The organism is Cellvibrio polysaccharolyticus (assembly GCF_015182315.1).
GTDB lineage: Bacteria > Pseudomonadota > Gammaproteobacteria > Pseudomonadales > Cellvibrionaceae > Cellvibrio > Cellvibrio polysaccharolyticus.
The window spans coordinates 1784308-1840658 of sequence record NZ_PRDL01000001.1; the positions used below are offsets into that span (position 1 = coordinate 1784308).

53 protein-coding genes and 8 tRNA genes (2 of these 61 only partly in view) are annotated in these 56351 nt (G+C 52.0%); 37 read left to right on the plus strand and 24 right to left on the minus strand.

Annotation, left to right across the window (positions count from 1 at the left end; all coding sequences use genetic code 11):
- Window positions 1–10, minus strand: partial view of a helix-turn-helix domain-containing protein gene (locus C4F51_RS07590; RefSeq protein ID WP_193908655.1) — the 5' end (the start) only. 296 nt of this gene lie to the left of the window's left edge; the window shows 10 of its 306 coding nt (coding positions 1–10); its start codon is at window positions 8–10; the stop codon falls past the left edge of the window.
- A gap of 82 nt (window positions 11–92) precedes the next feature.
- Between C4F51_RS07590 and C4F51_RS07595 the strand changes: the two genes are divergently transcribed.
- Window positions 93–296 carry a hypothetical protein gene (locus C4F51_RS07595; RefSeq protein WP_193908657.1) on the plus strand — a complete coding sequence of 68 codons (204 nt, stop codon included), beginning with the start codon at window positions 93–95 and terminating at the stop codon, window positions 294–296.
- A 305-nt stretch (window positions 297–601) separates the two neighbouring features.
- Here the strand turns inward: C4F51_RS07595 and C4F51_RS07600 are convergent.
- The 3 genes from C4F51_RS07600 to C4F51_RS07610 all read right to left on the minus strand — a co-directional run bounded on the left by C4F51_RS07600 (window position 602) and on the right by C4F51_RS07610 (window position 2813).
- Window positions 602–677: transfer RNA gene (locus tag C4F51_RS07600), tRNA-Ala, on the minus strand.
- 139 nt (window positions 678–816) lie between these two features.
- Window positions 817–2319, minus strand: a complete 1503-nt coding sequence (gltX, locus tag C4F51_RS07605; protein WP_193908659.1) for a glutamate--tRNA ligase — start codon at window positions 2317–2319, stop codon at window positions 817–819.
- A gap of 83 nt (window positions 2320–2402) precedes the next feature.
- Window positions 2403–2813 (minus strand): VOC family protein, encoded by a 411-nt coding sequence (locus tag C4F51_RS07610; RefSeq protein WP_193908660.1) that lies wholly within the window; start codon window positions 2811–2813, stop codon window positions 2403–2405.
- A 209-nt stretch (window positions 2814–3022) separates the two neighbouring features.
- On the opposite strand from C4F51_RS07610, the gene C4F51_RS07615 reads away from it, so the two are divergent.
- The 4 genes from C4F51_RS07615 (at window position 3023) to C4F51_RS07630 (ending at window position 7029) form a co-directional block, all read left to right on the plus strand.
- The gene (locus tag C4F51_RS07615; protein ID WP_193908661.1) at window positions 3023–4432 is read left to right on the plus strand and encodes an ATP-binding protein; all 1410 of its coding nucleotides are present in this window, start codon (window positions 3023–3025) and stop codon (window positions 4430–4432) included.
- Between the two features lie 53 nt (window positions 4433–4485).
- The gene (locus C4F51_RS07620; RefSeq protein ID WP_193908662.1) at window positions 4486–5157 is read left to right on the plus strand and encodes a response regulator; all 672 of its coding nucleotides are present in this window, start codon (window positions 4486–4488) and stop codon (window positions 5155–5157) included.
- A gap of 300 nt (window positions 5158–5457) precedes the next feature.
- Window positions 5458–5826: a hypothetical protein gene (locus C4F51_RS07625; protein WP_193908663.1), complete on the plus strand. Its 369-nt coding sequence runs from the start codon at window positions 5458–5460 to the stop codon at window positions 5824–5826.
- A gap of 375 nt (window positions 5827–6201) precedes the next feature.
- On the plus strand, window positions 6202–7029 hold the full coding sequence (locus tag C4F51_RS07630; RefSeq protein WP_193908664.1) for a 3-keto-disaccharide hydrolase: 828 nt from the start codon (window positions 6202–6204) through the stop codon (window positions 7027–7029).
- A gap of 111 nt (window positions 7030–7140) precedes the next feature.
- On the opposite strand, the gene C4F51_RS07635 is transcribed toward C4F51_RS07630, so the two are convergent.
- Window positions 7141–8196, minus strand: coding sequence for an NAD(P)-dependent alcohol dehydrogenase (locus C4F51_RS07635; protein WP_193908665.1), 1056 nt, complete (start codon window positions 8194–8196; stop codon window positions 7141–7143).
- Between the two features lie 337 nt (window positions 8197–8533).
- Here C4F51_RS07635 and C4F51_RS07640 point away from each other — a divergent pair, with 337 nt between their 5' ends.
- Both C4F51_RS07640 and C4F51_RS07645 read left to right on the plus strand, forming a co-directional pair.
- Window positions 8534–9442 carry a LysR family transcriptional regulator gene (locus C4F51_RS07640; RefSeq protein ID WP_193908666.1) on the plus strand — a complete coding sequence of 303 codons (909 nt, stop codon included), beginning with the start codon at window positions 8534–8536 and terminating at the stop codon, window positions 9440–9442.
- Between the two features lie 178 nt (window positions 9443–9620).
- Complete coding sequence (locus tag C4F51_RS07645) at window positions 9621–10778, plus strand: helix-turn-helix domain-containing protein (RefSeq protein ID WP_193908668.1); 1158 nt, start codon at window positions 9621–9623, stop codon at window positions 10776–10778.
- A gap of 110 nt (window positions 10779–10888) precedes the next feature.
- Here C4F51_RS07645 and C4F51_RS07650 read toward each other — a convergent pair whose 3' ends face one another.
- The 3 genes from C4F51_RS07650 to C4F51_RS07660 form a co-directional block, all read right to left on the minus strand.
- Window positions 10889–13804 carry a TonB-dependent receptor gene (locus tag C4F51_RS07650; protein WP_193908670.1) on the minus strand — a complete coding sequence of 972 codons (2916 nt, stop codon included), beginning with the start codon at window positions 13802–13804 and terminating at the stop codon, window positions 10889–10891.
- Window positions 13805–13906: 102 nt separating this feature from the next.
- Complete coding sequence (locus C4F51_RS07655) at window positions 13907–15199, minus strand: glycoside hydrolase family 5 protein (RefSeq protein WP_235992298.1); 1293 nt, start codon at window positions 15197–15199, stop codon at window positions 13907–13909.
- A gap of 353 nt (window positions 15200–15552) precedes the next feature.
- A complete protein-coding gene (locus C4F51_RS07660; RefSeq protein ID WP_193908671.1) occupies window positions 15553–19038 on the minus strand; it encodes a HEAT repeat domain-containing protein in 3486 nt (1161 codons plus the stop codon).
- Window positions 19039–19709: 671 nt separating this feature from the next.
- Between C4F51_RS07660 and C4F51_RS07665 the strand changes: the two genes are divergently transcribed.
- The 3 genes from C4F51_RS07665 (at window position 19710) to C4F51_RS07675 (ending at window position 21394) form a co-directional block, all read left to right on the plus strand.
- Window positions 19710–19916: a cold-shock protein gene (locus C4F51_RS07665; RefSeq protein ID WP_193908673.1), complete on the plus strand. Its 207-nt coding sequence runs from the start codon at window positions 19710–19712 to the stop codon at window positions 19914–19916.
- Window positions 19917–20105: 189 nt separating this feature from the next.
- On the plus strand, window positions 20106–20759 hold the full coding sequence (locus tag C4F51_RS07670; RefSeq protein ID WP_235992299.1) for a class I SAM-dependent methyltransferase: 654 nt from the start codon (window positions 20106–20108) through the stop codon (window positions 20757–20759).
- Window positions 20760–20905: 146 nt separating this feature from the next.
- Complete coding sequence (locus C4F51_RS07675; RefSeq protein WP_193908678.1) at window positions 20906–21394, plus strand: DUF2059 domain-containing protein; 489 nt, start codon at window positions 20906–20908, stop codon at window positions 21392–21394.
- 51 nt (window positions 21395–21445) lie between these two features.
- Here the strand turns inward: C4F51_RS07675 and C4F51_RS07680 are convergent, their stop codons facing one another.
- Entirely contained in the window at window positions 21446–22255 is an 810-nt protein-coding gene (locus tag C4F51_RS07680) for a glutaminyl-peptide cyclotransferase (RefSeq protein WP_193908680.1), read from the minus strand.
- Between the two features lie 268 nt (window positions 22256–22523).
- Here C4F51_RS07680 and C4F51_RS07685 point away from each other — a divergent pair, with 268 nt between their 5' ends.
- Window positions 22524–23177 carry a DUF502 domain-containing protein gene (locus tag C4F51_RS07685; protein WP_193908682.1) on the plus strand — a complete coding sequence of 218 codons (654 nt, stop codon included), beginning with the start codon at window positions 22524–22526 and terminating at the stop codon, window positions 23175–23177.
- A 26-nt stretch (window positions 23178–23203) separates the two neighbouring features.
- Here C4F51_RS07685 and C4F51_RS07690 read toward each other — a convergent pair whose 3' ends face one another.
- From C4F51_RS07690 to trmL, 5 genes are all read right to left on the minus strand, one after another.
- Complete coding sequence (locus C4F51_RS07690; protein WP_193908684.1) at window positions 23204–23524, minus strand: late competence development ComFB family protein; 321 nt, start codon at window positions 23522–23524, stop codon at window positions 23204–23206.
- A gap of 122 nt (window positions 23525–23646) precedes the next feature.
- A complete protein-coding gene (gene mnmC, locus C4F51_RS07695; RefSeq protein ID WP_193908686.1) occupies window positions 23647–25689 on the minus strand; it encodes a bifunctional tRNA (5-methylaminomethyl-2-thiouridine)(34)-methyltransferase MnmD/FAD-dependent 5-carboxymethylaminomethyl-2-thiouridine(34) oxidoreductase MnmC in 2043 nt (680 codons plus the stop codon).
- Window positions 25690–26211 (minus strand): flavodoxin FldB, encoded by a 522-nt coding sequence (fldB, locus tag C4F51_RS07700; RefSeq protein WP_193908688.1) that lies wholly within the window; start codon window positions 26209–26211, stop codon window positions 25690–25692.
- The gene (locus tag C4F51_RS07705; protein WP_235992300.1) at window positions 26208–26657 is read right to left on the minus strand and encodes a flavodoxin domain-containing protein; all 450 of its coding nucleotides are present in this window, start codon (window positions 26655–26657) and stop codon (window positions 26208–26210) included. The genes fldB and C4F51_RS07705 overlap by 4 nt, the downstream gene beginning before the upstream one ends.
- 82 nt (window positions 26658–26739) lie before the next feature.
- Entirely contained in the window at window positions 26740–27204 is a 465-nt protein-coding gene (gene trmL / locus C4F51_RS07710) for a tRNA (uridine(34)/cytosine(34)/5-carboxymethylaminomethyluridine(34)-2'-O)-methyltransferase TrmL (RefSeq protein ID WP_193912448.1), read from the minus strand.
- A 144-nt stretch (window positions 27205–27348) separates the two neighbouring features.
- On the opposite strand from trmL, the gene C4F51_RS07715 reads away from it, so the two are divergent.
- Genes C4F51_RS07715 through rlmM form a run of 4 tightly spaced genes read left to right on the plus strand, consistent with a single transcriptional unit; the run spans window position 27349 to window position 29758 of the window.
- A complete protein-coding gene (locus tag C4F51_RS07715; RefSeq protein WP_193908690.1) occupies window positions 27349–27753 on the plus strand; it encodes a DUF2721 domain-containing protein in 405 nt (134 codons plus the stop codon).
- Between the two features lie 31 nt (window positions 27754–27784).
- A complete protein-coding gene (locus C4F51_RS07720) occupies window positions 27785–28060 on the plus strand; it encodes a YheU family protein (RefSeq protein WP_193908692.1) in 276 nt (91 codons plus the stop codon).
- Window positions 28050–28688 (plus strand): alpha/beta family hydrolase, encoded by a 639-nt coding sequence (locus C4F51_RS07725; protein ID WP_193908694.1) that lies wholly within the window; start codon window positions 28050–28052, stop codon window positions 28686–28688. Before C4F51_RS07720 ends, C4F51_RS07725 begins: the two co-directional genes overlap by 11 nt.
- Window positions 28685–29758, plus strand: a complete 1074-nt coding sequence (rlmM, locus tag C4F51_RS07730; RefSeq protein ID WP_193908695.1) for a 23S rRNA (cytidine(2498)-2'-O)-methyltransferase RlmM — start codon at window positions 28685–28687, stop codon at window positions 29756–29758. The genes C4F51_RS07725 and rlmM overlap by 4 nt, the downstream gene beginning before the upstream one ends.
- A 188-nt stretch (window positions 29759–29946) precedes the next feature.
- On the opposite strand, the gene C4F51_RS07735 is transcribed toward rlmM, so the two are convergent.
- Window positions 29947–30339 carry a hypothetical protein gene (locus tag C4F51_RS07735; RefSeq protein ID WP_193908696.1) on the minus strand — a complete coding sequence of 131 codons (393 nt, stop codon included), beginning with the start codon at window positions 30337–30339 and terminating at the stop codon, window positions 29947–29949.
- Window positions 30340–30445: 106 nt separating this feature from the next.
- Here C4F51_RS07735 and tusA point away from each other — a divergent pair, with 106 nt between their 5' ends.
- Window positions 30446–30685 (plus strand): sulfurtransferase TusA, encoded by a 240-nt coding sequence (tusA, locus tag C4F51_RS07740; RefSeq protein ID WP_193908697.1) that lies wholly within the window; start codon window positions 30446–30448, stop codon window positions 30683–30685.
- A 112-nt stretch (window positions 30686–30797) separates the two neighbouring features.
- On the opposite strand, the gene C4F51_RS07745 is transcribed toward tusA, so the two are convergent.
- Window positions 30798–31496, minus strand: a complete 699-nt coding sequence (locus tag C4F51_RS07745) for a hypothetical protein (RefSeq protein ID WP_193908698.1) — start codon at window positions 31494–31496, stop codon at window positions 30798–30800.
- A 192-nt stretch (window positions 31497–31688) separates the two neighbouring features.
- Between C4F51_RS07745 and C4F51_RS07750 the strand changes: the two genes are divergently transcribed.
- Window positions 31689–32837: a 4-phosphoerythronate dehydrogenase gene (locus tag C4F51_RS07750; protein WP_193908699.1), complete on the plus strand. Its 1149-nt coding sequence runs from the start codon at window positions 31689–31691 to the stop codon at window positions 32835–32837.
- Window positions 32838–32841: 4 nt separating this feature from the next.
- Window positions 32842–33828 carry a class I SAM-dependent methyltransferase gene (locus tag C4F51_RS07755; protein ID WP_193908700.1) on the plus strand — a complete coding sequence of 329 codons (987 nt, stop codon included), beginning with the start codon at window positions 32842–32844 and terminating at the stop codon, window positions 33826–33828.
- Here C4F51_RS07755 and C4F51_RS07760 read toward each other — a convergent pair.
- Complete coding sequence (locus C4F51_RS07760; protein ID WP_193908701.1) at window positions 33779–34240, minus strand: hypothetical protein; 462 nt, start codon at window positions 34238–34240, stop codon at window positions 33779–33781. The genes C4F51_RS07755 and C4F51_RS07760 overlap by 50 nt on opposite strands.
- 32 nt (window positions 34241–34272) lie before the next feature.
- Entirely contained in the window at window positions 34273–35490 is a 1218-nt protein-coding gene (locus tag C4F51_RS07765) for a pyridoxal phosphate-dependent aminotransferase (RefSeq protein ID WP_193908703.1), read from the minus strand.
- Between the two features lie 78 nt (window positions 35491–35568).
- Here C4F51_RS07765 and msrB point away from each other — a divergent pair, with 78 nt between their 5' ends.
- Window positions 35569–35973, plus strand: coding sequence for a peptide-methionine (R)-S-oxide reductase MsrB (gene msrB / locus C4F51_RS07770; protein ID WP_193908705.1), 405 nt, complete (start codon window positions 35569–35571; stop codon window positions 35971–35973).
- 52 nt (window positions 35974–36025) lie between these two features.
- On the opposite strand, the gene C4F51_RS07775 is transcribed toward msrB, so the two are convergent.
- The gene (locus C4F51_RS07775; protein WP_193908707.1) at window positions 36026–36790 is read right to left on the minus strand and encodes a hypothetical protein; all 765 of its coding nucleotides are present in this window, start codon (window positions 36788–36790) and stop codon (window positions 36026–36028) included.
- A 261-nt stretch (window positions 36791–37051) separates the two neighbouring features.
- Here C4F51_RS07775 and C4F51_RS07780 point away from each other — a divergent pair.
- From C4F51_RS07780 to C4F51_RS07815, 8 genes are all read left to right on the plus strand, one after another.
- Window positions 37052–37127, plus strand: a tRNA-Glu gene (locus tag C4F51_RS07780).
- Between the two features lies 1 nt (window position 37128).
- A tRNA-Gly gene (locus C4F51_RS07785) sits at window positions 37129–37204 on the plus strand.
- A gap of 46 nt (window positions 37205–37250) precedes the next feature.
- A tRNA-Glu gene (locus tag C4F51_RS07790) sits at window positions 37251–37326 on the plus strand.
- A 2-nt stretch (window positions 37327–37328) separates the two neighbouring features.
- Window positions 37329–37404: transfer RNA gene (locus C4F51_RS07795), tRNA-Gly, on the plus strand.
- Window positions 37405–37677: 273 nt separating this feature from the next.
- A complete protein-coding gene (locus tag C4F51_RS07800; RefSeq protein ID WP_202987643.1) occupies window positions 37678–38892 on the plus strand; it encodes an ABC-three component system protein in 1215 nt (404 codons plus the stop codon).
- A gap of 4 nt (window positions 38893–38896) precedes the next feature.
- Window positions 38897–39382 carry a three component ABC system middle component gene (locus C4F51_RS07805; RefSeq protein ID WP_193908711.1) on the plus strand — a complete coding sequence of 162 codons (486 nt, stop codon included), beginning with the start codon at window positions 38897–38899 and terminating at the stop codon, window positions 39380–39382.
- Entirely contained in the window at window positions 39379–41319 is a 1941-nt protein-coding gene (locus C4F51_RS07810; protein WP_193908713.1) for a DUF3732 domain-containing protein, read from the plus strand. Before C4F51_RS07805 ends, C4F51_RS07810 begins: the two co-directional genes overlap by 4 nt.
- 165 nt (window positions 41320–41484) lie before the next feature.
- A complete protein-coding gene (locus C4F51_RS07815; protein WP_202987644.1) occupies window positions 41485–41958 on the plus strand; it encodes a group III truncated hemoglobin in 474 nt (157 codons plus the stop codon).
- Window positions 41959–41991: 33 nt separating this feature from the next.
- Here the strand turns inward: C4F51_RS07815 and C4F51_RS07820 are convergent, their stop codons facing one another.
- A complete protein-coding gene (locus tag C4F51_RS07820) occupies window positions 41992–44208 on the minus strand; it encodes a putative bifunctional diguanylate cyclase/phosphodiesterase (RefSeq protein WP_193908714.1) in 2217 nt (738 codons plus the stop codon).
- Between the two features lie 258 nt (window positions 44209–44466).
- On the opposite strand from C4F51_RS07820, the gene C4F51_RS07825 reads away from it, so the two are divergent.
- A complete protein-coding gene (locus tag C4F51_RS07825) occupies window positions 44467–46110 on the plus strand; it encodes a sensor domain-containing diguanylate cyclase (protein ID WP_193908716.1) in 1644 nt (547 codons plus the stop codon).
- Window positions 46111–46176: 66 nt separating this feature from the next.
- On the opposite strand, the gene C4F51_RS07830 is transcribed toward C4F51_RS07825, so the two are convergent.
- Window positions 46177–46581 carry a PA2817 family protein gene (locus C4F51_RS07830; protein WP_235992301.1) on the minus strand — a complete coding sequence of 135 codons (405 nt, stop codon included), beginning with the start codon at window positions 46579–46581 and terminating at the stop codon, window positions 46177–46179.
- 78 nt (window positions 46582–46659) lie between these two features.
- Between C4F51_RS07830 and C4F51_RS07835 the strand changes: the two genes are divergently transcribed.
- From C4F51_RS07835 to queF, 3 genes are read left to right on the plus strand one after another with little or no spacing between them, the layout of a single operon-like run.
- Entirely contained in the window at window positions 46660–47598 is a 939-nt protein-coding gene (locus C4F51_RS07835; protein WP_193908718.1) for an ABC transporter ATP-binding protein, read from the plus strand.
- Complete coding sequence (locus tag C4F51_RS07840) at window positions 47595–48368, plus strand: ABC transporter permease (protein WP_193908720.1); 774 nt, start codon at window positions 47595–47597, stop codon at window positions 48366–48368. Before C4F51_RS07835 ends, C4F51_RS07840 begins: the two co-directional genes overlap by 4 nt.
- Window positions 48369–48385: 17 nt before the next feature.
- The gene (gene queF, locus C4F51_RS07845; protein WP_193908722.1) at window positions 48386–49213 is read left to right on the plus strand and encodes an NADPH-dependent 7-cyano-7-deazaguanine reductase QueF; all 828 of its coding nucleotides are present in this window, start codon (window positions 48386–48388) and stop codon (window positions 49211–49213) included.
- 95 nt (window positions 49214–49308) lie between these two features.
- On the opposite strand, the gene C4F51_RS07850 is transcribed toward queF, so the two are convergent.
- Window positions 49309–50691, minus strand: a complete 1383-nt coding sequence (locus tag C4F51_RS07850; protein WP_193908724.1) for an adenylate/guanylate cyclase domain-containing protein — start codon at window positions 50689–50691, stop codon at window positions 49309–49311.
- Window positions 50692–50917: 226 nt separating this feature from the next.
- Here C4F51_RS07850 and C4F51_RS07855 point away from each other — a divergent pair, with 226 nt between their 5' ends.
- Both C4F51_RS07855 and C4F51_RS07860 read left to right on the plus strand, forming a co-directional pair.
- Window positions 50918–51481: a nitroreductase family protein gene (locus tag C4F51_RS07855; RefSeq protein ID WP_193908726.1), complete on the plus strand. Its 564-nt coding sequence runs from the start codon at window positions 50918–50920 to the stop codon at window positions 51479–51481.
- A gap of 108 nt (window positions 51482–51589) precedes the next feature.
- Window positions 51590–51677, plus strand: a tRNA-Ser gene (locus C4F51_RS07860).
- 85 nt (window positions 51678–51762) lie between these two features.
- Here the strand turns inward: C4F51_RS07860 and C4F51_RS07865 are convergent.
- Window positions 51763–52389, minus strand: coding sequence for a cysteine hydrolase family protein (locus C4F51_RS07865; RefSeq protein WP_193908728.1), 627 nt, complete (start codon window positions 52387–52389; stop codon window positions 51763–51765).
- Between the two features lie 111 nt (window positions 52390–52500).
- On the opposite strand from C4F51_RS07865, the gene C4F51_RS07870 reads away from it, so the two are divergent.
- The 3 genes from C4F51_RS07870 (at window position 52501) to C4F51_RS07880 (ending at window position 54095) form a co-directional block, all read left to right on the plus strand.
- On the plus strand, window positions 52501–53553 hold the full coding sequence (locus C4F51_RS07870; RefSeq protein ID WP_193908730.1) for a GlxA family transcriptional regulator: 1053 nt from the start codon (window positions 52501–52503) through the stop codon (window positions 53551–53553).
- A gap of 349 nt (window positions 53554–53902) precedes the next feature.
- Window positions 53903–53979 (plus strand) — tRNA-Arg (locus C4F51_RS07875).
- Window positions 53980–54018: 39 nt separating this feature from the next.
- Window positions 54019–54095, plus strand: a tRNA-Arg gene (locus C4F51_RS07880).
- A 237-nt stretch (window positions 54096–54332) separates the two neighbouring features.
- Here C4F51_RS07880 and C4F51_RS07885 read toward each other — a convergent pair.
- Window positions 54333–55283: a tRNA dihydrouridine synthase gene (locus C4F51_RS07885; protein ID WP_193908732.1), complete on the minus strand. Its 951-nt coding sequence runs from the start codon at window positions 55281–55283 to the stop codon at window positions 54333–54335.
- Between the two features lie 247 nt (window positions 55284–55530).
- Here C4F51_RS07885 and C4F51_RS07890 point away from each other — a divergent pair, with 247 nt between their 5' ends.
- Window positions 55531–56351 carry the 5' portion of a DEAD/DEAH box helicase gene (locus C4F51_RS07890; protein ID WP_193908734.1) on the plus strand. Its footprint extends 586 nt past the window's final position, so only the first 821 of its 1407 coding nucleotides appear in the window; it begins with the start codon at window positions 55531–55533; its stop codon lies off the right edge, out of view.

Genomic DNA, 56351 nt, shown 5'->3' on the forward strand with positions numbered 1-56351 from the left:
CAATGTTCAACAAACGGCTCCTTTTTTAAGTTGACGTTCACATTTGTTGAGTTAACGTGATTGTGTGTTCAACATTTAAGGAACTTTAAGCCATGGCACGAAAAACCGCTACCCCGCGAGGGCGCCAACGCATCCAAGTGATGGTGACCTTACCCCCGGAACTCCGTAAACGTGTTGAACAGCTGGGCAAGGCCGAAAAGCGCAGCATGACCAGCATTTGCCGCCGCATGGTGGTGGATGCGCTGGAGCGTATAGAACCCCCTAAAACTACCCGCCCAAAAGGAGCGCGCATATGAATCAGCACTGCATTAGGCTAGGTGCTTATCTCAATTGGTGGGCGGGGCGAGCCTTGGTTTGCTCTTTCTGAAGTACAGCAAATTATGACGCACACAAATGAACGGGTAACGAAAGGTTGCCAGGCTGGCCATGCAATAGAGTAGATGCCGATTGATATAACGCTGTGGGGGGAGTTCTAGAAATTCGAGACAATAAAAAAGGGGCCTTTCGGCCCCTTTTTCTATGGTGTTCAGTTGTTCTTGTTCACCATTTTTGTTCAGTTCTTGTTCGGTAAGTGTTTGCTAACCGTACAAGCCTTTAAAATTGGTGGAGCTTAGCGGGATCGAACCGCTGACCTCAACACTGCCAGTGTTGCGCTCTCCCAGCTGAGCTAAAGCCCCAAGTCTTGCTTTTCACTTCGTCCTGAAGTGGGGCGCATTTTATCAATAACGCCGGGGGTGTCAAGCAGAAATTCACATTTGTTGCTGATTTTCTGCTTTTCTTCCTTTTTCCAATTCCTTTTATAAATCAATTGGTTAACTATTGAGCATCCGCTGGTTCAGCGCCCAGTTGCAGGTAGGTCTTTTCCAGGGCTTTTTGTTTGTTCTTGCCAAAACCGCCCAGGGCGTTGATGGCGTGGCGCAAACGGGCGCGGCTCATGTCCGGGCCGATAATTTCCATGGAGTCGACCACCGAGAAAGAGGCGGTGGTGCCGGCGATGGATACAAACACCGGTGCCAGGGCGTCTTTTACCTTAATGGACATTTGGTCGGCGAGCAGTTTGAGTTCACCGAATATGGCATCGCGGTTCCAGAAGCGCAGGGCTTCCAGGCGCCACAAGGCGTATTGCAGGAATTCTTTTTGCTGTTCTATATCCAGCTTGTTGCCGCTGAAGTTGGCTTCGGTCAACGGCAACATGCCGGAGAAGAGGAAGCTGGCCAGCGGTGCAAAGTCGCTCAGGGTGTTCATGCGCGGCTGGGCGTGCGGCAGAATTTGCAGCAGGTTTTCTTTATTGAAAGCCCAATCGTGCAGGCGGGTGGCCAGCTGCTCGGTGTTGAGGTCTTCACGAATCCACATGCCGTTTAACCAGTTCAGCTTGTCCACATCAAAGATGGGGCCGCCGAGGGATACACGGTTGAGGTCAAAGTGCGCCTGCATTTCCGGCAGCGAGAATTTTTCGCGCTCGTCCGGCATGGACCAGCCCATGCGGCCCAAGTAGTTGAGCATGGCTTCGGGCAGGTAACCGGCGTTGCGGTAGTAAAGAATGCTGGTGGGGTTTTTGCGCTTGCTGAGTTTGGATTTGTCCGGGTTGCGCAGCAATGGCAAGTGGCAGAGCACCGGCGCTTGCCAGCCGAAGTATTCGTACAGTTTGAGGTGCTTGGGCGCGGAGTTGATCCACTCTTCACCACGAATTACGTGGGTGATTTCCATCAGGTGATCGTCTACCACGTTGGCGAGGTGGTAAGTCGGCATGCCATCGGCTTTCAGCAGTACCTGCATATCCACTTGCGACCATTCGATTTCGATCTTGCCGCGCAGCATATCGTCGATTTCGCATACGCCTTCGGTGGGCAATTTCATGCGAATAACGTAAGGCTCGCCAGCGTCGAGGCGGCGTTGTACTTCTTCAGCAGAAAGTTTCAGGCCGCGACCGTCGTAAATCTGGGCCTCGCCGCGTGCGGCTTGTTCGCGACGCATTTCGTCCAGCTCTTCGGAGGTGGCGAAGCAATAAAAGGCGTGGCCTTTTTCTACCAGCTCCAGCGCGTATTTGCCGTAGATGTCCATACGCTCGCTTTGGCGGTAAGGGCCATTGGGGCCGCCAACATCCGGGCCTTCATCCCACTCGATACCTAACCAGCGCAGGCTGTCGAGAATCGCTTGTTCCGATTCCGGTGTGCTGCGGGTTTGGTCGGTGTCTTCAATACGCAGTAAAAACTGGCCGCCGTACTGACGGGCAAAGCAGAGATTGAACAGGGCAATATAGGCGGTGCCTACGTGCGGATCGCCGGTGGGAGAGGGCGCAATGCGTGTGCGTACAGTCATGAAGAGTAACCCGTCTTTCAGGAATGGTGGACGAAAAGACGGGCATTATACGTCAGGTTGCGAGGCTGTTGATAATCGTCCGGTTATTCGTTGCCGAGGGATTCATCCCAAAAGGAGGCTTCAATTTTATGGCCGTCCGGGTCGAGTACAAAACCGCCGTAATAAGCGTCGCCATACATCGGGCGCGGGCCGGGGGCGCCGTCATCAATACCGCCTGCTTTCAGCGCTGCAGCATGAAAGGCATTTACCTGTTCCTTGCTGGTGGCGAAGAAGCCGATGTGAAAGCCGTTGCCGATGCTGGCCGGTTGTTCGTTATGGGGAACCTGTACCCAGAATTCCGGGTAGAGTTTGCCGTAAGCTGTTGCACCCGGATGCTCCAGAATGCGTTTGGCGCCCAGTGTTGCCATCACCGCGTCGTAAAAGGCCTGCGCGCGCGGGTAATCATTGGTGCCAATGGATATATGGGATACAACGCTCGGGTTTTCATCGCTCATGGTGCTGCTCCTTATTAATAGCTGTGTTGTTAACGGCGGTGTTAATGACTTTGCGTCAATGGCGGCGGGTAGTGCCAGGCTTCAGTGTAGCTATGGCCGCGACAGCCTGTGTCAGCAGGGTCTCATCATGGCTCCTTAATTTTTGCGCATTTATTCCTTACACTCGGTTAATGAGACCGATTACCACCCACGAATAGCCCTGAGTTGTCATGCAAAAACTTTCCCTCACAACCAAACTCGCGCTGGTGCTAAGCGCATTGTCGCTGGCGCTGATTCTGACGATTTTGATGGTGATCAAAACCAGCTTTGATAAGGGTTTTGACCGCTACATCAATCGCAGTATCGCGGTGCGGATGGAAGCGCTGGCCGAGCATCTGGCGAATAACGCCGAGGTGGTGCCAGCGCTACTGCAAAATCGCCGTAACTGGGACCGCTATTTGCGCGGCTATTACCGCGATCTTGCCGGTGATCATGAGCCGGGCAATGAGCCACAGCCCGAGGCGCGTCACGGTAAAGAGGGCGATCCGTTTGGCCCTGGCGGTCGCCGTTATGTGTGGTTATTGAATGCCGAAGCGATGCCAGGAAGACACGGCGCTGTGCCGCCGCCGGAAATGTTGCGCACCCGCCCGGTGATTGTTAACCGTGAAGTGATGGGGCACATCGCCTGGCTACCGGTGAAAGCGCGCGATAATGCCCTGGATGCCTTGTTTGCTGCGCACCAGCACCGCCTGTTTGCCTGGATCGCCTTTTTTGCCGTACTCGGCAGCTGTTTGTTGGCCTGGCCGCTATCCCGTTTTCTGGTAAACCCGATCCGCCGTTTGTCCAAAGCCATGCATGCCTTGATGCAGCGGGATTATCAGCAGCGGGTACCGATTGAGTCGCGCGATGAGCTGGGTGTTCTCGCCAGCGACTTCAACCTGATGGCGCAAACCCTCGAAGAACATGACGCGCAACAGCGCCAATGGTTGGCGGATATTTCCCACGAATTGCGCACGCCGCTGGGCGTATTAAAAGGCGAGCTGGAAGCGATTGAAGACGGCGTCATGGTGCTGGACGATTCCCGTGTGCGCTCGCTGTCTGAAGAAGTTAACCAGCTGGCGCGGCTGGTGGACGATTTGCATCAACTGGCGGTTACGCAGATGTCCCATTTGCGTTATCAGTTTGAAACGGTGGATCTCGCTGCGTTTATGCAGCAATTGTCTTACCGGTTGGAGTCGATGATGCAGCAGGCCGGTTTGCAGTGGCATTTACACGCCGGTGAAACGCCGTTGCTGGTGCGCGCCGATAGTCAGCGGCTGGAACAACTGGTAATGAATCTGGTGCAAAATTCCATTCGTTACACCAGCGCCGGTGGGCAGGTAAAAGTGCAAGTGGTGGTAGACAACGGCATCACCCTGATTTGGGAAGACTCCGAGCCGGGCATTGACGAGCAGGATCTTGAACACTTGTTCGATCGCTTTTATCGCGTGGAAAACAGCCGGCAACGTTCGTTGGGCGGCAGCGGTTTGGGTTTATTTATTGTGGCCAATATTGCCGAGGCACACGGTGTAAAACCGCGAGCCGAATCATCGCCCCTCGGTGGCTTGAAATTGATATTCCGTTTTGCGCCGGTGAATTAACGGCAAAGATGTTTACGTGACCGGTAAGCCAATATCATCAGTTGAGTAAAATCATGACGCATATTTTGATTGTGGAAGACGAACCGAAACTCGCGCACCTTATCGAGCAGTATCTGGCGCGCGAAGCCTACGAGTTTACGCACATTGCTGACGGTAGCGAGGTGATGCCCTGGTTTAACCAGAACAAAACCGATCTTATCCTGCTGGATTTAAACCTGCCAGGCAAAGACGGCCTTACCCTGTGTCGGGAAATTCGCGCTAAAAATAATATCCCTATCATTATGACTACGGCGCGGGTGGATGAACTCGACCGCTTGCTTGGCCTGGAGTTGGGCGCTGATGATTATCTGTGCAAACCCTACAGCCCGCGTGAACTGGTGGCGCGGGTAAAAGCGGTTTTGCGGCGCGTGCAGCAACCGCAAGATGCGGTGCCGACCAACTTGCCGGTGTTTAATGAAGATCAACTCAGCGTAACCATTAATGGTTCTTTACTCTCCTTAACCTCGGTGGAATATGCGCTGTTAAAACGCCTCGCCGAGCACCCCGGGCGAATCTATTCCCGTGACCAGTTGATGGACAGCATTTACAACGACCACCGCGTAGTGAATGACCGCACCATTGATAGTCACATAAAAAAACTGCGCCGCAAACTCGAAGCGGTGGATTCGGATGGCGATTGGATTCAGTCGGTTTATGGTGCAGGTTATCGTTTGAAAAACACCTGACAGGTCACTGAAAAACTATCTGCGTTGCAGCAGCTGCGTTAAAACCAGGTTCAAAATGCTCATTTATATTTTATAAACTCCGCTTTTTCACCTGGTTTTGCCTTGCATCGGCTGCCTCGAAAACGTTTTTCAGCAACCTGCCAGGAGCCTCTGAAAAATTACCTGTGTTGTTATCATGGCGTCGCCTCAGGTGCTTGCTTCTGGTAAAAACAGGCTGCTTTTCCGGTTCCTTATTTCGTCCCTGGTTATTGCTCAATTTCGCGTTAATCTAAACTCGTTAACTACCACGGGAGTGATGAAATGAAAAAGTTATTGATTGTTTCCCTGATTGCACTGGGTTTGAGTTCAGCGGCTTTTGCACAGGATCACCCTGCGCGTCATGCCGGCCATGATAACCAGCGTTTGATCAAAGCCCTGGAAATTACCGATGACCAGTTACCACTGGTGCAAGGTATTCTGGAGGAATACAACGAGAGACGCCGTGAGTTGATGGAGCAGCAGCGCGAGCAGTTTGACCGCATCAACCTGGAGCAAAAAGAAGCCTTGTCCGGTGTGCTGACCGCCGAGCAGTTGGAGAAACTGGACAATCTGAAGAAGCCCCGCAAAGGTAACTGGCGGGATGGCAAGCGCCCTTATTCGGAGCGCGATAAACCTGCCGATCAGCAGTGATTGTTTGCAACCACCGTTTTACCGATAAAAATGGCAGCAGAAATGCTGCCATTTTGTTCGTTTGTCATTAGGATGCTTGTTCCAAAAACGCATAAATACATCCTTGTAGCTCCGACGAGTCAACGGCAACTGCTCCTGCGTTACTCTAACTTCCGCCATCCATGGCGGTCGTCCCTGACTCGACGGTTTTCGAACAAGCATCCTAACGCCAAACTCGCCTTGTGCCCCTATTGGGTTTTGCCATCGTCTAAATGGTAGTAGAAATGCTGCCATACTTGTATTCAACGTTTGGATTTGTAAAAAATGTGCCGTTTTGATCGGATTTGAGGTAAGTTTCGCAGCATCTCTAATAATCCAAAAAAGCGGTGATTCTGCATGCGTATATCCAAACTGACACTCCTTGCCTCCCTTGTATTAGCTTCTGTCTGTCAGGCCGATTCTCCTGCCGCCAAGGCGAGCGATAAAGATTGGATCCAGCTGTTTAACGGCAAGGATCTGAGTGACTGGACGATTAAAATTGCCGGTTACGAAGCCAACGACAACGCCTTTAATACTTTCCGTGTGAACGATGGTGTACTGCAAGTGCGCTACGACGAATACGAAAAGTTCGAGAATCAGTTTGGTCATATTTTCTCCAATCACGGCCCTTTTTCGCATTACATTATTCAGGTGGAATACCGTTTTGTGGGCGATCAGGTGAAAGATGGCCCGGCTTGGGCGCAGCGCAATAACGGCATCATGTATCACACCCAATCGGCTGACAGCATGACCTTCACCCAGTGGTTCCCCACCAGTATGGAGTACCAATTGCTGGGTGGTAACGGCACTGAAGAGCGCACCACCGGCAACCTGTGTACCCCGGACACCAAAGTGGTGATTGATGGCAAATTGCGTGAAGACCACTGTATTGTTTCTACCAGTGATACCTTTCACGGCGACCAATGGGTAACGGCAGAGCTGGAAGTGCATGGCAGTAAAGTGGCTATACACCGCATCAATGGCAAAAAAGTGATGGAGTACAACGACCTGCAACTGGATGACGGCACCCCGCTTGAGGGTGGTTTTATCGCACTTCAGGGCGAGACACACCCCACCGATTTCCGCAGTGTCCGGTTGCTGAATCTGAAAGGTTGTATGGATAGTAAAGCGAAGAACTATCAGGCCTGGTATGTAGCTGACGATAAAAACAGCTGCAAATACTGATTGGATAGCGCTAAAAAAGCTGGCCGGTATGCACCGCGCCAGCTTTTTTTGTTTCTGCGTAAAGTGGTTGGCAATTGTTCCGTCAGGGCCAACTTGCCATGTGCCGGGTTATTATTTTTTCAGTGTCGACATGTCAATCACAAAACGGTACTTCACATCGCTTTTCAGCATCCGTTCGTAAGCGTCGTTAATGTTTTGCATGTCGATGGTTTCGATATCCGAGGTAATGCCGTGTTTGCCGCAGAAATCGAGCAGTTCCTGGGTTTCTGCTATACCACCAATCAGTGAGCCGGCAACCGATTTACGCCCGAGCACCAGCGGCGCCGAGTTGAGAAAAGGATCCAGGGGGCCGAGGTATCCTACCAGCACCAGAGTGCCACTGATATTCAAGGTGGGCAGGTAGGGGTTGAGGTCGTGAACGTAAGGTACGGTATCAATAATCAGGTCAAATTGGCCGCGTACCGATAACATTTGTTGCTCATCGCCGGAGAGTACAACGTGATCGGCGCCCAGCCGACGCGCATCGTCTTCTTTACCGGGTGAGCGGGTAAACAGGGTAACTTCTGCCCCCAGCGCTTTGGCCAGCTTCAAGCCCATGTGGCCGAGCCCGCCCAAACCGATCACCGCCACTTTGCTGTGTGAACCCACCTTCCAATGCCGCAACGGCGACCAGGTGGTAATACCGGCGCATAACAAGGGTGCAGCACCTGCCAGATCCAAACCTTCAGGCATATTCAGCACAAATTTTTCCGATACTACAATTTGTTCCGAGTAGCCGCCGTAGGTCAGCGTTTGATCCTGGCGGTCGCGGGCGTTGTAGGTGAGGGTAGGGAACTCCTCGCAATATTGTTCATGCCCTTGCTGGCAGGGCTGACAATGCTGGCAGGAATCTACCATGCAACCCACGCCGACATGATCCCCGGCTTTGAAGCGGCTGACCTTGCTGCCAACGCTGAGCACCTTGCCAATAATCTCGTGCCCCGGTACTGCTGGGTAAACCGTGTCATGCCAATCATTGCGAGCGGTGTGCAAATCCGAATGGCACACGCCGCAATACAATATCTCAATCACCACATCGTCGGTTCTGGTGGCACGGCGGTTGAAATGAAAGGGCGCCAGCGAGGCGGTGGCAGATGGTGCGGCGTAACCCAATATAGTGGTGGTCATAGAGCTGTCCTCAACAAATAGATGGGAAGTAGAGTCAGGTTAGCGCAATGCTTAACCTCTTGTTCGACCGGGTCGGTGATTGTAGAGTCGGTCGGCGAGTTTGATAAGTCAGGATAATTGGCATTCGCTAATGAATTTAGCTCATAAATAGCCCGGGCAGATTTTCTGCGCTGAAAACCGCTGGTGGACGCTGGCCAGGTTGCGCACAAATGGCTGCTCAGATTTTACCGGACGCTGTATTGAAAAGTTTGGTAAGGGCTATTTTTTCGGGCATCGCGACTGGTATAACCTCTGAATAATTTACTAATGCTTGCTTATCCATGAGAGATATTCATTAATGCCGCCCGAAAACCTGAATGATCTGCTCGCCTTTCTGGCCGTGGCCCGGGCGCGCAGTTTTACCAAAGCGGCAGCGCAGCTCGGCGTATCCCAGTCGGCCTTAAGCCATACGCTACGCGGCCTTGAAACCCGCTTGGGCATTCGCCTGTTAACGCGCACCACACGCAGTGTTTCCCCTACCGAGGCGGGGCAGCGTCTTATGCTGTCCATTGGCCCGCGGCTGGATGAAATTGAAGGTGAGCTGGCGGCGCTGAGCGAGTTTCGGGAAAGGCCGGCAGGTACTATTCGTATCAACGCCGCCGAACACGCCGCCACCAGGGTATTGTGGCCCACGCTGGAAAAGTTTCTGCCGGACTACCCGGATATCAAAGTGGAAGTGAGTGTTGAATACGGCATGATCGATATTGTTGCCCAGCAATATGACATGGGTGTTCGGTTGGGTGATCAGGTGGCGAAAGATATGATTGCGGTGCGCATCGCCCCGGATATGCGCATGGTGGTGGTCGCCACCCCCGGTTATTTTGAGCGCTATCCGGTGCCGGAAACGCCTCGCGATTTAACCATCCATAACTGCATTAACCTGCGCCTCAGCACCCACGGCGGGCTTTATGCCTGGGAGTTTGAAAAAGACGGCCAACCGCTCAATGTAAAAGTGGAAGGGCAACTGGTATTCAACGGTAGCGCACCGGTGCTCAGAGCGGCGCTTGCCGGTATGGGGTTGGCCTGTGTGCCGGAGGATCTGGTCATAGAGCATATTGCTGCAGGGCACCTGGTACAGGTGCTGGATGACTGGTGCCAGCCGTTTCCCGGCTACCATATTTATTACCCGAGCCGCCGCCAATCGTCACCGGCCTTTAAATTGCTGGTAGACGCATTGCGTTACCAGACACCGGAAGCGACTCCGTAAAGACAAGGCTGGTATTTGAGCGCTGCGGGTGCGAAGCTTGCCTGGCAAAGGTCGCCGGGAGGTGTAGGGATCATGATATAAGTTGTTAAAAACCCCGCTGTAGCGGTGTTTCAGCGTATGATAAAACATCAACTTTTACAGCAATTGCTGATTATAAAAATACCAACGGCTACTTGAAATGCAGCAATTTTACAAACGTGCACTGGTGATACTGGTTTTATTGATCATTGCCAGCGCGATTGGCGCTTATGTTTGTGTACAGCGCGCTTTCCCTGAAATGTTCCTCTTGCCCGCAGAAGAAGACAGCGTACTCTGGCTCTCTGACCTGAGAACTGACAGCCGGGATGACGGTGGCGATTCTACCATTCATCTGGTTGATGACCGGTTCAGCCTGAACTTCAAATTCTTTGTTACCGAAACGGCTGCCTATCCGTTTTCGTCGATCAGCCTTCTGTTTAAAGACGCAGCCGGTGAGGAAAGCCTTACCGATCTTTCCCGTTATGAAGAGCTGACGTTTAACGTCAGGTGTGCGCCGAATAACGTGCTCTCTTTTTCGCTCTATACCTTTGATGAACATACCTCGGTTACCGGTAAATATTTAACTTACCGCGGGCCTATCGGTTTCTTCTCCTGCAAAAACGAATGGGCGCAAGTGCGCATGGATTTAACCCGGCTGGACACACCCCAGTGGTGGTTCGATATGTTCGGGCAGGAGCTTTCGCGCAAAGGGTATAACTTGCAAAAAGTGGCCGGGCTTACCTTTGCCTCGACCTTTCAAAGCCCGAAAAATACCGAATCCGAAGTCATCATCAGCAATATAAAAATCGCTGGCGAGCAGTGGAGTTATATTTACGCGCTGTGCGTTTTTCTGGCATTGATCTGGCTGGGCTTTGTTATCTGGCTGATGCGCCAGCACACCCGCTTTTTGATAAAAGACCTCGAAGAAAAAGTACAGCGTGACCGCCCGCTGGTGGCTTATCAGCAGCTGTCGGTTGAGCCGCACCGCGAAAAAGAACGTGCACAAGTACTGAGCTTTATGGCTACCGAATATTCCAACTCCGAGTTGAATCTGGAGTCAATGGTTACAAAGCTGGGCGTCAGTCGCACCAAAATAAACGATATCCTGAAAAGCGAAATGGGATACACCTTCACCACCTACCTGAACAAATTGCGTTTGGCCGAAGCCGCCCGGCTGATTGCCGAAAAAGATGTCAACGTTTCCGAAATTGCCTATTTGGTGGGGTACAACAACGTTTCCTATTTCAACAAGCTGTTTAAAGAAGAATACGGCTGCACGCCAAAAGTATTTAAAAACCTCTGCGGTTCTAAAAAATAGCGTTGGCAACAACAAGCTTCCTATTCTTTTCTGTAACGGGCTGTGAATCTGATAACGCAGGATATAAAAAGAAAAAAGCGGCACACTTTCATGTGCCGCCTTGTCAGGATTTAGAAGTTTGCACGAAGCGTTAAGGCATAGCGGGTATCGTTTACGAAGAAAGACGCGTAACGATCACCGGCACCTATTTGTTTCATAATGGTACGAGTTTCTGAATTGGTAATGTTGTTCACTTCAAGACCAAGAGAGAAGTTGTCGTTGATATTATAGAAAATAGATCCATCCAGTTGCCCTGAATCATCACTCCAGATTGGCAAGCGATAATAGGTACCGTTACTTTCGTTAACGCCGCCATTGTCGCCATCGTAGCCGTTAGCACCAATCGCCATCAGGTACTCACTGCGCCAGCTCCAGGCGAGCCGTACAGACACAGGCCCTTTTTCGTACATACCGATAATGTTGTAAGCATTTTTGGATAAGCCTTCATAAGGTTGCTTGCCAGGGAAGGGCGTACCATCTGTGTCGACAGCGCTACGAGTAGCACCTTCGTTGTCTGCGTCGGCAGCATCAGGAATATTGGTGCTGCTGTCGATGTAGGTGTAGTTTACTTGCAAACCAAGGCCATCCCACGGGGCTGGTAACATATCAAAGAACTGGTTATACCCGAGTTCAAAGCCGTTAATCTTGGCGCTTCCCACGTTTTCCGGACGAGTGACGTTGTAGTCCCAGCCATTATAGGTTTCGCGAACTACTGAATCGCGAATAATGCCTGTCAAGCTCTTATGGAAGAGTGTTCCATAAATCATGCCGCCCTTATCATCAAAATACCATTCCGCAGACACATCGAATTGATCGGCTTCAATAGGTTTCAGGTAGGGGTTTTTAGCAGTGGACGATAAACGAACTTCAGATGCAGGAATATTGCTTTCAGCATTTTGTCCGTCTCTGAAGGAAGCTTCGAGATTTCTGAAAGATTTCAACTGACTGAAATCCGGTCTGGAAATCGCTTGTGAAGCGGCAAAACGTAAAAACACATCATCGCGTAACTGCATACGCAAGTTCAAACTGGGAAGAACATTGGTGTAGGAGTTTTCTGCACTCAGGAATTCGCTGGGTGCGTTAAAGGGTTTTTCTTCCGCCTGGTTAAGCGTGAAGTCTGGGTAAACCAGGAAACCGTCGGCAGTCATTTCGGTTCTTACAACGCGAACACCGATGTTACCATCGATGGGTTTGGCAAGGTCAGCAAAACCAAAACGGGCAACCGCGTGAACGGCATAGGTGTTTTCTTCCTGCCGATTTGACCAATCCGGGTCATTTTTATCCCGTAAGGTGAAATCATCACAACAGATGTAATTGGGCGATGCTGCGCCATGCAAATCCTGGAAGGATTTGGGGTATCCGAGCGCGAGGTCCAAAGAAGGTGCCCAGACAACGCCGTTCATGTTTCCCTTTCCTTTAAAGAAATTGGGATATTGATTCAGATTCAGCAGGTGATATTCGCTCTCCTGAATTTTCGGCAGCGGTTGATCCGGGTCCAGCTTCCAGCCTTTCATCCAGGGCTGATAGATACCTTGCCAGTTATAAGCGGTATCAATGTTGTCGGCTGTGCGATCAGTAGCGCGCGCACCAAATTTAATAGATCTAAGAAATGAGTCTTCAATGGTGTACTCACCATCGATTCTGAAAGCGATCTGTTCGGCTTCACTTTCTTCAATGTGAGGCATGGTAAATGCCCAGTAATAATTGCCAGGATCTGCCAGATAGCTTGCGTCACTGGTGATTTTTGGCATACGTCCGGTGAGGTCAAGATCAAGATAGGGCAAATCAATCGCCGTTGCTACGGTTGAGTCCAGAGAATCAGTGGTCGATTTTGTATATTGTAAATCGGTACTGAAAGACCATTTATCCGAGGCTTGCCACTTCACGCCACCGGAAAAATCGGTCGTTTTAGATTCTCTGGTGGACGCACGAATGTCGGCACCGTATGACATACCATCGTTTGCTGTGTCATATAAGCGACCGGACCGAAAAACACCATTTTCAAATACGGCATTGTCACTACCCAGGGTCCATGGGTCGTTGTTTACGAAGATGGCATCTTCATTCCATTGCATGTCATAGGAGCTTCTGAACGCAGTCAGGTAAACTTCGGTGGTATCACTTGGCCGCCATTGAAAGGCGCCATAGGTACCCAGTCTTTCGCGCTGATATTCCATGGTGCGCCAGTCAGCACCCTTCGGAAGCCACATTTTCTGGCCTTCCACGATATCTGTTCTGGCAAACATGGCGCGGTTAAAAATACCATCGGTGCGGGTGGCAAGATCGGAATAGGCTACGTCCAGCAAGATTCCCATTTCACCGGCGTTGGTATCCCAGCGGTTGCTGTAGAGTGCCGAGAAAGACGGTTTGGTTTCCTCGATAAAGTCACCGTAGTTGGCACTGGCGGACAAGCCGATTTTTTGACCGTCCAATTCCAGTGGCATTTTGGTACGCAGGTTGACTGTTCCGCCCAGACCACCTTCAATCATGTCGGCCGACGGGTTTTTGTAAACATCGACACCGGCCATCAGTTCAGCAGGTACGTCTTCAAAAGAAAGGCTGCGGCCACCACTGGCTGAGAAGCTGTCGCGACCATTCAGCTCACTGCGCACGTGGCGCATGCCACGCACCGCTACGCCGCTTCCTTCGGCAGAAAAGTGTTCCGGATCACCGATCGAAATGAAACGTTCGATGGTCACACCGGAGATACGCTGAATAGCTTCGGTAATACTGCGATCTGGCAGTTTGCCGATGTCGTCAGACACAATCGAGTCAACGATTTGCTCGGCGTTTTGTTTAAGCAGCTGCGCAGACTGAACGCTGCCGCGCTGGCCGGATACGATGATTTCTTCAATGCCGGCGCCTTCCTGGGCGTACACCGAGTTGCCAAAGCCCAGCGCTCCTACCGCGAAGGAAAGGGTAGAAGCAGACCGGATCAGCCTTGCCAGGGTTTTTCGGGTGAATTTTTTGTTGTGATGATGTGTCATGGAGACGCTCCTAATATTATTGCTTTTATCGCTGGCCGCTCATTTCTCGGATTGATAGTGAGGCGGCATCAGGATGCTGTTGTCGTAACCTGCGGTTGAGGTTTACGGTTGAATCAGTGTTGTTTTGGTCAGGGCATCCAGTGCCTGCTGGTCAAAAACCCGGTTGGTTTTGCGATCAAAAATGCCGGAGCCGAAATTATCCAGCGCACCGCTATCCCAGTAGAAAGGTAATAAACCGTTGGCGATGGCGGTTTTGGTTACGTAGCCAAGGTAGTAAGCGCGTGATGCCAGATGTCGCTCCAGCGATTCACCGGTAAGGTCATCGCGGCGCATGGCTGCGAATTCGCCCAGCACTACCGGAATCCCCTGATCAACAAACCGGGTCTTCATTTGAGCGAACAAATCATCAACGGTGCTTTCTTCACCCCAGGTGGGGTTGCGCTCCGTATCCGTGGTGGAGTGAAAACCTTCACCCCAGTAATAAAACTGCTTGCCCCAGGATTCATCGGTTCTCATCAGGGTGAAATTGAAGGGGGTGTAAAAGTGCACTTCAAACATCAGTCGCTCAGCAATGGTGTCTTCAGGCATACCGGTCCACAGTTGCTGGCTTAATTCGATATCGGTTTTCGGGCCTTGCACGATAAGCACCCGGTAGGCGTTCTTGCCGCCGGTGGCGCGCACGGCATCAACAAAGGTCTGGTGGTAGGCGCGCAAAACATCCATATGTTCTGCCTTTTCCACATCCGGCTCGTTGGCGCTGGCGAACATCAGGCGCTCATCAAAATCGCGTAAATGGGTGGCAATTTGCTCCCAGAAGGCTTTTTGTTTCGCGTTGATTTCCGTCTGTTTGGCGGTATTGATATTGTTTTCCAGCCAGCCGCCATCCCAATGAATGTTCACCATCACGTACATATCATTGTCGATACAGTGTTGAACGACCTGTTTGACCCGGTTCAGCCATGCCGGGTCGATGGCTGCTGTTTGCTGGTTCGCGTACTGATTCCAGGAAACCGGTATCCGGATCGCATTGAAGCCATTGGCCTTAACCAATTGAATCAGTTCGTTGCTGGCTTGCGGGTTGCCCCAGGCGGTTTCACCGCCGATGGCCTCGAGCGTATTACCAATGTTCCAGCCCACCTTGATGGCATCGGCAATCTGTATGGCGTTCCGGGTCATACCGGTACTGTCCGGCGCCAGCGGGTGGCTGTTGTAATCCGGGTAAATACCGGCGGCTGCAACACTGGATGACGATGACGAAATAACCGGAGCGGCGCTGGATGCGCTGCTGGCTGTGGACGATGGAACATCAGGTGACGGCGATTTACTGCCACTGCTACCACAGGCGGTCAGCAGCAATAGCAGACCCGACAACAGAGCCGGAAGAATAATTCTCATGAATGCCTCGGTTATTTTTATCTTTATTAGTGTGCCGCTGCCAGCTGGTGGCGGGGGCTTATTGTCTGATGGACAATTTAAGGTGGGCGAATGCGGGGAATGTATCGTTTTAAGGTGAATTCCTGCCAAAAATTGAATAGTTAAAATAATTTTGATTTTTTTGTTAGTTTTGGGGCGTGTTTTTGAAGCCTTGGCGGAGATTTGTGATTGTTTTTTGAGCTGTTGATGTTTTTCTAATGATGAGCCAAACAAGGTATGGATCAGATTTTCATTCGCCAATTTCAGACGGAACACCGCCCACAAAAAAGCCCGGTCAGCTTTCACTGCCGGGCTTTCGTATTTCAATCAGGAACTTATTCCTCGTATTCACCTTTGAGGGTGCTCAGATAAGCAACCAGATCACGGATCTGTTCGCGGCTGAGCAAGTAACCCATCGGTGGCATACCGGACACAGAGGTTTCAACATCGGCTACATCCACACGGTTGATCACGTGGGTTTTATCACCCGCGGTAATCGTCATAGTGGTTTTGGTTTCCGCATCGAAAGTACCTTCAATACGATCACCGTTTTTCAGCACCGCGGTAATACGACCGAAACCGGGCGCAATACGTGCAGCCGGGTCAACCAGCGCTTCCAGCAATTGTTCGCGGGAAATGACGTTGGCGATGTTGGTCAGTTCCGGGCCAACCAGGTTGCCGCGTTTGCCCACGATATGACAGCGCACACACTGAGCCGCATTGTCGAAGCGGAAGAGGGTGCGACCGGCTATCGCATCGCCGCCGTACAGCGACTCGCGGTATACATCGACCGGCTCATCCTTGTTTTTGCTGCTCTGGTAAGTTTCCAGCAGGGCTTTCACATCGGCGGCTTCAATTTTCTCGGCGGCGCTAACCAGTTCCAGTTGCACTTCCGGCGCGATATTGCCATCAATCAATTTCTGCAATTGTTTGGCGAATACGGCGTAGGCTTCCGGCGCTTTAACGTTGGCCAATGACAGATAAGCGGCTTGTTGTTCGCCGGTTGAACCGTCTTGTAACAACAGGTCATGCATTTCCACGGTCTGGGTTACTGGCAAGTCCAGCTCCGGCACCATCGCCAGGGCGGCCATACGTACCGCTTGGTCTTTATCTTTCAGCGCCGAGAACACCACTTCACCCATGTCGGCGTAGTTCTGACCGTTGAGCGTGGTCAGCGCGGCAATACGGACTACCGGCGCCGGGTCGCTGGCCAGGGCTTTCAACAGCGCATCGTTAACGCTGCGAATGTCCAGCGAGCCAACCGCAAGAATCGTGGCTTCACGCACCGCCGCTTCCTTGTCGCCAATCAATTTGGCGAAAACCGAGGTCAGTGCCTGACGAGCGTCTTCTACATTATGTGAAACCACACCGCGATGCTGGCCGGTAATGCGGTCAAACGCAGAGGATTCGTGCCAAATGCCGACCACACTCAGTGCTTCTGCACGCAGTTTGCTGTCTACGCCAGCTTTCTGTGCAAAATTCACCAGACGTTGTACGTTTTCTGAACCTTCGCCGTAGAGGTTGGCGTTGATCAGACGGCGCAACAGCGGCTCGTTAGTGAATTTGGTGGTATCCAACAGTTCTGCCAGGGCGGGCAGAGCCGGGGTAATAAAGTTGTCATCACTGATGGCGCGCGCGGCGTTGGTGACGACGAACTCGCTCTTGTCGTTAAGGAACTGTGCCACCGCCGGGCTTTCCAGACGTTTCAGGGCAACTACCGCTGCCACACGAACCGCTTCTGAGGAATGGGAAACCAGCGCTGCCAGGGCTTCTTCATCACCAATACGTTCCAGCGCGATAGCACCGGCATGGCGCAGGTACACGTCTTTATCGTTGTTGGCTTCCAGCATGGCAATAATCGGTTGCACCGCAGCATCTGCATTGATGCGACCCAGAGCCTGGGTGGCCAGCAGTTGCACGCGCAGATCCTTGTCTTTCAACAGCGGGATGATTTGTTCGGCAACGCTATCAATATTGGAGTCACCCAATACACGGGCAGCCTGGGCACGAATTTCGCTGTCCGAATCTTGCAGCAGTGCTACCAGCGCCGTGGCATTGCTGGCATCTTTACGAGCCAGTTGGCCAATCCCCCACATGGCGTGGATACGGGCCAATTGGTGTTCGTCTTCAGCGGCAACTTTTTGCAATTGAGCAATATCACCACGCTTGACCAGTTCAAACTGGGATTTTTGACGCACACGCATATCGTCGTGGCGCAACAGTTCGGTCAGCAGCTCAACGGAGTGTTCGGCAAACGATTCCGCCAAACGTTTTTGGGTGTCTTGTCTGGCTTCATTACCGGCGGCGTCCGGGGTATCCAGCTTCCAGATGCGACCTTTTTGTTTAAGGCCCCAACCTTCAATCCAGTCGCTCATGTAGAGCGCGCCGTCCGGACCAAAGTCGATGCCGGTGGTCAGTGCACCACGGAAAACCTGCTGGTCAGTGGCCAATTTGAAAGATGCGCCTTGCGGCTCAAGGGTGAAAGCATTAACGCCGGAGCGCGGTGCAGAACCCACAAACTCAACCACGAAGAAGTGGTCTTTCCATTTTTCGCTGAACGCAGTACCCGGGTTGTAAGCCATACCGGCCGGGCCGGAGTGATAAGGGGCGATAGGCGGCAGAATGTGCGCTGCCTGACCGTCAAAGCGCGGCGTGTAGTAGTTTTCGTCCATCCACACTTTGTAGGTGTTGTTTTTCGGGTCTTTATATTTGCCCAGCTGCCAGTTGGTGCGCCAGCCGGAATCGGAACCGTCAATCAAATACACCAGGCGCTCGTACTCGCCCACATGGTCACCGTCGTTATCCACGCTGATCATGTTGCCGTGTTTGTCGAAAGAGAATTCATGCACGTTACGCACGCCAGCGGCAAACACTTCAAAGCCGGAACCATCCAGTTCGCTACGAACCACAACACCCTGATTGGAGTATTGCCATTTTTTGCCGTCCTGATCGGTAACGTTGGTGCCCACATCGCCCATGCTGTAATAAATACGACCATCCGGGCCCAGGGTAATACCGGACAAACCATGGCCGCTAAAACCGATATGTACGGCAAAGCCGTGGGCAATGGAGGTTTTGCTATCGGCGATGCCGTCACCATCGGTGTCTTTTACTCGCCAGGCATCCGGTGCAACCGTCAGGAAAACTTCATCCAGATCGTTGTGATAAAAAACGCCGCCCAGTACATCGGTCACTTCGGTGTTGAAGTCACGCAGGTAAACCTGAGCCCGGTCTGCGGTGCCGCTGCCGGTGGTATCTTCCAGCAACAGGACTTCTTCTTTATTAACGGCCAGATCGCGCCAATCGTGGCTGCCGTCTTTATTGCGATCCGGGATAAATTTGTTCTGGTCACTTTTTTCCGGTGCCAGTTCGGTATGCAGGAAGTTTCGGCGATCTTCCACGGTTTTGAAGGTCATGGAAGGCTGTTCCCATGCCGGATAACCGCGAATATCAAATTCGGAATTATTGCTGCGGAACGTGTTGGCAACCCAGATTCGGCCTTTGTCATCCACATTCAGCGCTACGGTATCCCCGAGCAGCTTTTCTGACGCCCACAAGGTAGCTTGCATATCGTCCGGCATGGTCATGCTGATTTGCTGCATGATCTGCTTGGCGGTGCGTTCGGCTTCGGCGTCACTGACCTGCCGAACCTCAAGTTCGGGCTTGGCGGCGCTGGAAGTTTGCGCTACGTCAGAAGAGGTTGTGGATGCTGCGGGAGGGGTGTTGTCCTGGGAGCAACCGCTCAGCACGGTCAGGGAAATAATCAGAGCCAGTGCAGAACGGTGGCCCTGTAAAACGCCGGTAAGGAAATTTTTTTTCATGTCCAACTCACGATCGTTATGGTTATTTGAAGCTGCCTTCGCAGGCCATCAAGTGTCGGTGCGAATTATAGGCGAGCAGCGATCCGCTGAAATCAACTTTGACCTATATAGACATTACTTAACACTCCGATTATTTTTTCAGGAAGCGCTGAAAAATAGCACAGCTTCGCTATTTTCAATCCGCTCACCAGGGCTTTTTATTCAAACTGGTATACAAGTTTGCTGTCGGTATTTTTTATCAGGACGACAGGCGGGTCAAGCGATTTAAAGTTGGCCGCAGGTTAAATTATCGTCAAATTCCGGTGGCTGCCGCGCAGGAAATTTCGGCGAGGCGGTTACAGCGTCTTCTTTCCGTTGTTTTGATCAGCCGTGATTGAAATGTCGGTCGGGACGCAGACGCATTTTGTATGTTATTGATTTTTCAGAATAGTTTTTAGCGATTTGCAGCCTTTTGATGAGCCGGGAATGGAGCCGAAAAGGCTTTACTTGTGTGTAACAGGGAGTATATAGTGAATCCGCTGGCAAACATGCAGCATTATTTATGGTTACATCGTTGTTCTAGCAGTACGACTATTAGTACCTCGTTTTGTTCTTCATAAGTAAGTGTGATCAGTCAGCATAAGCCAAATGGCACATAATTTATTAACACGCTTGAGAGCAAAGAGGTTCTTATGTCCAGAAGTACTGGTACTGTTAAGTGGTTCAACGAATCCAAAGGTTTCGGTTTTATTGAGAGCGAAGGTGGTCAGGACGTATTCGTTCACTACAGCGCTATCAGCGGTTCAGGTTTCAAAACCCTGGCCGAAGGCCAACGCGTTGAGTTCGACGTTAAGCCAGGTCAAAAAGGCCCACAAGCTGAGAACGTGATTGGTCTGTAAGGACCCCGTTAACACAGCTTGACCCAACAAAGCCGCTTTTAGCGGCTTTGTTTTTTGTGCTCGGGATGAGCCGCTATCGCATAACCGCAGGGATACATCAGTTTTACTGACATGCGTCCCCTTGCCGGAATCTTACCTTCTGTCATTTGGCGCCGGTTGATTGCCGTAAATGACCTGGAGGTAATTACCTTGCCCGAATACGTTACATCTGCTTCTGCCCACGTGCGCTCCCGGCACGGCATTCTCATGCTTAACAACCGCCACCGCCTTATCCGCGATATTCAGAAAAACAATCCTTTCCCCGGTCTGCATGGTCATCAGGTTTGGCAATCCAGTTTTATGATTATGGATTACCTCGAAAACAATCCTATAGCTGCCAATCAGGATATTCTCGACCTCGGTTGTGGCTGGGGGTTGCTGGGTATTTTTTGTGCAAAACATTTTGCGGCGCGTGTTACCGGCATTGATGCAGACGAGCATGTGTTCCCTTATTTACACACTCACGCCGAAGTGAACAATGTCACCCTGGCGACCGATCACCGTCGTTTCGATCAAATATCGGAAGATCAGCTGCTGACCTCCGACATGCTGGTCGGTGGTGATATTTGTTTCTGGGATGAGATGGTAGGCGCACTGCAAAACCTGATTCAGCGGGCGCTGATGTCGGGCGTACAAAAAATAATCATTGCCGATCCGGGGCGCCAAACCTTCAGACGGTTGGCCGACTATTGTGCCCGTCATTATGGCGGCGAGCTGTTGCCCTGGCGTTTGGAAGGCAAGCAACGTCACTCGGGTTATTTATTGATCATACAAAATCCCTGGTTTGTGACCGGGTCTCGATAGCAACAGGGAACTGTTGTTATTTGGGCAATGCTGGTAGTCTTTTCAATTCTTTTCTTTTATATTTCTTCCTGCTAGTTGTTCGGTTATTCCATTTGCTTGCGCTGTGCTGGCATTGGATTTTTTCGTAATTAACACCGGTAATTAATATGAAGAAAATACTGCTTTTGGCTTTCGCTTTCTGTTTTTTTTCGTCGGTATCGCATGCGCAAACTGCTACCGACAAATCATTGGATGAACTTTTTTCTCTCACCGATATGGATAAGTTGGTGGACAGTGCTTATGGCCAAATGGACAGCATGTTTGCTCAAATGGCCGGACAAATGGATCTTAACGAAGCACAAAAACCGATCATGGAGAAATTCTTCAAAAAATACACCGCGCTGGTACGTGAAGAGCTGTCCTGGCAACAATTGAAAGCGCCAATGAATGAGGCTTACCGCACCGTATTTACCGAGCCTGAAGTGCGCGAATTAATTGAATTCTATCAGTCACCTTTGGGGAAAAAATTACTCGAAAAAATGCCGGAGCTGATGCAAGCCTCCATGGTGTTGGTGCAGGAATCCATGAAAGATATGATGCCCAAATTGCAGGCGCTGCAACAGGAACTGCAACAGGAACTTGAAGCTGCCAAATAAGTGGTAGCAACTTCAAAAAAACCGCACTACCTTTCGGTAAGTGCGGTTTTTTTATTCTGTGGGGGTGATTTTTAATTGATACAACAGCGGCCACATTTTTCCGGTTACCCATAAGGTTTGTTGTTGCTCATCCCAGGCGATACCGTTTAATACTCGCTCGCTGCCGGGCGGTGTATGCCGGGTTGCGATTTCGCTTAAATCCAGGCTGCCCTCAACATTTCCGCTCACCGGATCAATAATAACAATGCGCGGCTGATGCCAGATATTGGCCCATATTTTCCCGTTAATAAATTCCAGTTCGTTCAGTTGATTGACCGGTTTGCCTTGCTCGGTAACCTGCACACTGTTAATGACTTTGAAATCTTTTTGCTGATGAAAATAAATGCGATCACTGCCATCGGTGCGTATCAGGGTTTTCCCGTGGTGGGTTAGTCCCCAGCCTTGCCCCGCGTAAGGCAGCGTTTGCTCCAGGGCAAATGTTTCGCGGTTAAAAATGAGCAATGCCTGTTCCTGCCAAGTCAGTAAATACAGTTTGTCATTCAGCAGCGTTAGCCCTTCGGCAAAATACTTATCGTCAATTTTTTGCGCCTTTGCCCAACCGGCTTGCTGCCGATTGCGTTCCGCAAATGAAGGTTTTACCGGGTAGCGCACCAGCAGCGAGCGGCCATACAAACCGCTGCTTTCATAAAAATAGCCGTTATCGATCAGTAGCCCCTGAGTAAAAAGGGCCGGGTCGTGTAGCCGGGTGCTGACAATTTCATACTGATAATGCGTTACCGGGTTGTTGGCCTGTACACCGGTAAACAAGGCAGTGCCCGTGAAGACTATCAATAGGCTAATGAGGCGAGTAAAAGAAAACACAGGTACTCCAACAGAGGTGTCAGCCGGGCTGCCGCTGCATCATCGGCGGTGAAAACAGATTTGGCATGTTAACAATCGCTGCCTGACTTGCCCATCCCGTGATGAATCGGGTGTTGGATGCTTGCGTGCGGGTTTATTGTTTTGCAGGCTTCTCAGGTGTGCGCGGGAGTAGTTGGCGCTTTAACGCTTTGGTCATGCCTATTGTTCGGGAGCCTGCTAATATCGGCATCTGGCCGGATAGCGGCTGCAATCGGGATAGATATTGAGCATGTTAACCGTTAAAAAAATGCGCTCCTTCGTGGGATTAACCTTCCTCGGGGGATTTATGGTGGTGTTGCCACTGGTGATTTTTGTGTTGTTGTTGTACTGGTTGCTGGGGCTGTTGCGCTCCATCATTCGCCCGATGAGCGATTGGCTGACCACCTGGACAGCGATGGCTCATTTCGCGGCAGATCTGCTGGTGATCGGGCTGCTGCTGAGTCTGTTTTTTGTGATCGGTTTGCTGGTGCGCACCCGTATGGGCAGCTGGGCGCGTGAACTGATGGATCATTGGCTGGGCAAACTGGCACCAGGCTACAGCACCATTCGTGAAGTGGTGATGCAGTTGATCGGCGGGGAGGGCAATACCTCACTGTTGAATGGGCAGGTATGCCGGGCGTATTTGATGGGGCGGGTGCATGGCGTATCGGTCACCGGGATTATTACCGAAAACCACGCGAACGGGGATTACACCGTTTACGTTCCTACCGCGCCGATTCCTACCTCCGGTTTTGTTTACCACCTGAGCGCAGATTGCGTGGATATCTTGCCGCATGTTGGCGTAGAAGCAGCGATGCGCACCGTTATTGCTTGCGGCAGCGGATCGCGCATTTTGTCAGAGATTCCCGAGGTGGCACCATCACCCAACCGTGATCAGGTGTAACGGCGCCGCAGGATGTGAGGGCAGGTTCAGGATTCTTCTGTAGCCGGGTTTTCCCGGCTTTCGACATAGGCAACGGCCATGGCTACGGCCTGCTTGATGCGATTATCAATGTCCTGCATTTCTGATGACGACAAAAAGAAAGTCATATCAACATTATGACGAATGTATTTTGCCGGTAGCTGATTGAGGGCGATGCAGGCAACGTCAGCAAGGTAGCTGCGCTCCTGTCGTGCGCGCGGGTGTTGCGAGATGATCAGTTGCAGCACCGGCTGTTCATAATAATTACGAATGAAGTCATCATCGATATCATCGCTCATGCTGCGGTACCCATTGTTATTTCGAATCATAAAGTTTCCTTCCAGTGGCCGGCGGAACAGCATTATCAACGTCGGGACACCCGAATGAAGTCCTGTTCAGGTGATACTAACCGTTTACTGTAGCAGTTTTTGCCGACGAGGTGCTGTGTCGGTTAAACACGTTTTCGCATTAAGTTGCGAATAATGAAGCGGCCAGGATGCAAGGCGCGAGCCAGTTGCTTGTCGACCGGCAAGGGCTCGTTGTTGATCTGGCAGGCAAGCAGCTCTGCACACAAGGGCGTGTAAGCCAGCCCGCGCGAGCCGTGGCCAACATTGACGAATAGCCCCGGCCAATATTTACCGGGCGTGGCTATTTCGGTTTTTGCATCTTTGCGCAGCAGGGAATAGTCATGCAGAAAGGCATCGTATTGCGGTAACTGCCCGACCATGGGCAAATAATCCGGGGTAGCTGCGCGAAAGCAAACACGACCACCGCTTATCTGCGTGCTCTCAACCCGGTGCTCTGGCCCCAATAAGGTATTGAGGTTATTAAGGTTGTGTTGATGATCTTCCGCACGAATTTCCCGGTCGTCGTCATTGAGTGAAAAGGTTGCGCCGGCACAATGTGTTGCTGGCGTACCGGTTGCCGGAGAAAAATAACCCTCGGCACAAATCACCCGCTGCACGCCACGGGTGCGTTCGGTTGCTGACAGCCAGGTGGTTTGTCCGCGAATAGATTTCATGGGTAGATGCTGACTTTGCGAAAAGAGCGATGCTTCGTGCGCATTGGCAATGATGGCGACATTGGCCTGATGCAGCTGGCCGCTGCTATCCCGCGCTTGCCATCCATCAATATATTGGCTGAGTTCAATGATATTGGTGGAGGTTAACGTGCGAACGTTCGGGTGCGATGTCAGTAGTTCACACAGCCGTTGTGGCGCTATCCAGCCAGCATTCGGAAAGTGCAGGCCGCCATGTTGCAGCGCGATGCCGGCAAGCTGTGAGGCTTGCTGTTGATCTACAAACTGCACCAGCGCCGGGTAATTACCGAACAGCGGTTTCAGACTGTCTTGCCAGCGTTGTTCGTTGTCGTCGCTGGCCAGTTGCAGCACACCGCAGGCGCTGCCTATCGATTCGTCCTGCCAAAAGGGCGCGTAATAACGCAGCGCATATTGCAGACAACTCAAATTAAATAACGCCTGGGTTTCCAATTTGGGGGAAAGACGGGCGTAAACAATGCCTTGCAGATTGCCGGAAGCGCCGTTGGCGATGTGAGGGTCGCGCTCCAGCAAAGTAACCTGCCAGCCGCGACAGGCCAGCGCATAAGCCGTATGGCACCCGGCCAGCCCGCCACCGATCACCAGAGCGCTACGTTGGCTGAAGGTTTCCGGTTGATGGGTGAGGCTCCAGCCTGGCTCGGCAGGCAAGGGCGGCAAATCGGCAACGGGCACATCACTGGCAAGGGGTTCCGCTGATGGCGCTGCAACTACCGCTTTGACCATCTCACGTTTGCGGCCAAAGCCGGGCACTTTTTTAACCTTGAAACCGGCGCCGCGTAAACCGCGTTTCACAATGCCGGCGGCGCTGAAGGTGGCAGCAGTGGTAGCCGTTCCGCTGAGCCGTAGAATTGCGGCAAAAAGCGCGTCGGTCCACATTTCCGGGTTTTTTGCCGGGGCAAAACCGTCCAGAAACCAGGCATCAATAACCGCCTGCTGATGGTGCAGCTGGCGGCTAGTCAGCTGGCAAAACATGTCGGCGGCATCGCCGATCATCAAGGTCAATTGAACCTTGCCTTCGTCAAACAGCACGCGGTGAAAACCGGCATGTAAAAAGGCCGGGTATTGCGCAATCAGGTTGTCGGCAAGGTCGCTCAGTTCCGGCCACAGCGAGAGGCTTTTTTTCAAATCAGCCGGGGAGAGCGGGTATTTTTCGGCGCTGATAAAGTGCAGGCGCGCCGTCGGGTTGGCGGTTTGTCGCCATAGCTGCCAGGCGGCGAGAAAGTTCAGGCCCGAGCCGAAGCCGGTTTCACCAATACTGAAAACGTCATGCGCGCCCAGCCCGCCAAATCGCTCGGGCAACTGGTTGTGCTGCAAAAAAACGTGGCGGGTTTCTTCCAGCCCGTTCAGTTTGGAAAAGTAAACATCGCCAAATTGACGGGAAACCGGTTGGCCTTCTTCATCCCACTGTAACTCTGCTGGTCGGGTCGGGTCTGACATTTATAAACCGAATTCCTGCAGCACTTGCTGGCACCATTCCTGGATGCGGTCTTCGCTCAGCGCGAATTCATTTTCTTCATCCAGTGCCAGGCCGACAAAACAGCTTTTATCGGCTGTCAGTGCTTTGGATTCTTCGAACTGGTAACCGGCTGCTGGCCAGTATCCGCACGGAATGGCGCCGAGGTTAAGCAGTTTGCTGTGCAAGTAGCCCATGGCATCGAGAAACCATTCCGGGTAACCCACCTGATCACCAAGGCCGAAAATAGCCACTTTTCGACCTTTGAAATTGACCTCATCCAGCTCATCCCAGATTTCTTCCCAATCTTCCTGTAATTCGCCGTAGTCCCAGGTGGGAATGCCAAAAATCAGGTAATCGTAGAATTCAGCGCTGACAACCGGGGTGTCGGTAATGTTGAAAATATCGGTACGGGCTTCACCCAGCACAGCGCGTATTTTTTCAGCGGCCATTTCGGTGTAGCAGGTGGAGCTGCCATAAAACAGGCCGATTTGTGCATGGCTCATAACAGTGTCACCCATTCTTCCAGCCATGCCAGCGCCAGCGCTTCCGGGTCTTCACCTTCGGAGGCATCAATCACCAGCGGTTCGCCAATGCGCACCGCGCCCAAGTCGGCAAATGCCGCATCCAGCGCTGCGCCGCCTTCATTGAAGGTGGTGTAGCAGCTGTCACCCAGATTGATGCACCCATAGCGGCGGCCAGCGATGGCGGGGTAGCTGCGAGTGAGTTCAAGATATAAAGGCTGGATATCGTCCGGCAAATCACCGGAGCCGGTGTTGGAGGTGCAAATAAGGATGATTTCGTTCGGGTTGCGCAGCAGGGCAGCAGCGTCCGGGCGCAAATTGACTTCGGCGGTGTATCCCAACGCTTGCAGTCGCTGTGCGACCACCTCGGCAACCCCTTCAGCGGTGCCCGACATAGTGCCCGTAAAAATCTGTATTGACGTCATCATGCTGCTCCTGCGCTAAAAAAACACCGCGCATGATAGAGGGTTTGGGGCAGATAACAAACTGCCCGAATGCGGTATTGCCAAGCTAGCTTGATCCCGGATAGCCGAGTTGGCGCCAGGCCTCATACACCATGACGGCTACCGCGTTGGACAGGTTCATACTGCGGCTACCCGCCTGCATGGGAATGCGCAACACCTGATCTTGCGGTAAGGACTCGCGAATGCTGGCCGGCAGGCCCCGGGTTTCCGGGCCAAATACCAGGTAATCACCGGCCACAAAGGCTGCATCACTATGGGCTTTGTGGCCCTTGGTGCTTAACGCAAAAAGTCGCTGCGGGCGGCAACTTTCCAAAAAGGCGTCCCAGTTTTGATGGCGGCTCAGGGTTTGCCATTCGGCATAATCGAGGCCGGCGCGGGTGAGTTTTTTGTCATCCATCTCGAAACCGAGCGGTTCAATCAAATGCAGCTGACAGCCGGTATTGGCGGCGAGGCGGATGATATTGCCGGTGTTGGGAGGAATTTCCGGCTCAAATAGCACGATATTTAACATGGTCATCAGTTTCCGGAGATGCGTCGGATAGTGAAGCGGTAAAATATCGACTGTTCTTCGAAAATGCCAGTGTTCCCCTCGCAGTGGTCGTGGAATCCGGCAATAATGGCAGCCTTAATCCGATTGCAGGAGTTGCGCTGACCGATGGATATGACCATTACCACCCCCAGCCTGTTGTTCCCGGCAATTTCCTTACTGTTATTGGCCTACACCAACCGTTTTGTGGTGTTAACCAATGTCATTCGTCAGCTCAGCAGTAGTGACGACGCCATTTCCCGGGATGTAGTACGGCGGCAGATCGATAACCTGCGCCGACGGGTGCAAATTATCCGCGCGATGCAGGCTTTTGGCGTGCTCTCGTTTGTGTTTTGTACCTTGTCGATGTTTGCCCTGTTGCTGCAATGGTTAATGCCGGGCCAGTGGTTATTTGCCACCAGTTTGATTTTGCTGGTGATCTCCCTGTTGTGTTCGTTTTACGAGGTTCACATTTCTACCAATGCGATCAATATCGAATTGGAAAAATTTGACCAGCACCGCAAAACGAAATAATCACCCCGCCCATGGTGCGGCGGGATGATTCATGACAGACTTTGCGCCGTATTTTTGTGTGGAAACCGCCGTGATAATTCCTTTTGAACAATTGTCTTCAGATGCCCTGCAAGGCCTGATTGAAGATTTTGTAACCCGTGATGGCACCGACTACGGCATGGAAGAAATCCCGCTCGATGAACGCGTTGAGCGGGTAAGGCGCCAGTTGAAGCAAGGCACAGTGGTGATTGTGTTTGATACGGCAACAGAGTCGGTAACCTTGCTCACCCGTCAGGACTACGACCAGCTCACCCGTCATGGCATTTGAACTGACCAACCGCTGTGCCGCGCCGATAGCGCGCTTTCTCTTCGCCCATGGTGCCGGTGCGCCATGTGATAGTGACTTTATGAATAGCCTCAGCGATTTGCTGGTGGCGCGTCATATCGAGGTGGTTCGTTTTGAATTTGCCTACATGGCACAGCGGCGTATCGACGGCATTAAACGCCCGCCCGCCCGTGAGCCGGTATTAACGGCGCAATGGCAAGACATGATCAACCGCTATCGTCATACCGAACCGGAGCTACCTTTATTTATCGGGGGGAAATCCATGGGCGGACGTATGGCGAGTCTGGTCGCTGATGCGGCGGTTGTTAGCGGCCTGATTTGTCTGGGTTATCCTTTTCATCCGCAACGCAAGCCCGACGTGCTTCGCGTTGCGCATCTCGCGCAGCTGGCTACGCCAACCTTGATTGTGCAGGGCACGCGTGATGCGCTGGGTAATCGCGACGAGGTCGGTGATTACCGGTTATCGCCTGCCATCCGGTTACACTGGCTTGAAGATGGCGATCACGATCTGGCGCCGCGGGTAAAATCCGGTTTTACCCATCAACAACATTGGGTGTCTGCTGCTGACGCCATTGAAATATTTATTCGGGAAAAGTTGAGGAATTCGTGAACCATTTATTTTTACATTGCCGTCCCGGATTTGAAAAAGAATGCGCGGCTGAAATTACCGACCTGGCCAACGATGCCGGATTTTTTGGTTACAGCAAAACCCGCGATAACGCCGCTTTTGTTGAGTTTATTACACATGAGCCGGACGGCGCCTTGCAATTGATACAACAATTGCCGTTCCGGCAGATGATTTTTACCCGGCAGTGGTTTGCTGGCCCCGGGCGTGTCACTGACTTGCCAGTGACGGATCGCCTTACGCCGTTACTGGCCGTCGTTGAAAGTTTTCCGCCGGCGGGCGCATTGATTGTAGAAACGCCGGATACCAATGACGGAAAAGAACTGGGTGCGCTGGGTAAAAAATTTGCGGTGCCTTTCACCAAAGCGTTACAGACGCGCAAAAAATTGATTAATCGCTCTGCCTGGCAATTGCATCTGGTTTTTTTGTCGGGTACAGAAGCTTGTGTGGGGGTGAGCCCTGTTGCCAATAGTTCACAATGGGTGATGGGCATTCCGCGTTTGCGTATGCCTTCCAGTGCTCCCAGCCGTGCCACGCTCAAACTGGAAGAAGCCTGGCATCACTTTGTGCCGGCACAGGAGTGGGACGATCGTCTGGCGCTGAGCATGAAGGCAGTCGATCTGGGGGCAGCACCCGGCGGTTGGACCTGGCAATTGGTAAAGCGGGGCATGTTTGTAGACGCTATTGATAATGGCCCTATGGATAAAGCCTTGATGGACAGCGGACAGGTGAATCACATACTGGCGGACGGTTTTGTTTATGAGCCGAAAAAACCGGTAGATTGGCTGGTGTGCGATATCGTCGACAAACCGGCTCGGGTCGCGGGGATGATTTCGCGTTGGGTTACCAAAGGTTGGTGCCGCGAGGTGGTGTTCAACCTGAAGTTGCCGATGAAACAGCGTTATGCAGAAGTTAAAAAGTGCGAAGAGCGGTTGATGGCAGAGATGGAATCGGCAGGCATTCGTGCGACCATCAACTTCAAGCAGTTGTACCATGACCGCGAAGAAGTTACCGGACATTTGCGCGTGCTGTCGCCTTCACGCTTCGGCCAGTGATCCCCTGTTTGGATAGATTGTTTTGACACATTGTTCTGGCTCATTGTTCTGACAAATGAGCCGAATGATAAGCGGGTTCGCAATCAATGCAGCAGCGATAAAGCGGTCAATCATGCAGTTGTCGGCGGGGCATATTGAAGCAATAAATCACTCGGAAAAGCGGTAGATGCCTCGGCATCGCTGCTTTGCTAGTGGTATGCCACCTGATCAAATGCGGCGTTCTCAAGAATCCATTCGGCAACCCCGGCCCACACTTCAATCAAATCCCGCAGTATGTGGAAGTGGCTGGGTGGCATGTCTTTTTTCAGCAAGGCATCCCGTGCAATCTCATTCAAATTACCAACTACTTGAATAATATTGAGGGTTCCGAGCAGTTCAATCAGATCGGGCGTAAATACCACATCGTTTATAGAATGCGAATTATGCTCCTGATCGCGAATTTTCAGCTCGGTCAGGGCGTTTTTGATCAAAAATGCCAGTAGCGGGTTATGATTGCGCAGGAGCCTGAAGGTAAACTCCATTGTCTGGTGATTCAGTACGTTAACGGGCTCACTGGCCTCAAACATCGAGTGCCGGGACATCTGCCATATTCCTCTAAACGTTGGTTGATTTGTCTGTTATTTGCTCTTTCTACAATTGTAGCAAGCTATTTCACTAATTGGTTTTTTTTATAAATGATGTTGAGTTATGAGCAAATCCGTTGATAAAACCCTTGATACCTCCGGCCTGCTTTGCCCTGAGCCGGTGATGATGTTGCACAAAGCGGTGCGCGAGATTCAGGGCGGGCAAGTCATTGAAGTGATTGCCACTGACCCGTCCACCACCCGCGACATCCCCAAATTTTGCACCTTTCTTGGCCATGAACTGCTCAGTCAGGAAGAGATTGGCAATACCTGGGTTTATCGCATCCGGAAAAAAGAAGGGTGATTCCGCTCGCAAGCAGCTAGCTGAAACCGGCCATAAAAAAAGCCACCGACCGCGAGGTCAATGGCTTTCCGGGTTGAGTGATAGCTCAATATAGCGTTTCAGCCGTGAAAACTCAGACGCCGTCTACCAGCATGGAGATGGCTGCCAGAGCTTCCGGGTCTTCTGCCTTGATCTTGTTGGCAATTTGATGTTGGAAGAAATAGCGAAAGTTGTCATTGGTTTGTGCCGCGTACAAACAATCATCACCCGGCAATACCGGTGTACTGATGACCTTGGTATGGTCGGTCAGCATGCCGTAAATCTTGCCGCTGTTTAACAAGCGCCAGCTGATCACTTCCATCAGTGACAGACGGTTGGTTGTTGGTGTGGCCAGCACGGCGTGGGTGCCAATGGTGTCCGGCAATTCCTGCACAATATCGTCTTCGTGTTCACATTGCAGTTCGTAATATTCGGCAGCGGTTTCCAGTTCAATGACCTTGTGAATCGGGGCTTCGAAAAACACGTCATCAATACCCTGATCGTAATAGCCTTCCCAGTGACCGTTTAACGGATCACAGATATCCGGACAGGGCACGATATCGTTCAACCAGGGAACCAGGCCCACCACCTCGCCGTTGGCTTTCAAGCCCCAGCAGAGAATTTTCAGGCTGAACAGTTTGTCGGAGCTGGCATCGTTGGAGTAGAGCATTTCAAGGCCGTCAAGCTCGGGAGCAAGGCGAATAAAGCGCTCATCATGAAGTTGCGAGAAGGTTTTGCCCGTGAAAAGGTCCACTACGTTATCCGTATTGTGGCCTTGATTTGAGGTCTTCATAATACCACCCCCTTGGATGAGGCAGAAACGAGCTGAAAGCTCCGGAAACGGCGATTTGGCATCCGCCATTACTTATAAAGTATATCGTAATGGCCGAAACCACAACTCTGGCGCCGAAATAATTACAATAACGTCGATTACTGCCGGACGCAGCTGCAACCGACGTTGAGACCACTTTATTTGAGAAATGTTATGAAAATTGTTGCCGATGAAAATATCCCGCTGGTGGATGCGTTTTTTGAAGGAGTGGGGCAGGTAGTGAAACGTCCTGGGCGCCAGCTCTCGGCGGCGGATGTCAACGCTGCTGATGCGCTGCTGGTGCGCTCGGTTACACTCGTCAACGCTACCTTGTTGGCGAATGCGCCCTCGGTTTCTTTTGTTGGTACTTGCACCATCGGCATTGATCATCTGGATACCGATTATTTTCAGGAGAACCATATTACCTGGTCCAGTGCGCCTGGCTGCAATGCCTTGTCCGTGGTGGAATATGTTTACGCGGCTTTATGTCATCTTGATGTGAATTGGCAGGGTAAGAAGTTTGGCATTATCGGTTGCGGCAATGTGGGCGGTCTTTTATATCGCCGCTTGAAAGCGCAGGGGATGGATTGCTATTGCTACGATCCTTTATTGACCGCAGAACAAAACCCGGATTTATATGATCTGGACACGGTATTGTCCTGCGACATCATCAGTATGCACACGCCTTTGACCAAAACCGGTGCGCATCCCAGTTTTCATTTGATCGGTGCAGCGCAGCTGGCGCGCTTGAAACCCGGTACGGTTTTGCTGAACTGTGGCCGCGGCCCGGTGATTGATAACCAGGCGCTGCTGGAATTTTTGCAACAACCTAATGACGTGCGTGTAGTGCTCGATGTGTGGGAGCCGGAACCGGTTATCTGCCGTGCGCTGCAGGAAAAAGTGAAAATTGGCACACCGCATATTGCCGGCTACAGTTACGACGGCAAACTGAACGGCACCGAGATGATTTATCAGGCGCTGTGTCGTCACCTGAAAAAAGATCCGGAAGTCACGCTCAAGCAGCTGGTTCCTCCGTTGGCCGATAACCGCCGGGTATTTGCCGACGGTGATAGCTGGGCAGCGCTGAAACAATTAATTGCCAGTATTTACAACATTGCCGCTGATGACGCCGCCATGCGTGCACTTGCTCAAACAGCGGGTGCGGATGATGAGGTGTTTGGTCGCGGGTTTGATAATTTGCGCAAGCAATACCCGGTACGCCGTGAATTCCATAATTACCTTGTTGAATGCCCGGACAACTCGCACGTTGTGTCCTGGTTGAACTCGCTGGGTTTTAACACCGTCACCCGCGAGAGCAAGTAGCGATATGAGCAGGCAAGTTATTATTGATCAGGTGCAGGCATTTCTCGCAGCACAAAACCCTGCCGATCCTCAGGTTGATAGCCGCCGTTTATTCCACGGTCGCGGGCAGTGTTTTGCGGGTCTTGAATTTATCTGTGTGGATTATTTTCAACCGGTCATTTTAATGACCTGTTTTCGCGAGCCACCGGCAGGGTTTGTTGAAGCGCTGAGCAATGGGCTGCAACCGCTGGTGCAGCCGGGCTTGTTCGATACCCTGGTGGTACAACATCGCTATCAGCAAGGCGCGCCCGCTGACGTTCTGTTTGGTGAACTGCCCGGGCAACCGCTGGCAAACCGCCAGGGGCTGCAATTTTTACTGTCGCTGTCGTCCCGACAAAACACCGGCTTTTTTCTCGATATGGAGCCGGGCAGGGCGTGGCTGGCGCAACATGCGCACGGTAAGCGAATTCTTAATTTATTTGCCTACACCTGTGCTTTTTCCGTAGTTGCGGTGGCCGCCGGTGCCAGCCGGGTGGTCAATGTGGACATGAGCCGCAGCGCCCTGGAAACCGGCCGACGCAATCATCAGGTCAACGATCTGCCGGGTGAGCGCAGTGAGTTTATGACTGAAAACATCCTCAAATCCTGGGGTCGTATTCGCCGTAAAGGGCCCTATGATCTGGTGATTATTGATCCGCCGTCTTACCAGCCGGGCAGTTTTGTAGCGCTGAAAGATTATGTGCGAGTGATTCGACGGATTCCCGAGCTGATGCCGGATGGCGGGTTGGTGCTGGCGTGTTTGAATGCGCCGGAAGTGGGCACGGCTTTTCTGGAATCGGCTTTTGCCGAGGCTTGTCCGGGCAGTGAGCTGATCACGCGCCTTGAACCTTCTGCGGATTTTCCGGACGTAGATGCCGAGCAACAACTGAAATTGCTGGTGTTTCAATACCAGCCTTTGCCGATCAGTTCAGCAGCGGATGAGCCAGAATTGTCTGCACCGCTTCTTCAATAAGGCGGGATGACTGGCTATTTAGCGCGGTTCTGAGCCATTCAATATGGGTCAGTGAAACGTCTGGCAGGGCAGTGTCGGTGTTGGTATCGGTGGAAAAATGCCGGTCTGACGCGGCTACCGCCAGCGTCACGGGCGAAAACAGAATAACCAACGCCTTGCGGGAAAGGGTGGTTTGATCCAACGCTTCCTGGCGGATGGTCGTGGCATAACGGATAAGCCCGGTTTCTGCCAGCCATAGCATGGTGCTGAAGCAAGATTGAAAACGTGCTGACGGCAGCCCGAATTCATCCGGTGTATTCGGGCCGCTGATATCGTCGGCGTAGAGAATAATCGTATTCGGGAAGTGGTTGTACAACTGAACCAGAATACGTGCGGTGTCGCGGTAAAAATCGGTCATGTGCAAATCAGCCATTTTTACCGGACACCTTTCGCTCGGGTTTGTACTCAGGCTTGAGTATAGCGTTCAAGGAAGTAACCCAGGCGTTCAATCGCGCGCGTCAGGTCATCTTTCCTCGGCAGGAAAACAATCCGGAAGTGATCGCAATTCGGCCAGTTAAACGCTGAGCCCTGAACCAGCAGGATTTTTTCCTGAATCAGAAAGTCGAGCACCATTTGCTCGTCATTTTTGATTTTGTGGCGGTTAAGATCAATTTTCGGAAACAGATACATAGCGCCTTTCGGCTTGACGCAGGAAACGCCAGGCAACTGGGCAATTGCGTCCACAGCGGCATCGCGCTGCTCGCGCAAACGGCCACCTTTCACAATCAGCTCGTTGATGCTCTGGTAGCCGCCCAATGCCGTTTGCACCGCATACATGGCTGGCACGTTGGCACACAGCCGCATGGACGACAGCATTTCGATGCCTTCAATGTAGCTTTTTGCATAATGCTTGGCTCCGCTGATCACCATCCAGCCGGAACGGAAACCCGCCAGCCGATAGGCTTTGGACAGGCCGTTGAAACTGACACACAGCACGTCCTGAGCGAGCCGGGCCATGGGTACGAACTCGGCGTCGTCATACAAAATTTTGCTGTAAATTTCGTCAGAGAAAATAATCAGGTTGTGGCGGCGCGCCACCTCTACGATTTGCTCCAGTAATGCCTGGCTGTAAACCGCACCGGTCGGGTTGTTGGGGTTGATAACCACAATACCGCGGGTATTGCTGGTGATCTTTTTCTCAATATCGGCAATGTCCGGGAACCAATCTGCCTCTTCATCACACAGATAGTGAACGGCTTTGCCGCCGGCCAGATTTACCGCGGCAGTCCACAGCGGGTAGTCGGGCGCAGGCACGAGAATTTCGTCGCTGTCGTTGAGCAGCGCTTGCATGGCCATGACGATCAGTTCGCTGGCGCCATTGCCCAGAAAAATATCGTTAATATCCACGCCGGGGATTTGCAGGCGCTGGCATTCCTGCATAATGGCTTTACGGGCAGCAAACAGGCCGCGTGACGCGGTATAACCTTCGGCATCGGGAAGGTTGCGAATCACGTCCTGGATAATTTCGTCGGGGGCGGCAAAACCGAAGGGCGCAGGGTTACCAATATTAAGTTTCAGGATGCGTTGACCTTCTTCTTCAAGACGGTAAGCATGCTGGAGAACCGGGCCGCGAATGTCATAGCAAACACCGGCAAGCTTGTCGGATTTCTTAATGGTGTTCATTTGCAGTAAGATGCCTTTATACCTGAATAAAGCTTGGAATCATCAAGGTTCGCAGGCGGTTGTGTCAAGGAGTTCATCATGTCTGATCAAGAAAAGTTTGGCGATGAATACTGGCGTCGCACGCTGACGCCAGAGCAATATCGCATCTGTCGCCAGAAGGGCACAGAAGCGCCTTTTACCGGAGAATACTGGCAGGTTTTTGCCGATGGTATTTACCGCTGCCGCTGTTGTGGCGAGCCATTATTTGATGCCGATACCAAATTTGATGCGGGCTGCGGATGGCCAAGTTTTTCCGCGCCGATTGCAGAAGAAAATATTCAGGAAGAATTTGATAGCAGTTACGGTATGCGCCGCACCGAGGTGTTATGCAAAAAATGTGGTGGTCATCTGGGGCATGTCTTTCCCGATGGGCCAGCTCCCACAGGGTTGCGATATTGCATCAATTCGGCATCCGTTGTTTTGAAAGACAAGCCGGCGTCCTGAACCCATGGTGCAAAGTAAAACGGGAGCTGTTTGGCAGCTCCCGTTTTTTTGATCAATCGTAAATCTGTTTCTTTTTCCAATTTTCCTCTCCGGCAAAACTCTCCCATTCCTTACTGGCGGGCTCCTGTTCCGGTTGTTCAACCGGTGGTGGGCTGGATGTTTGCTTTTCCAGGGCTTCGATGCGCTGGCTGATTTTCTCAATAAATTTATCGTACTGATTATTGCCGTTTTCGGCTTCCATGGATTTTTTCGCCTGCAGCAGGTGATGAATCGCCAGCCGGGGTTTGCCCAGTTGCTGCGCCTGACGCGCCTGCAAGGTAAGGGCATCGACCGTAATTTGTAAAATCAGACGTTTTACCTGGTCATTGAGTACGGCGGCTTGTACCGGATTGATCTGTTTGGACGCTTCCTGGGAAACAATAAACCGATGCAATTCCTGTAATTGCTGACGAACTTCTTTAATCTGTTCCAGACTTTCGAGTTTGACGCGCTGTTGTGGCGCAGACTGCTTCAGCGTCGCCAGCTCGGCGTTGTAAAGGGCAAGGTCTGCTTTATGCGTACTGTTCTCCGGCTCAAGGCGCACCAGTTCTTCGCTGGTGGTGATCAGTGCGCGGTAAACCAGTGCGCCCAGCTCAGAGGGTAAAAACCCTGGCGGGTAGCCACCGGTCATATGTTTGAAATTGCGTTCACGGGTTTTGAGTGCGGTAACCAGGCGCTGTCGCTGCACTTTACGCTGTTGCAGGTTATAGGAGATAAACCGGTAGCTGACCATCAGTACCAGCAGAGCGATGATGCCCGAGATAATGTATAGCGACATAGTTATATTCTTGCGCGATGCAGTAGGTGAGCGGCGGTTATTGAATCGAGTATAGCACCAATCATGATGTTGAGTTTGGCGACTTGCAAGACCATATTGATTAATTAATCGCAGATTTGCTCATTGTTCGTACGTAAAAGGCGGCTTCTCTAAGTTCTTGTTTCCAAAGTTATAAATATTTTACAAAAGTGTTGACAGCCTATCGGATGAACCCTAAAATGCGCCCCACTTCAAGCGAGTAACGAAGTTTGAAGGTTCCGGGTCCCCTTCGTCTAGTGGCCTAGGACACCGCCCTTTCACGGCGGTAACAGGGGTTCGACTCCCCTAGGGGATGCCATGCGGGAATAGCTCAGTTGGTAGAGCACGACCTTGCCAAGGTCGGGGTCGCGAGTTCGAGTCTCGTTTCCCGCTCCAATTTTTTGGGTCCGGAAGTAGTAAAAGTTAGTGTGCATTATCCTGTGTCCCCTTCGTCTAGTGGCCTAGGACACCGCCCTTTCACGGCGGTAACAGGGGTTCGACTCCCCTAGGGGATGCCACTGCGGGAATAGCTCAGTTGGTAGAGCACGACCTTGCCAAGGTCGGGGTCGCGAGTTCGAGTCTCGTTTCCCGCTCCAAATTGTGATTTGTTAATTTCATTGAAATTTGCAAATTGATAAAAAAGCCGAAAGATTATGTCTTTCGGCTTTTTTTTGCGTGTTCGCTCCTGAAATAAGTTTACATCTTGGAGATCTATTTTGGAAAAGATTATCTCTTCGGTATTAAGCGAACCCAGCGTGATTATTTCCTTGTCTTTAATTTGATCTTGTCGATCAAATCGAGATGATGCTCTGTTACAATTTTCTACGATAATGTGGATCAAATGCAGTACGAAGGAGGCGCTGGAAAGAGTGACGGATAACATTGGATCAAACACTATTCATGAAGCGACAGCTGCAGCGCTAGGCTTTTATTTTCAGAGCCAGTTTGCGTTACTGACGCTCATTTCGCAGACGGCCAGTGAGGCCGCTGTAGCGGTCGAGCGTTTGGACGATGTTGAGCTAAAGGTCGATGGGCAACACCTGTTGTATCAGCTCAAGCACTCTATCCAGAGTAATCCTCCTCCTGTTACTCTCGCATCCGTGGCGTTCTGGAAAACCATCAAGGTGTGGATCGACGTCCTACCTCTTGTTTCCCTCGCGGATACCACATTCCACCTTGTTTCAGTTGGCAAAGTGCCAGTTGATTCACCGCTAGCGGCTCTGTGCGATCCGAACAGCGACCGCGAAGCCCTGCTGCTGGCGATGGAAGAAGAGGCAGATCGAGTAATCGCCGAGCGAACTAAAGCGAAGGCGTCGGGCGCCAGGCTTCCGCATTCTGCTAGGGCACCTGGGTGCGATGCTTTTCTTAAGCTTGACCTCAGCGCCAGGTTGAGCATGCTGCGCCGAATGATTATTCAGCAGGACAGCAAGACCATTGGGCAGATACCTGCTGAGATTGCCAAGCGGTTGCATATCATTCCTCGCCCACAACGGCAGCAGGCAGCGGAGCGCCTGTTGCAATGGTGGGATCAGCAAGTCGTATTCAGCTTCTGTGATAAGCGTGAACGAGTCATTCAGCGTAGCGAAATGGAGCAGAAAATATGCTCCATCATCTCGGATCTGGAGGATGGAACGCTGGTCGCCGAATTTGCAAACTTTTCGCAACCTGAGGGTTACGAGCCCGATGGAATGCTGACTCGCCAAATCGAGCTTGTGAACGGAAGGCCTTCGGATATCGCAAAGGCCATCCGCGCACAGTGGCGAGCCAAAGAGCAGCGATCCAGTTGGATCAACAATAATCCGCAAATGCGCTCGACAATCGCGAGCTACGACAGCGTGCTCACCGAGCGCTGGTCTGATCGCCATACCCAGATGGTGGAGGATTGTGCTGACGTTGAACAGGCTCAGGTTGAAGCAAGGGGGCTAGAGCTTCTGCGCTGGACTCATGAGCTCGCGCCAAATCAAGTCGAACCTATCGCTCATGGCTGGAGTGCGCATTACTACATACAAGGCACTTACCAGGTGCTTGCAATCGATCTTCACGTGGGCTGGCACGCAGACTACCTGAAGCTTCTCAAGGATTAGAGCAATGAGGATTGCCCACGACATCTTTGCCGAAACCAATCCGGCTTATTGCGCTTGTCTGCTGGCCACTTTCGTCCGAGCTTATCGCACCCGAAGTGGGTCAGTGCCAGACATCACATTGTGCTACGCCGCTCTGCCTTTGGCGCTGTCTGGAGACTTGGCTCCAACGTTCGAGCGCACCAATCGCAAGACCGGATTATTGGAGTGGCTGCGTCGCAGTCCCGTTATTCATATTTGTCTCGCTGATCGGGTGAATGGGTCGTTGGACATCGTTACGGAGGCGATCAGGTTTGCCTGTTTCAGCAAGCTATTGGCAATTAATACAGAGGGCAAAGTAGCCCTTGGCACCTCATCTGTACCTAGGCTTCTCAAGGTACAGCTCACGCAAGACACTCAGAACATTTTCGACAACATCGACCACCTTGGTCATTGGTTTGCCTTGGCGGGCTCAACAAGGACGGTATTCAACCTGATGGGGCTCGAGCTATGAACCGCTGGAATATTTCAAGCATCTTCTTCCTGGGCGAGGGCGGTCGCGTTCGTGTTCTCGACTTGAAGCTTGGCGAGGTAAACATCATCACCGGTGCGTCGGGAACTGGTAAGTCGACTCTGATCAAAGCCATCGACTATTGCTTGGGATCGAAGGTGTGTGAGCTTGCTGCTCATGTGAAACGCCATAGTATCGCTGTGGGCGTAAAATGGGTGCTAGGTGATGCGCAGATGATCGCAGGCCGGGTCATTCCACCTCTGGGACAAGACACCAGTACCAAGATGTTTATCAGCAGCGGGCGTAATCTCCCAATCCCAACGTCGTTGAAGGAGTTTGAAGGCGCAACAACCCTTCAGGCGGGCAAATTTTTTATCGAACGAGCGTTTGGGATCGGCGGGGTAACAGATGCTTCGGATGAAAGCGCCGCCCGAAGATGGCGACCGACAGTGCGCCATGCAACGGCTTACATGTTTGTCCCCAAAGACGTGATCTACAACGAGACCGCTCTACTTCATGGTTTGGATCAGGCCGACGAAGCACCGGCCATTATTGAGACGATGCCTTACTTCCTCGGGGTAGTTACTCAAGACACAGTGATTCAGGAGCGTCGTCTACGTGATCTGCGCAAGCGGCTTGATCGGGAGGAGCGTCAGCTTCGGGCTCGCCAAGCAGAAGATAGCGATTACAAAAAGCATGCAATGCGCTTGCTGATGGATGCCCATCGTTGTGGTTTGTGCGACCTTCCACCCGATGATTCTTCAGAAACTGATCTTCAGGGCGCGTTATTTAGGGTCAAGCGGCTGAAGATCGGCAGGGGGCAGAACCCGAACGAGAGCGAACTTTCTAGTCTCCACACACAGCGGCGCAGCCTGCTCAGCGATATCGAAAATGCGAGGCGCAGCTCGCGAGCGACACAAGCGGCGCTCCAGGAAATGTCGGGGTTTGAGGGTGTGGTACGGCGGCAATATGAGAAGCTGAAAATTGCAGAGCATCTTCAGCTAGTGGCTCGCACTTGCCCTCTGTGTGAAGCGCCTAGCGAGCGTGGGGTCGCTGCCGTCCAAGCCATCCGCCAATCAATTGACATCGTCCGCTCTGAAGGCATAGCTGTTGAGAATGTACGACCTCGTCTTGTGGAACACGAGAGCTCACTGCAGCTGGAGCTCACGAGGCTCAATGACAAGCTCAAGGGTGTCGATGAGCGCATAAAAACCTGGATCAGGCAAAGCGGCGAAGCCAAAGAAATGGATGACCTTGCTCAGTATCACGCGCACCTGATGGGCAAGGTTTCGCAGTTCTTGGAAATGAACCCGGCGACGCCGCTTCCTGGTCCTGATTTGGACGTCCTGCGCGGGCAGATTGAGGGGCTAGAGGCGCTTATTGATAACGACGCAAAGCAAGTGCTCCTCACTCGCGCCGAACGAAAAATTTCGCAATACCTGTCTGAGGCATTCGCTTCGTTGCCCACGGTCGAGCCATGCATTGAGGCCGATTTGGAATTCTCCTCCAAACCGCCGGCCATCGCAATTATCGAGAAGGGGACTGAAGCAGTATTGCGGTTACCCGATGCTGGATCGGATGAAAACTACTTGGCTATCCACATAGCGCTATCTTTCGCCCTACAGAAGTATCTCGGGAAAATCAATGCACCGGTACCGGGCTTTCTGGTATTCGATCAGATCAGCCGGCCTTACTACCCCCAGCGCGGGGAAGACGAGGATAGTATTGGAGAAAATGAAGAAGTCCTTGCAATGCGTCGGCATCTTGACTTCTTGTTCAAGGCTACCTCTGATCAAAAAGGCCTGCAGGTTCTGCTGATTGAGCATGCGTATTTTGGCGATGATCCCCGATATGTGACGGCTACCCGTATGAGGTGGAACAAGCTCTCTGGGGATGCCTTGATTCCTTTGGATTGGCCGAAGAGAGAGGGGAGTGGATGACTCGGTCAACTCCTTTGGTCTGCTTATTCCTGGCTTCAGAAAAGCATGTAATGCTTGTTAAGGGTAATGGGGTAACGAAAAGCCGTGTTGTTCAGCGAGCTCAGAATGAATACTTAAACATGCTTTAAGTGCAGCACCTACAGTACGGAGATTGGTTGCACGATCGTGATAGGCAACCTTTCCAGTTCGCTCAGCCAAATGCGAGGCGCCTATGAGTATTTTTATCTGAAAGAGGCTACTAACCCGATGGCCTTGTGCACCGAAGAAGAAATCACCCGCATGGTTCATGCGTTTTACGCCCGCGTGCGTAAGGATGAGCAGCTTGCGCCTGTCTTCAATGCGCATATTGATGATTGGGACCATCATCTTGAGCATCTTTCCACATTCTGGTCATCGCTGTTGCTGCGCACCGGTCGTTTCAACGGTACGCCTATGCCCAGGCATATTGCGCTGCCAGGATTGACAGCGGAATTGTTTCAGCGATGGCTGGCATTGTTTGAAGAAACAACCGCCGAGCAACCGAATCAGGCCATGGCAAAAGAAGCCAATGCCATGGCACAGCGCGTGGCGCAAAGTTTATGGTACGGCTACCAGTTAACACATAACCCCGGTGCAACACCTACCGAAGTCAATTCCTGACGGGCTTCGAACGGTTATTCGCCTTGGCCGGTTTCAGGGTTTGAATTTTTTTGCTGCAATGCTGGTAATTGGCGCTGGTACTTGAATGCCAAAAATTTCCGCGAAGTCCTGCGCCGGTATGGGTTTGCCAAACAGGTAACCTTGCCCCTCCTCGCAACCAAAATCCCGTAAGCATTTGTATTGCGCGTCTTTCTCGACGCCTTCGGCTATGGTTTCGAGGCCAAAGCTGCGCGCCATGTCGAGAATGGCGCTTACCACCGAAGCATCCCGGGTGGATTCGTGCAAACTCTGGACAAAGGAGCGATCAATTTTGAGGCGGCTTAACGGGTATTGTTTTAACAAACTCAATGACGCATAACCGGTTCCAAAATCATCAAAGGCGATACCAACGCCGAGTGCACGCAAGCGTTGCAATGCATCCAGAATCACGTCGTCATGATCCAGCACAATGTTTTCAGTGATTTCCAATTCCAGTGCTTCAGCGGGCAGGCCATGCCGTTTCAAGGCGGCGTCTACCTCTTCAACAATATCGTTGACTCGAAATTGGGCGCCGAACAGGTTAACACCGATGCGGAAATCATCGGCGCCGTATCGGCGCCACAGCGCGGCCTGAGCACAGGCTTCATCAAGTACCCAGGCGCCAACCACGGCGGCCAGGGGGCCACCTTCCAGTGCTGGTAAAAATGCTGCCGGGGAGAGTAGCCCGCGTTGCGGGTGTCGCCATCGAATCAACGCTTCTGCGCCCGCCAGCGAGCAATCTGATAAGCGGATTTGCGGTTGATAGAAAAGTACGAATTCCCCATCGCTAACAGCGCGGTGCAGTTCAATGTTGTAAAGACGGCGGGCGGCGGCTTCCATGCGCAGGGAGCGCACAAAAACAAATGCCTGGCCGCGACCCAGGTGTTTGGCTTTAAAGAGGGCGAGGTCGGCATCACCAATCAATTCCAGCGCTTCCTGGGCATGAGTCGGCGCAACGGCAACGCCACAACTGGCAGCTACTCTGACTTCCTGGCCATCAATCACAATCGGCTCTGCGATACTGGCTATCACGCGTCGGGCCAGCTCCACCGCTTTTTCAGGGTCGGCAACTTCCGGTAGCAAAATCGCAAATTCGTCGCCTCCGATACGGGCGACTGTGTCTGCAGGGGCGGTGATAAGCGTGAGACGGTGGGCAACCTCCTGCAAAATAGCATCACCTACACTGTGACCCAGGGTGTCATTGACGTCCTTGAAACCGTCCAGATCAATCATCAACACCGCCATGGGGGCAGGGCGTAACAGGGTTTCTTCAGCATGGCGATAAAGGCTGACGCGGTTGGCCAGGCCGGTGAGTATGTCGGTATTTGCCAGCCATTCGAGTTCTTCTTCCTTGCGGCGGCGTGCGGTCATATCCTGTACGTGGGCATTGAAGGTGAGGCGACCTTTCTCCCGCCAGCAAAACAGTGAAAGACCCAGCAGAAATTCCTTACCGTCTTTACGCAACCCGCGTACCCCCTTGGGCATGGTCAGGCCTTCCATGCTGCCTGCTGCTGCGGCACGGTTAATCAGGTCAATGACGGTTTCCCGGTCAGGTTCAGCGACCAGGGTCGCAACAGAGCGGCCAGCGCCTTCGGCCAGGTGATAACCATAGAGGAAGGCGGCAGCATCGTTCCAGGCGATGATAAGACCTTGCTCATCGAACCAGACCACGGCGGTCGGCGAGTTGCGGGCAAATTCTTCGAAGGGGCGGCGGGCTTGTTCCGTGGAGATTTCAATACGGCGCAGTTCCAGCCGATCGGCGGCCATTTTGGCGAGCTCTTTCAGCTTCTGGCGGTCTTCGGTGGAAAAATCATCGTGGGGCTTACCATCAATGATGCACAGTGCCCCGAGCGGGTGCCCTTCCGGGGATAGCAGTGGTACCCCGGCATAAAAGCGCAGGTTGGCGGCGCCGGTGACAAGCGGGTTGTCATGGAAGCGTTTATCCAGCGTGGTATCCGGCACTACCAGCACTTCATCCTGGGTGATGGCGTGGGCGCAAAAGGACACATCGCGGCGCAGATCCACTTCCGCTTCATCAATGCCAATACTGGCGGCAAGAAATACATAGTCAGTGCCAATCATATTGACGGCGGCAACGGGCATGCCAAACATATGTACAGCAATCTGAACCACCGGGTCCAGACTTGGAAGCGGGCGATCACTGTCGAGTCCATACTGCGACAGGGCTTTAAGCCTCTCCTTCTCTATAGCCAATACAGGTGGGCACTTCATGTGCTCTTTCCTCCAGGGTAGCGCTGCCTGCAGGTGGCCCTTCCATAGAGCCTCGCTATCGGCAGGAATACATAAAAACTTACCTTTGAATAGTGTCAGTACGGTCACAAACCCTCTTCCAGCATAGCAGCAGTTTTCCAATTGGCACGGCGTAAATACGAATAACTTCCGGCGTTTGCGTCTTAAGTGATCAGGACAAAATGTCGCCTGACTGTCATAATCCCCGACCTCTTAATTTTGTTTACCGGTATTCGGCTTATGCCCAGGTTGCAACGGAAATTGCTGCTCATCTTTATGGCAGCTTTACTGATTTCAGTGGTGTTGGCAGCAATGATTGCTGTCAACTTTCGCATTGAGCGTGAATACCGCGCTATGGCCAGAGAAAGTGCCGGGCGCTTGCAAGTGATTACCTCCCTGACTTCCGCGTTGTATCAGGCCGAGTCCAGTCACCGCGCTTTTGCCGCCAGCGGTGCCAGTGTGTTTGAAGGTGAGCTGCGTGTGCTTCATCAATTGCTGGATGAACATCTGGTGAGCCTGGGCAATGTGAGTTTTGTTACCCGCGAGGACGAATCGCTGGCGAAAGCCGTTGCCGATCAGGTAAGGCGCCGTAAAGAACAGATGTCCATGCTGGCCGCCGTGCGTCGTGAACGGGGCGCCGAAGCGGCTGCTCAATTTATTGGTGACGGTTCCGGCAAGCAATTGACCGATGCGGTCCGAGCCTCGGTGGATGCCTTGCATGCATCCGAGTCGGCGCGGTTACATCAGCAAGATGAAATATCCACGCTGCATGCGCAGCGGCTTGGTTATTGGCTGGTTACCGGCGTGGGCGTCATTTTATTGCTGCTGGGCGGTGCTTTTGCCATCGTCCGGCGCGAGTTAAAACGCAACACCGACCTGGTCGGGCAGCTGCGCCACCATACCCATGAAATTACCATCATTAATCAGCTGACCAGCAGTTTGCAGTCGTGCCAGGCGCGGGAAGAAACCGCAGAAGTTCTGAAGCACTTTTTAACTCTGTTATTTCCGTCGGCGAGTGGTGGCTTGTACATGATGCATGCCTCCCGCAATCTGCTGTCGTTAATGGTCTCCTGGGGTAAGGACAACAACGGTGCGGTGTTGATTGACCGTATCAAACCGTCGGAATGCTGGGGGCTTCGTCTCGGACGGTCTCACGCCCAGGGGGCAGAGCTGAGCGGGATGCGCTGCAATCACCTTGAAACGGGCGATGCTAATACCTTATGTGTTCCCTTGATGGCGCAAAGCGACATAGTGGCGATGCTTCATATCCGTCTTGGCAATTCCGATCAAATCGCTGACACCCGCCATTTGGCGGAGCTATTGGCTTCACATACCGCATCGGCATTGGCGGGTATTATGCTGAGGGAAGCCTTGCACCGGCAGAGCATCAGAGATCCGCTCACCGGGTTGTTTAATCGTCGCTATCTGGAAGAAAGTATCGAGCGTGAAATATTGCGCGCCCACCGCAACAGCCAGTCGCTGGCGTTTGTCATGCTCGACATTGACCATTTCAAACGCTTCAACGATGAGTTTGGCCATCAGGCTGGCGATTTATTGCTCAAGGAATTTGCCGGGTTTTTGCAGCAATCTTTACGTGGCGAAGATATTGGTTGTCGTTACGGCGGCGAGGAATTTTTACTCTTGTTGCCGGGCGCTACCGCCGCAGAAGCCGAACAAAAGGCCGAGCAAATTCGTAACAGCTTATTGCGTCTGGTGGTGGACTTTCAGGGGCGCCGTCTCCCGTCGGTGACCTCATCCTTCGGCGTGGCAGCCTATCCGGAGCATGGTGAAGATTGGGAAAGCCTTATTGGCCTTGCCGATGGCGCACTCTACAAAGCAAAAGCGGAGGGGCGTAACCGGGTGGTGGTGGCGAATCAGCGCTGATTGGAAACTCTCCCGACCTGGGGTTTCGGTCGGGAGAGCAAATTTGTAAGGGTATGGTATGGGCTATCAATGCAGGCTAAAAATTCTCGCCCGCTCATCTTCGTAATTAAAAACTGCATCATTCTCAATAGCTTCCTGGCGGCGTTCATCGAGCTGCTGGAACTTTTGAATTTCTTCATCGGGCATGTAATGCAGACAATCTCCGCCAAAAAACCACAACAAATCCCGCGGTAAAACCGGCATTAAATGCGGATAACTCGCCACAATTTTGCATATCAATTGTTGGCCATCAGCGAGAAAGTTCGTCTCGCCATGCTGTTGAGTCAGTAGGGTGATGTTTTCGACAAAGCTGGCATCTTCTTCGGCAGGAAACTCATCGCTGAAAGGTGGTTGAACTTTGATCAAGGCGACAAGGTTTTCGAGCAGGCGCAGGTGAAAAGCGCTGTATTGGGTGTCATGCGTATTCGACATTTTTAAACCGGGTTCCTGGGGGATAATCAGATAGAATAGCCGTCTGTAATACATGATCGGTCATTTGGGTATCGCAATATGATAGCAGCACTCTCTATCAGGAATCTTGAAAAAGTCTATGGATCAGGACATAGGGCACTCAAGGGGATTTCTCTGGAGGTTCAGCCCGGTGATTTTTACGCTGTGCTCGGCCCCAACGGCGCCGGCAAATCAACCACCATTGGTATTATCAGTTCTCTGGTGAGAAAAACCGCAGGAACGGTTGAAATTTTTGGCAAAGATATCGATAAGGATTTTTCAGAAGCCAAGCAGTTTCTCGGCATAGTGCCGCAGGAATTCAATTTCAGCATGTTTGAAAAAGTAGAAGATATCCTGCTGCAGCAGGCCGGCTACTATGGTCTGGCACGACAGGATGCCAAAGGGCGTGTTGAAAAATACCTCAAAGCACTTGGTCTGTGGGATAAGCGCCGGTCACCGGCCCGTACGCTGTCGGGCGGTATGAAGCGCCGCCTGATGATTGCCCGCGCCCTTATTCACGACCCCAAATTGCTGATTCTGGACGAACCGACAGCCGGTGTGGATATTGAGTTGCGTCGTTCCATGTGGGATTTTCTGCGCGACATTAACGAGCAGGGCACCACCATTATTTTGACCACCCATTATCTGGAAGAGGCCGAGAGCCTTTGTCGCAATGTAGCGATTATTGATAACGGCGAAATTGTTCAAAATACCAGCATCAAAAAATTGCTACAGCAGCTCAACAAAGAAGTTTTTATTCTCGATACCAAAGCGCCCGTTACAGCGGTGCCGGAGGTGGACGGTTACGCCATTCAGCGGGTAGACGAACATACGCTCGAAGTGATTGTGGAGCGCGGGCAAACCCTTAACCGGGTTTTCTCTGCACTGGAATCACAACACATCGATATCGTCAGCATGCGCAATAAATCCAACCGTCTGGAAGAGCTGTTCGTATCAATGGTCGGTCAGAATGCTAAAGAGGGGAGACCCAACGAATGACATTGCAACAACAGTGGGTCGCTTTCTGCAGTATTTTCCGTAAAGAGGTGAACCGGTTTACCCGTATCTGGATTCAAACCCTGTTACCGCCGGTTATCACCATGACCTTGTATTTCGTTATTTTTGGTCAGTTGATCGGCAGTCGCATCGGCGATATGGGCGGCTTCAGCTATGCCCAGTTTGTAGCGCCGGGCCTGATTATGATGGCGGTGTTAACCAACTCCTATTCCAACGTGGTGTCTTCTTTTTTCAGCGCAAAGTTTCAGCGCAGCATTGAAGAGGTGCTGGTATCACCCACACCGGATTGCGTTATTCTCGCCGGTTACGTATTGGGCGGGGTGGCCCGGGGGTTGATGATCGGGGTACTGGTTACGGTGCTGGCGTTGTTGTTCACGTCGTTATCGGTGCACAGCTGGTTTGTTACCATTTCCTTTGTGGTCATGACGTCGGTATTTTTTGCCTTGGCCGGTTTTATCAATGCGGTTTACGCCAACAGTTTTGACGATATTTCTATCGTGCCCACCTTCGTGCTAACGCCACTTACCTATTTTGGCGGGGTGTTTTATTCCACCAGCATGTTGCCGGGTTTCTGGCAAACCCTGTCGCACTTCAATCCGATTTTTCATATGGTGAATGCGTTTCGCTATGGCATTCTCGGGGTGTCTGATACCAACGTCACAGTGGCGTTTATCGGTTTGAGTCTTGGCATTCTGGTATTGTTTGCCGTCAGTTTGTATCAGCTGAAACATGGCAAGCGCTTGCGCGCCTGATCAGGAGATTAAAAATTATGTCGCACACTATACAAGACAGTCCGCTCGGGCAAAGCTCGGCTTATATTTCCAGCTATACCCCGGCGCTGCTGTTCCCGATTGCGCGCGCCCAGTCACGCGTACACCTCAATTTGACCGACACGGCGCTGCCATTTTACGGCAATGATCTGTGGACCGGGTACGAATTGTCCTGGCTTGATCGCGGCGGCAAACCGCAGGTAGCGATTGCCGAGTTTTCAATACCGGCTAACAGCCCGAATATTATTGAATCCAAGTCTTTCAAGTTGTATTTGAATTCGTTTAATCAAACGGTGTGTGAATCCTGGAAGCAGGTTATCGAGTTGTTAACCCGCGATTTGAGTGAGGCGGCCGGTGCTGAGGTGGGTGTTTCGCTGTTTTCTCTGGAGGCGTTTTCTGAAAAAGCGTTGCAGATGTTGCAAGGAAGCTTGCTGGATGCGCAAGAGCTGACAGTCTCTCATTATCACCCTGAACCTGCGCTACTAACCACCACAGCAACGCCGGTGGCGGATGAACAGGTTTACAGCCATTTATTGAAAACCAACTGTCCGGTCACTGGCCAGCCGGATTGGGCCAGTATTCAGATTCAATATTCCGGTCAGACGATTGACCCTGCCGGTTTGTTGGCTTACATCATTTCCTTTCGCGAGCATCAGGATTTTCATGAGCACTGTGTGGAGAGGATTTTTTGTGACATTCTTGAGCGCTGCAAGCCACAGTCATTAACCGTGTATGCCCGTTACACGCGTCGCGGCGGGCTGGATATTAATCCTTTTCGCAGCACTGAAGCGGTGGCGGCGCTATCCCTGCGTCTGGTTCGTCAGTAATTTTTACGCAGATACAAAAAAGCCGTTAGCCTGTTGCCTGGCTAACGGCTTTTTTGTATCCGGTCAGTTTGCCTGGCCGAAGATGATTCTGCGCTTTATATAATGACTTTTTCTTTCAGCTTGTTGGCTGCTGTTTCCAAAAAGTCGATGACCTTTTCCTTGTCGTAATTACGAATTTTGTCGATATCCATATGCAGCGAAAACCCCTCGGTGCGGTCTTCAAAAAACGTCTGGCTTTTGCCCAAATCCCTGCGAAAATCGGCCACCTGGTAAACGCGAACCGGCTGGGTGAAGCCTTTTACCTGAATTTCCCCCTTGTCGCGACACATAATAGCATCGCGCACCAGTGACCAGGTTTCGTGGGAAATCAAAATTTCGTCCGGTTCGGCGGCAGATTCAAGGCGGCTCGCCAGGTTAACCTGAGTGCCCAGCACCGTGTAGTTTAAATGGCTGGAGGTACCGAAGGTGCCGACCGTACAAAAACCCGTATTAATTCCCATGCGGATTTGCAGCGGGTTTTTAATGCCTTGGCTGTACCATTCTGCTCGTAAACTCCGCATTTTTTTCTTCATGGCAATGGCCATGGAAACGCAGTGCAAACAATCCGCTTTAACGCCCTGGCTGTTGGAGTCACCAAACAGCACCATGATCGCGTCGCCCATAAACTTATCAATGGTGCCGCCATATTGCGCCACGATACGGGACATTTCGGTGAGATAATGATTCAGCAATTCGGTGAGTGCTTCGGCTTCCATCTCTTCAGAAAGCTCACTGAAATTTTTAATATCCGAAAAAAACACGGTGATTTTTTTGCGCTCGGCTTGCAGCGCTTCGTCCTTGCCCTCGTTGATGGCTTTCCATACGGTGGGCGGTAAATAGCGGGACAGTTTGTAGGCGCGGATTTTGTGCCATTTTTGTTCATTTTCCAGCTGTTGCCGCACCAGCGAGAGCTTGCGAAAACGTTGGTTCATATAAACGGCATAAATAAGAAAATAGGTGATGATGCCAATTAAACTGGCAGCACTGATTTCTATACTGCTGCTTAAAATCAGTTTCGGTTGATAAATAATCAGCGCGATAATAATGCCCACCGCAAAAGCTGCGTTATCTTCCAGCCATTTGCGCACTCCACCACTGAGCAGCGCGTTAAACTGAATAATGGTAAGAAACATAATGCAGGGCAGTAAACTGAAGTTGGTCAGGCTAACCACCACACCCAGAAACGCGGCGTCACAATAGGACAGCCAGCGGGTGACTTTGGACAGGGTTTCGCCAGAGAGCTTACGGGTAAAGTGGTAGGTGCAGTAAGCGTAGGTCAACAGCAAAATAATGGTGGCGGCATGGATATAATTAACATCACTCCAGGTCAGGGTAGAGGCCAGAGTCCCTGCGGCCGCGAAGCAAACAATTGCACGAAAGTAGTATTGCTGCAGCGGGGAGTCCGTTTGCGGCTCGGTCAAGGGGAGCGCACTTATCATGATGCCATGGGCCTGTTGATGGTAATCCATTATTAAATGTGTGACAGACTGCACATTAGACGCGTTTTGTTATGAAAAGTCTATGTGCTTCAATGATTTGAAGACGTGTTAATTTGGGGGCTCCGGGCAGGGGCCTTTTTAATAAATATCGGCATTTCCGGGTTTTGTTAATGACGGTTTTTATCCGTCCCCGGTTGTTATTGCCTCCGCGTAGTAAAGGTGAAATATGAATGCAATAGAGGTGCTGACCCGGCGGGTATCCATCTCAAGGCTGGCGGCGCCGGCACCGGACGAAAGCCAGCGACAGGTGATATTCGCCGCAGCCCTGCGTGCCGCAGATCATGGCCAGATGCGGCCGTGGCGCTTTCTGGTTGTAGAAGGGAATGGTTTGCATCAGCTGGGAGAGGTTTACGCCAGCGCTGCGGCGCAGGAAGATCCGGAATTACCGGAGGCCAAGCGGGAAAAATTCCGAAGCATGCCACTGCGGGCGCCAATGGTCATTGTGGCCATCGCGTGTACTCAGGCCAACGTCAAGGTTCCGGAAATAGAGCAGGTGATTTCTGCCGGGGCGGCGGTGCAAAATATGTTGAACGCCGCTTACGCGTTGAATGTGGGGGCTTTTTGGCGAAGTGGTGATATGGCTTACAGCCCGGCGGTTAAAAAATCGCTCAATTTATCGGAAAGTGAACAGATTGTTGGATATTTGTACCTTGGCACTCCAACAACCTCACCGGAGCCTCATAAGCCGCTGGAAATAACGCAATTTTTTCACCCATGGCCTGCAAAATAGCATTGCGTTTATGTAAACCGTTGTGTACATTAGCGACCCTTCGAAAGGGGCAGTGAAGCTGAATTTCGAAGCCAAATTTTTCGCTTAACAGCGACAAAATTTGTACACGGTGAGGTGTCCGAGTGGCCGAAGGAGCACGCCTGGAAAGTGTGTATATCGCAAGGTATCGAGGGTTCGACTCCCTCTCTCACCGCCACATATATCAAAAAAGCCCTGATTATTCAGGGCTTTTTTGTATCTGCATTATTTTACTCCTCAATTATTTTTATTTCGCATACTCATTAGCCAGCCGCTCTTGCTGTCAGGTTGGATAAGTAGACGTTGTCCGGTTCAAGGCCGCGACTTTCATGTACAGCACTTAGCCAGTGTTGCGTGGTAACGACGGCGGCGAAATTGGAATGAAATACCGTGCTGAATACGCGATGTATTTCTTCCGCGCTCGCTTTTCCTGCCGCGTTTTCATAAGGCAAAGCGCCTGTTGCATCGGAAAGAAATTCTACTTTGAAGCCCTCATGGGCGGCATGAAAAATGGTAGACGCATTGCAGTTGTGCGTCATATAACCAACCACCGTCAATGTGTCGATGTCTCTGGCGGACAGCCACTGCGCAAGATCCGTTCCTGCAAATACATCCGCCAGGGGTTTGTTGATATGGTGATCCGGCTGAATGGCAGCAATGGCCGGATGTAATTGCCATGACTGCGAGCCCTTCGCAAATATTGGCGAACCCTCGGGCGCATCATGCTGCACAACCACCACGGGTACACCGGCTGCCTGTGCTGTTTCAATGGCCTTCAGGATATTGGGCAGTGAGATATCGACGGGCGGATATTCAATGGGCAGGTTGCCGGTAAAATATTCGTTTTGCACATCGATAACAATAAGGGCACGACGAGGGCTTGTGGGCATGATGATCTCCGGAAGTTGAGTGCGAGGGAGGATTCCCCGAGTCATCCATTTTTGTGTACTTTAAACCGCGATCATAGTGGCCCGAAGGTCAGTCTTCGATATAATCGGGCCATGCATACACTTACTTCCCAATTACGCCCTATTCAGATCGCCGTCGTAGCCTTCGATGGCATTACGCCTTTTCACTTATCGGTGCCCAGCCTGGTTTTTGGTGCCCGCCTCGCCGATGGCGAAGAGGCCGCCTTCGAAGTAACCATTTGCGCCCTCGATAAAGACCCGTTGCGTACCTCGGCAGGGTTTATGATTTCAACCGGAAATGATCTTTCTGTTTTAAATACGGCCGATATCGTCATCATGCCCAGTTGGCACGAAGACTACCGTAGTGCTCCCGTTCCTTTATTGGATGCCTTGCGCGCAGCGAGCCAGCGGGGCGCAAGCCTGGTGGGGCTGTGCCTGGGCGCGTTTCCATTGGCCGAAGCGGGGCTTCTTAATGGTAAAAGCGCCACTACCCATTGGTTGGCTACCGACGAACTGGCCCGGCGCTATCCTGCCGTAACGGTTATACAGGAAGTGCTTTATGTGGATCAGGGTAATGTGCTTACCTCGGGCGGTGTTGCGGCGGGGCTCGATTGTTGCCTTTATATGTTGCGGCAATTGATCGGTGTTGAAACCGCTAACAAAATTGCCCGAAGGCTTCTGGTGGCGCCTCACAGAGATGGCGGGCAAGCCCAGTTTATTGAGCGTCCTCTGCCGGTTTCAAGTAGTGATAGTCGATTTTCGGAGGTGCTGGAATGGGTGTGTCACCGTCTTGATCAGGTGCACACTATTGATTCACTTGCCGAGCGTGCGGCCATGAGCCGTCGAAATTTCACGCGTCATTTTCGCCGGGTCACCGGTACGTCATTCAAACAATGGCTGCTAAATCAGCGGCTTTCGCACGCGCAAGGGATGCTTGAAGGCACCGACGCGTCTATCGACGTGGTCGCGCAACAAGCAGGATTCGGGACAGCGGTTTCTTTGCGGCAGCATTTCAAGGCCTCCCTGCATACCTCGCCTTCGATCTATCGCAAGCTTTTCCGGGACGCTCCGGTGGCCAGACCTGATGAGATTGCGCAGCTGCCTGATACCGAAAGGGCCAATTCAGCGGGTGCCAGGTCTTCCTGATCAGTCAGGCCCATCTGCATAAGCAGCATCTGCTTCAGCCGGGCAGCTGGTTCGTTAGAGGGCAGGGAATTTCAAATTTTTGTCGTTTTGCTATCCGGCTTTTTTAATAATAGGGCGTGCAAGCAGGAGTGGTTTAACGCTCTGCCTGGGAAGTAAGGAAAGGGTGTGCGGCTGCTATTGAGTGAGGTGGAGAGGGTTTTTTGAGCAATCCGTGCAAAGAATGCCCATATTGTTTTGAATAACCTATTTAATTGATTTTAAAGAAAATACGGCCACAAATAATTGCGTTTATTTGGATTTACTACTTGACGGGCTATGCGCTACTCCATAAAATGCGCGCCTCAACAACGCACTCGTAGCTCAGCTGGATAGAGTACTCGGCTACGAACCGAGCGGTCGGAGGTTCGAATCCTCCCGAGTGCGCCATTTTTTAAATGGGATATGTTGATACACAAGTTTACCCACGCACTCGTAGCTCAGCTGGATAGAGTACTCGGCTACGAACCGAGCGGTCGGAGGTTCGAATCCTCCCGAGTGCGCCATACAAGAAAAGGCCTTAGCGGAAACGCTAAGGCCTTTTTATTTGTTCGCGATAAATCTTCGTAAAAAACTCTACCTTTCTTGCCCGGGCAGTAACTTCCGACCCTGTAAAAACCCTCTTTGCCATCCTGTTGGCGCCTGATCAGCTGCGGCCTTTGTTGTATTCAGTCCTTAAATAATCCGCCAGAAAATCGAATGCATGCTTCCGGCGGTTGCACAGGATTAAGGTTGAGGGGGGCTCAAGCCAGGGTATCTTGCAGGTGCTGGCGGATTTCTTCCGGTTCGCGCTTGCGCTTGATGGCCTCAAAAAAATCCCCGGCTTCGCTGTAGTGCAGGCGTAAGTAAGCCAGCCACTGTTTGATGCGGTTGCCGCTATTTTTCCCTTCATAAAAAGGCAGGGTCTGGTCAAAGTAATTCAACAGCATGCGGCAGATATCCAGCCATTGCAGCGGTTGGTAGATTTCCTTATTGAGATCGGCCTTGATCTGGCGAGCCAGATCCGGACAGGCCAGCAGGCCCCGGCCAATCATAATGTCAGTGCTGCCGGATTGTTCGCGGCAGCGATAATAGTCAGCCAGCGACCAGACTTCCCCATTGGCAATCACCGGAATGGTCAGGTGTTTACGGATGTCGGCTATGTATTCCCAATAGGCGGGCGGGCGGTAACCATCGGCTTTGGAGCGGGCATGCACTGCCAGCTCATCCGCACCGGCCTCGGCAACGGCGCGGGCGTTATCCAGATAAGAAGAGCGATCATCAAAGCCGAGGCGGATCTTGGCTGACAGGGGGATGTGAGTCGGCAATGCCTCACGTACCGCTTTAACAATGTTGTAAACCCGATCCGGCTGTTTCAGCAAGCAAGCACCGCCCTCGCTGCGGTTAACGGTTTTTGCAGGGCAGCCAAAGTTGATGTCAATGGCATCGGCACCGGCTTTTATCGCTTCCACCGCATTAATCGCCATGGAGGCCGGATTGCCGCCCAGCAGCTGCACCTTGACCGGAATACCGGTGGGGGTTTTGCAGCCATGCAGTATTTCCGGTGCCAGGCGGTGGAATACCTTGGCAGGCATTACCTGATCGTTTACCCGGATAAACTCGGTTACACATTGATCAATGCCGCCAATGCGGGTTAATAGCGCACGGACATGTTGGTCAACAACGCCCTCCATAGGGGCCAGAATAATTCGCATGGTGTAAAAGCCTGGAGCGGGTGGGGTGGGTTGCGCAGAAAGCCGGAAATTCTACGCGCTTCCCGGGGTAAGTAACACAATGCGGTGGTATTTTTCGCACTGCGGCAGCTGCGCCGGGAAATATCACAGCTTGCCGGGGCGTTTGTCCGTATACTGCCGGGTATGATTGGTTGCCCGATAAGCCGGGCAATAGCCGCTTTTTACAGACGCACCGGTTCGGCAGGTGCAGGATTGAGGAAGGTTTTCTGTGGCAGAACAGAGTTTTGAGTTATTGATTGAGCCAGCATCGTTGCAGCGCGTTTTAACCGAGCAGGGGCTATCCCAGCCAACGCCGGTTCAGTTGCAGGCTATTCCGGCTGTACTCGCCGGCAAAAACCTGCTGGTCAGTGCAAAAACCGGTAGTGGTAAAACCGTTGCCTTTTTGCTGCCTGCGATCCAGCAATTGCTGGAAAACAAACCGCGCCAGCCGTTTGGCGCGCGCTTGCTGATCCTGACGCCGACGCGAGAGCTGGCGCGACAAATCCTCAAAATTGCCCAGGATTTCACCCGTTACAACGATTTGAGCGTCGGCATGATTGCCGGTGGTGAAGAGTTGAAATACCAGAAATCCATGCTGCGTAAAGACCCCGAAATTATCGTGGCAACGCCCGGCCGCCTGGCTGAGCACATTGCGCATCGTTCGGTAGACTTTTCGGGCCTGGAAGTGTTGGTGCTGGATGAGGCCGACCGCATGCTGGATATGGGGCAGGGCGAAGACGTTCTGAATATCGTAACCGCGTGTAATGAAGACCGCCAAAACCTGTTGTTCTCGGCTACGCTCGAATTGACCGGTCTGAAGCACCTGGTCAAACAGTTGATGCACGAACAGCCCTATGAGCGGCTGGAAATTGCCGAAGCGCCCAACCGGATTCAGCAGCAATTTATCCTGTCTGACGACGTCAAGCACAAAGAAAAACTGCTGGTTGCCTTACTGGCGCAAAGCAAAGACGCCAAGGTGGTGGTATTTACCAACACCAAACTCAAGGCGGGCCAGCTGGATGGTTTGCTTCGCTACAATAAATACCGCGT

Coding starts and splice junctions, on each gene's coding strand:
- C4F51_RS07665 (WP_193908673.1), top strand. CDS start 19,710: ATGTCCAGAAGTACTGGTACTGTTAAGTGGTTCAACGAATCCAAAGGT.
- C4F51_RS07850 (WP_193908724.1), bottom strand. CDS start 50,691: ATGATAAGTGCGCTCCCCTTGACCGAGCCGCAAACGGACTCCCCGCTG.
- C4F51_RS07620 (WP_193908662.1), top strand. CDS start 4,486: ATGACGCATATTTTGATTGTGGAAGACGAACCGAAACTCGCGCACCTT.
- C4F51_RS07640 (WP_193908666.1), top strand. CDS start 8,534: ATGCCGCCCGAAAACCTGAATGATCTGCTCGCCTTTCTGGCCGTGGCC.
- C4F51_RS07660 (WP_193908671.1), bottom strand. CDS start 19,038: ATGAAAAAAAATTTCCTTACCGGCGTTTTACAGGGCCACCGTTCTGCA.
- C4F51_RS07820 (WP_193908714.1), bottom strand. CDS start 44,208: ATGAAGTGCCCACCTGTATTGGCTATAGAGAAGGAGAGGCTTAAAGCC.
- C4F51_RS07610 (WP_193908660.1), bottom strand. CDS start 2,813: ATGAGCGATGAAAACCCGAGCGTTGTATCCCATATATCCATTGGCACC.
- C4F51_RS07595 (WP_193908657.1), top strand. CDS start 93: ATGGCACGAAAAACCGCTACCCCGCGAGGGCGCCAACGCATCCAAGTG.
- gltX (WP_193908659.1), bottom strand. CDS start 2,319: ATGACTGTACGCACACGCATTGCGCCCTCTCCCACCGGCGATCCGCAC.
- C4F51_RS07745 (WP_193908698.1), bottom strand. CDS start 31,496: ATGAAGACCTCAAATCAAGGCCACAATACGGATAACGTAGTGGACCTT.
- queF (WP_193908722.1), top strand. CDS start 48,386: ATGTCGCACACTATACAAGACAGTCCGCTCGGGCAAAGCTCGGCTTAT.
- C4F51_RS07650 (WP_193908670.1), bottom strand. CDS start 13,804: ATGACACATCATCACAACAAAAAATTCACCCGAAAAACCCTGGCAAGG.
- C4F51_RS07735 (WP_193908696.1), bottom strand. CDS start 30,339: ATGTCCCGGCACTCGATGTTTGAGGCCAGTGAGCCCGTTAACGTACTG.
- mnmC (WP_193908686.1), bottom strand. CDS start 25,689: ATGTCAGACCCGACCCGACCAGCAGAGTTACAGTGGGATGAAGAAGGC.
- C4F51_RS07615 (WP_193908661.1), top strand. CDS start 3,023: ATGCAAAAACTTTCCCTCACAACCAAACTCGCGCTGGTGCTAAGCGCA.
- C4F51_RS07855 (WP_193908726.1), top strand. CDS start 50,918: ATGAATGCAATAGAGGTGCTGACCCGGCGGGTATCCATCTCAAGGCTG.
- C4F51_RS07830 (WP_235992301.1), bottom strand. CDS start 46,581: ATGTCGAATACGCATGACACCCAATACAGCGCTTTTCACCTGCGCCTG.
- C4F51_RS07625 (WP_193908663.1), top strand. CDS start 5,458: ATGAAAAAGTTATTGATTGTTTCCCTGATTGCACTGGGTTTGAGTTCA.
- fldB (WP_193908688.1), bottom strand. CDS start 26,211: ATGAGCCATGCACAAATCGGCCTGTTTTATGGCAGCTCCACCTGCTAC.
- C4F51_RS07870 (WP_193908730.1), top strand. CDS start 52,501: ATGCATACACTTACTTCCCAATTACGCCCTATTCAGATCGCCGTCGTA.
- C4F51_RS07750 (WP_193908699.1), top strand. CDS start 31,689: ATGAAAATTGTTGCCGATGAAAATATCCCGCTGGTGGATGCGTTTTTT.
- C4F51_RS07885 (WP_193908732.1), bottom strand. CDS start 55,283: ATGCGAATTATTCTGGCCCCTATGGAGGGCGTTGTTGACCAACATGTC.
- C4F51_RS07630 (WP_193908664.1), top strand. CDS start 6,202: ATGCGTATATCCAAACTGACACTCCTTGCCTCCCTTGTATTAGCTTCT.
- C4F51_RS07760 (WP_193908701.1), bottom strand. CDS start 34,240: ATGGCTGATTTGCACATGACCGATTTTTACCGCGACACCGCACGTATT.
- trmL (WP_193912448.1), bottom strand. CDS start 27,204: ATGTTAAATATCGTGCTATTTGAGCCGGAAATTCCTCCCAACACCGGC.
- C4F51_RS07645 (WP_193908668.1), top strand. CDS start 9,621: ATGCAGCAATTTTACAAACGTGCACTGGTGATACTGGTTTTATTGATC.
- C4F51_RS07810 (WP_193908713.1), top strand. CDS start 39,379: ATGAACCGCTGGAATATTTCAAGCATCTTCTTCCTGGGCGAGGGCGGT.
- C4F51_RS07775 (WP_193908707.1), bottom strand. CDS start 36,790: ATGTCGCTATACATTATCTCGGGCATCATCGCTCTGCTGGTACTGATG.
- C4F51_RS07755 (WP_193908700.1), top strand. CDS start 32,842: ATGAGCAGGCAAGTTATTATTGATCAGGTGCAGGCATTTCTCGCAGCA.
- C4F51_RS07835 (WP_193908718.1), top strand. CDS start 46,660: ATGATAGCAGCACTCTCTATCAGGAATCTTGAAAAAGTCTATGGATCA.
- C4F51_RS07715 (WP_193908690.1), top strand. CDS start 27,349: ATGGATATGACCATTACCACCCCCAGCCTGTTGTTCCCGGCAATTTCC.
- C4F51_RS07720 (WP_193908692.1), top strand. CDS start 27,785: ATGACAGACTTTGCGCCGTATTTTTGTGTGGAAACCGCCGTGATAATT.
- C4F51_RS07725 (WP_193908694.1), top strand. CDS start 28,050: ATGGCATTTGAACTGACCAACCGCTGTGCCGCGCCGATAGCGCGCTTT.
- tusA (WP_193908697.1), top strand. CDS start 30,446: ATGAGCAAATCCGTTGATAAAACCCTTGATACCTCCGGCCTGCTTTGC.
- C4F51_RS07825 (WP_193908716.1), top strand. CDS start 44,467: ATGCCCAGGTTGCAACGGAAATTGCTGCTCATCTTTATGGCAGCTTTA.
- C4F51_RS07865 (WP_193908728.1), bottom strand. CDS start 52,389: ATGCCCACAAGCCCTCGTCGTGCCCTTATTGTTATCGATGTGCAAAAC.
- C4F51_RS07765 (WP_193908703.1), bottom strand. CDS start 35,490: ATGAACACCATTAAGAAATCCGACAAGCTTGCCGGTGTTTGCTATGAC.
- C4F51_RS07675 (WP_193908678.1), top strand. CDS start 20,906: ATGAAGAAAATACTGCTTTTGGCTTTCGCTTTCTGTTTTTTTTCGTCG.
- msrB (WP_193908705.1), top strand. CDS start 35,569: ATGTCTGATCAAGAAAAGTTTGGCGATGAATACTGGCGTCGCACGCTG.
- C4F51_RS07635 (WP_193908665.1), bottom strand. CDS start 8,196: ATGACCACCACTATATTGGGTTACGCCGCACCATCTGCCACCGCCTCG.
- C4F51_RS07685 (WP_193908682.1), top strand. CDS start 22,524: ATGTTAACCGTTAAAAAAATGCGCTCCTTCGTGGGATTAACCTTCCTC.
- C4F51_RS07805 (WP_193908711.1), top strand. CDS start 38,897: ATGAGGATTGCCCACGACATCTTTGCCGAAACCAATCCGGCTTATTGC.
- C4F51_RS07705 (WP_235992300.1), bottom strand. CDS start 26,657: ATGATGACGTCAATACAGATTTTTACGGGCACTATGTCGGGCACCGCT.
- C4F51_RS07655 (WP_235992298.1), bottom strand. CDS start 15,199: ATGAGAATTATTCTTCCGGCTCTGTTGTCGGGTCTGCTATTGCTGCTG.
- C4F51_RS07690 (WP_193908684.1), bottom strand. CDS start 23,524: ATGATTCGAAATAACAATGGGTACCGCAGCATGAGCGATGATATCGAT.
- C4F51_RS07840 (WP_193908720.1), top strand. CDS start 47,595: ATGACATTGCAACAACAGTGGGTCGCTTTCTGCAGTATTTTCCGTAAA.